The organism is Cryptosporangium minutisporangium (assembly GCF_039536245.1).
Lineage (GTDB): Bacteria > Actinomycetota > Actinomycetes > Mycobacteriales > Cryptosporangiaceae > Cryptosporangium > Cryptosporangium minutisporangium.
On sequence record NZ_BAAAYN010000006.1, the window covers coordinates 167365 to 222321 of the forward strand.

The 54957-nt window shown below is 71.4% G+C and carries 56 protein-coding genes (1 of these 56 only partly in view); 30 read left to right on the plus strand and 26 right to left on the minus strand.

Annotation, left to right across the window (positions count from 1 at the left end; translation table 11 throughout):
• Positions 1-44: 44 nt before the first annotated feature.
• The 4 genes from ABEB28_RS05555 to ABEB28_RS05570 all read right to left on the minus strand — a co-directional run bounded on the left by ABEB28_RS05555 (position 45) and on the right by ABEB28_RS05570 (position 2539).
• Positions 45-683, minus strand: coding sequence for an SRPBCC family protein (locus ABEB28_RS05555; RefSeq protein ID WP_345726879.1), 639 nt, complete (start codon positions 681-683; stop codon positions 45-47).
• A 133-nt stretch (positions 684-816) separates the two neighbouring features.
• Positions 817-1611 carry a VOC family protein gene (locus tag ABEB28_RS05560; protein ID WP_345726880.1) on the minus strand — a complete coding sequence of 265 codons (795 nt, stop codon included), beginning with the start codon at positions 1609-1611 and terminating at the stop codon, positions 817-819.
• Positions 1612-1661: 50 nt separating this feature from the next.
• Positions 1662-2075, minus strand: coding sequence for a VOC family protein (locus tag ABEB28_RS05565; protein ID WP_345726881.1), 414 nt, complete (start codon positions 2073-2075; stop codon positions 1662-1664).
• Positions 2076-2095: 20 nt separating this feature from the next.
• Entirely contained in the window at positions 2096-2539 is a 444-nt protein-coding gene (locus ABEB28_RS05570) for a helix-turn-helix transcriptional regulator (protein WP_345726882.1), read from the minus strand.
• 68 nt (positions 2540-2607) lie between these two features.
• Here ABEB28_RS05570 and ABEB28_RS05575 point away from each other — a divergent pair, with 68 nt between their 5' ends.
• The 3 genes from ABEB28_RS05575 (at position 2608) to ABEB28_RS05585 (ending at position 4762) form a co-directional block, all read left to right on the plus strand.
• A complete protein-coding gene (locus ABEB28_RS05575) occupies positions 2608-3483 on the plus strand; it encodes an alpha/beta fold hydrolase (RefSeq protein ID WP_345726883.1) in 876 nt (291 codons plus the stop codon).
• 105 nt (positions 3484-3588) lie between these two features.
• The gene (locus tag ABEB28_RS05580) at positions 3589-4245 is read left to right on the plus strand and encodes a fasciclin domain-containing protein (RefSeq protein WP_345726884.1); all 657 of its coding nucleotides are present in this window, start codon (positions 3589-3591) and stop codon (positions 4243-4245) included.
• Between the two features lie 82 nt (positions 4246-4327).
• Complete coding sequence (locus tag ABEB28_RS05585; protein ID WP_345726885.1) at positions 4328-4762, plus strand: VOC family protein; 435 nt, start codon at positions 4328-4330, stop codon at positions 4760-4762.
• A gap of 13 nt (positions 4763-4775) precedes the next feature.
• Here the strand turns inward: ABEB28_RS05585 and ABEB28_RS05590 are convergent, their stop codons facing one another.
• Entirely contained in the window at positions 4776-5192 is a 417-nt protein-coding gene (locus ABEB28_RS05590; RefSeq protein WP_345727052.1) for a GNAT family N-acetyltransferase, read from the minus strand.
• Positions 5189-5995: an alpha/beta hydrolase gene (locus ABEB28_RS05595; protein ID WP_345726886.1), complete on the minus strand. Its 807-nt coding sequence runs from the start codon at positions 5993-5995 to the stop codon at positions 5189-5191. The genes ABEB28_RS05590 and ABEB28_RS05595 overlap by 4 nt, the downstream gene beginning before the upstream one ends.
• A 117-nt stretch (positions 5996-6112) precedes the next feature.
• Here ABEB28_RS05595 and ABEB28_RS05600 point away from each other — a divergent pair, with 117 nt between their 5' ends.
• From ABEB28_RS05600 to ABEB28_RS05610, 3 genes are read left to right on the plus strand one after another with little or no spacing between them, the layout of a single operon-like run.
• Positions 6113-6943 (plus strand): hypothetical protein, encoded by an 831-nt coding sequence (locus ABEB28_RS05600; protein WP_345726887.1) that lies wholly within the window; start codon positions 6113-6115, stop codon positions 6941-6943.
• 5 nt (positions 6944-6948) lie between these two features.
• Complete coding sequence (locus ABEB28_RS05605; RefSeq protein ID WP_345727053.1) at positions 6949-7332, plus strand: GntR family transcriptional regulator; 384 nt, start codon at positions 6949-6951, stop codon at positions 7330-7332.
• Positions 7333-7374: 42 nt separating this feature from the next.
• Positions 7375-9603, plus strand: coding sequence for an Hsp70 family protein (locus tag ABEB28_RS05610; protein ID WP_345726888.1), 2229 nt, complete (start codon positions 7375-7377; stop codon positions 9601-9603).
• 231 nt (positions 9604-9834) lie between these two features.
• Here ABEB28_RS05610 and ABEB28_RS05615 read toward each other — a convergent pair whose 3' ends face one another.
• Complete coding sequence (locus ABEB28_RS05615) at positions 9835-10242, minus strand: DUF6069 family protein (protein ID WP_345726889.1); 408 nt, start codon at positions 10240-10242, stop codon at positions 9835-9837.
• Between the two features lie 172 nt (positions 10243-10414).
• Here ABEB28_RS05615 and ABEB28_RS05620 point away from each other — a divergent pair, with 172 nt between their 5' ends.
• Both ABEB28_RS05620 and ABEB28_RS05625 read left to right on the plus strand, forming a co-directional pair.
• Positions 10415-10978 carry a dihydrofolate reductase family protein gene (locus tag ABEB28_RS05620; RefSeq protein WP_345726890.1) on the plus strand — a complete coding sequence of 188 codons (564 nt, stop codon included), beginning with the start codon at positions 10415-10417 and terminating at the stop codon, positions 10976-10978.
• A 282-nt stretch (positions 10979-11260) separates the two neighbouring features.
• Positions 11261-11953 carry an acyltransferase gene (locus ABEB28_RS05625; RefSeq protein WP_345726891.1) on the plus strand — a complete coding sequence of 231 codons (693 nt, stop codon included), beginning with the start codon at positions 11261-11263 and terminating at the stop codon, positions 11951-11953.
• A gap of 100 nt (positions 11954-12053) precedes the next feature.
• On the opposite strand, the gene ABEB28_RS05630 is transcribed toward ABEB28_RS05625, so the two are convergent.
• From ABEB28_RS05630 to ABEB28_RS05645, 4 genes are all read right to left on the minus strand, one after another.
• Entirely contained in the window at positions 12054-12746 is a 693-nt protein-coding gene (locus ABEB28_RS05630; protein WP_345726892.1) for a B3/B4 domain-containing protein, read from the minus strand.
• A gap of 183 nt (positions 12747-12929) precedes the next feature.
• Positions 12930-13277, minus strand: coding sequence for a VOC family protein (locus ABEB28_RS05635; protein ID WP_345727054.1), 348 nt, complete (start codon positions 13275-13277; stop codon positions 12930-12932).
• 100 nt (positions 13278-13377) lie between these two features.
• Positions 13378-14031 carry a response regulator gene (locus ABEB28_RS05640; protein WP_345726893.1) on the minus strand — a complete coding sequence of 218 codons (654 nt, stop codon included), beginning with the start codon at positions 14029-14031 and terminating at the stop codon, positions 13378-13380.
• Positions 14031-15080 (minus strand): sensor histidine kinase, encoded by a 1050-nt coding sequence (locus tag ABEB28_RS05645; protein WP_345726894.1) that lies wholly within the window; start codon positions 15078-15080, stop codon positions 14031-14033. Before ABEB28_RS05645 ends, ABEB28_RS05640 begins: the two co-directional genes overlap by 1 nt.
• Before the next feature lie 151 nt (positions 15081-15231).
• Between ABEB28_RS05645 and ABEB28_RS05650 the strand changes: the two genes are divergently transcribed.
• Entirely contained in the window at positions 15232-16311 is a 1080-nt protein-coding gene (locus tag ABEB28_RS05650) for a hypothetical protein (protein WP_345726895.1), read from the plus strand.
• Here ABEB28_RS05650 and ABEB28_RS05655 read toward each other — a convergent pair.
• Positions 16224-17093, minus strand: a complete 870-nt coding sequence (locus tag ABEB28_RS05655; protein WP_345726896.1) for a helix-turn-helix transcriptional regulator — start codon at positions 17091-17093, stop codon at positions 16224-16226. The two genes, ABEB28_RS05650 and ABEB28_RS05655, sit on opposite strands and share 88 nt — an antisense overlap.
• A 103-nt stretch (positions 17094-17196) precedes the next feature.
• Between ABEB28_RS05655 and ABEB28_RS05660 the strand changes: the two genes are divergently transcribed.
• The 3 genes from ABEB28_RS05660 (at position 17197) to ABEB28_RS05670 (ending at position 20919) form a co-directional block, all read left to right on the plus strand.
• Positions 17197-18702: an MFS transporter gene (locus ABEB28_RS05660; protein WP_345726897.1), complete on the plus strand. Its 1506-nt coding sequence runs from the start codon at positions 17197-17199 to the stop codon at positions 18700-18702.
• A 107-nt stretch (positions 18703-18809) separates the two neighbouring features.
• Positions 18810-20018: a PP2C family protein-serine/threonine phosphatase gene (locus tag ABEB28_RS05665; RefSeq protein WP_345726898.1), complete on the plus strand. Its 1209-nt coding sequence runs from the start codon at positions 18810-18812 to the stop codon at positions 20016-20018.
• Positions 20019-20124: 106 nt separating this feature from the next.
• A complete protein-coding gene (locus ABEB28_RS05670; protein WP_345726899.1) occupies positions 20125-20919 on the plus strand; it encodes an SAM-dependent methyltransferase in 795 nt (264 codons plus the stop codon).
• A gap of 12 nt (positions 20920-20931) precedes the next feature.
• Here the strand turns inward: ABEB28_RS05670 and ABEB28_RS05675 are convergent, their stop codons facing one another.
• Together ABEB28_RS05675 and ABEB28_RS05680 are read right to left on the minus strand one after the other, a co-directional pair.
• Positions 20932-22236 (minus strand): MFS transporter, encoded by a 1305-nt coding sequence (locus tag ABEB28_RS05675; RefSeq protein ID WP_345726900.1) that lies wholly within the window; start codon positions 22234-22236, stop codon positions 20932-20934.
• Between the two features lie 102 nt (positions 22237-22338).
• A complete protein-coding gene (locus ABEB28_RS05680; protein ID WP_345726901.1) occupies positions 22339-23250 on the minus strand; it encodes a helix-turn-helix domain-containing protein in 912 nt (303 codons plus the stop codon).
• Between the two features lie 154 nt (positions 23251-23404).
• On the opposite strand from ABEB28_RS05680, the gene ABEB28_RS05685 reads away from it, so the two are divergent.
• Positions 23405-24613, plus strand: a complete 1209-nt coding sequence (locus tag ABEB28_RS05685; RefSeq protein WP_345726902.1) for an ABC transporter substrate-binding protein — start codon at positions 23405-23407, stop codon at positions 24611-24613.
• Positions 24614-24670: 57 nt separating this feature from the next.
• On the opposite strand, the gene ABEB28_RS05690 is transcribed toward ABEB28_RS05685, so the two are convergent.
• Genes ABEB28_RS05690 through ABEB28_RS05700 form a run of 3 tightly spaced genes read right to left on the minus strand, consistent with a single transcriptional unit; the run spans position 24671 to position 26871 of the window.
• Positions 24671-25123, minus strand: a complete 453-nt coding sequence (locus ABEB28_RS05690; protein ID WP_345726903.1) for a hypothetical protein — start codon at positions 25121-25123, stop codon at positions 24671-24673.
• A 9-nt stretch (positions 25124-25132) separates the two neighbouring features.
• Entirely contained in the window at positions 25133-25711 is a 579-nt protein-coding gene (locus tag ABEB28_RS05695) for an RNA polymerase sigma factor (protein ID WP_345726904.1), read from the minus strand.
• Entirely contained in the window at positions 25711-26871 is a 1161-nt protein-coding gene (locus ABEB28_RS05700; protein WP_345726905.1) for a S8 family peptidase, read from the minus strand. Before ABEB28_RS05700 ends, ABEB28_RS05695 begins: the two co-directional genes overlap by 1 nt.
• A 109-nt stretch (positions 26872-26980) precedes the next feature.
• Between ABEB28_RS05700 and ABEB28_RS05705 the strand changes: the two genes are divergently transcribed.
• The 7 genes from ABEB28_RS05705 to ABEB28_RS05735 all read left to right on the plus strand — a co-directional run bounded on the left by ABEB28_RS05705 (position 26981) and on the right by ABEB28_RS05735 (position 34454).
• Entirely contained in the window at positions 26981-29635 is a 2655-nt protein-coding gene (locus ABEB28_RS05705) for a CHAT domain-containing protein (protein ID WP_345726906.1), read from the plus strand.
• Positions 29636-29729: 94 nt separating this feature from the next.
• Complete coding sequence (locus tag ABEB28_RS05710) at positions 29730-30512, plus strand: AfsR/SARP family transcriptional regulator (protein ID WP_345726907.1); 783 nt, start codon at positions 29730-29732, stop codon at positions 30510-30512.
• A gap of 92 nt (positions 30513-30604) precedes the next feature.
• Entirely contained in the window at positions 30605-32608 is a 2004-nt protein-coding gene (locus ABEB28_RS05715; RefSeq protein WP_345726908.1) for a S8 family serine peptidase, read from the plus strand.
• A 9-nt stretch (positions 32609-32617) separates the two neighbouring features.
• Positions 32618-32806, plus strand: a complete 189-nt coding sequence (locus ABEB28_RS05720) for a hypothetical protein (RefSeq protein WP_345726909.1) — start codon at positions 32618-32620, stop codon at positions 32804-32806.
• A gap of 45 nt (positions 32807-32851) precedes the next feature.
• On the plus strand, positions 32852-33061 hold the full coding sequence (locus tag ABEB28_RS05725) for a hypothetical protein (protein ID WP_345726910.1): 210 nt from the start codon (positions 32852-32854) through the stop codon (positions 33059-33061).
• An 89-nt stretch (positions 33062-33150) separates the two neighbouring features.
• Positions 33151-33339, plus strand: a complete 189-nt coding sequence (locus ABEB28_RS05730; protein ID WP_345726911.1) for a hypothetical protein — start codon at positions 33151-33153, stop codon at positions 33337-33339.
• The gene (locus ABEB28_RS05735) at positions 33333-34454 is read left to right on the plus strand and encodes a peptidoglycan-binding domain-containing protein (RefSeq protein WP_345726912.1); all 1122 of its coding nucleotides are present in this window, start codon (positions 33333-33335) and stop codon (positions 34452-34454) included. The genes ABEB28_RS05730 and ABEB28_RS05735 overlap by 7 nt, the downstream gene beginning before the upstream one ends.
• On the opposite strand, the gene ABEB28_RS05740 is transcribed toward ABEB28_RS05735, so the two are convergent.
• Positions 34434-35345 carry an oxidoreductase gene (locus ABEB28_RS05740; RefSeq protein WP_345726913.1) on the minus strand — a complete coding sequence of 304 codons (912 nt, stop codon included), beginning with the start codon at positions 35343-35345 and terminating at the stop codon, positions 34434-34436. The two genes, ABEB28_RS05735 and ABEB28_RS05740, sit on opposite strands and share 21 nt — an antisense overlap.
• A gap of 109 nt (positions 35346-35454) precedes the next feature.
• Between ABEB28_RS05740 and ABEB28_RS05745 the strand changes: the two genes are divergently transcribed.
• The 3 genes from ABEB28_RS05745 to ABEB28_RS05755 all read left to right on the plus strand — a co-directional run bounded on the left by ABEB28_RS05745 (position 35455) and on the right by ABEB28_RS05755 (position 38315).
• Positions 35455-36378, plus strand: a complete 924-nt coding sequence (locus ABEB28_RS05745; RefSeq protein WP_345726914.1) for a LysR family transcriptional regulator — start codon at positions 35455-35457, stop codon at positions 36376-36378.
• Positions 36379-36615: 237 nt separating this feature from the next.
• Positions 36616-37947, plus strand: a complete 1332-nt coding sequence (locus ABEB28_RS05750) for a PP2C family protein-serine/threonine phosphatase (RefSeq protein WP_345726915.1) — start codon at positions 36616-36618, stop codon at positions 37945-37947.
• Positions 37944-38315: an STAS domain-containing protein gene (locus ABEB28_RS05755; protein WP_345726916.1), complete on the plus strand. Its 372-nt coding sequence runs from the start codon at positions 37944-37946 to the stop codon at positions 38313-38315. The genes ABEB28_RS05750 and ABEB28_RS05755 overlap by 4 nt, the downstream gene beginning before the upstream one ends.
• A gap of 20 nt (positions 38316-38335) precedes the next feature.
• Here the strand turns inward: ABEB28_RS05755 and ABEB28_RS05760 are convergent, their stop codons facing one another.
• The gene (locus tag ABEB28_RS05760; RefSeq protein WP_345726917.1) at positions 38336-38704 is read right to left on the minus strand and encodes a hypothetical protein; all 369 of its coding nucleotides are present in this window, start codon (positions 38702-38704) and stop codon (positions 38336-38338) included.
• 180 nt (positions 38705-38884) lie between these two features.
• Positions 38885-40606, minus strand: coding sequence for a right-handed parallel beta-helix repeat-containing protein (locus ABEB28_RS05765; protein WP_345726918.1), 1722 nt, complete (start codon positions 40604-40606; stop codon positions 38885-38887).
• Between the two features lie 64 nt (positions 40607-40670).
• Here ABEB28_RS05765 and ABEB28_RS05770 point away from each other — a divergent pair, with 64 nt between their 5' ends.
• A complete protein-coding gene (locus tag ABEB28_RS05770; RefSeq protein ID WP_345726919.1) occupies positions 40671-41531 on the plus strand; it encodes a TetR/AcrR family transcriptional regulator in 861 nt (286 codons plus the stop codon).
• A 37-nt stretch (positions 41532-41568) separates the two neighbouring features.
• On the opposite strand, the gene ABEB28_RS05775 is transcribed toward ABEB28_RS05770, so the two are convergent.
• Positions 41569-42435, minus strand: a complete 867-nt coding sequence (locus ABEB28_RS05775; protein ID WP_345726920.1) for a Gfo/Idh/MocA family protein — start codon at positions 42433-42435, stop codon at positions 41569-41571.
• A 191-nt stretch (positions 42436-42626) separates the two neighbouring features.
• Between ABEB28_RS05775 and ABEB28_RS05780 the strand changes: the two genes are divergently transcribed.
• Positions 42627-43373, plus strand: a complete 747-nt coding sequence (locus ABEB28_RS05780) for a pyrimidine reductase family protein (RefSeq protein WP_345726921.1) — start codon at positions 42627-42629, stop codon at positions 43371-43373.
• Positions 43370-43897, plus strand: a complete 528-nt coding sequence (locus ABEB28_RS05785) for a flavin reductase family protein (RefSeq protein WP_345726922.1) — start codon at positions 43370-43372, stop codon at positions 43895-43897. Before ABEB28_RS05780 ends, ABEB28_RS05785 begins: the two co-directional genes overlap by 4 nt.
• A 33-nt stretch (positions 43898-43930) precedes the next feature.
• Here the strand turns inward: ABEB28_RS05785 and ABEB28_RS05790 are convergent, their stop codons facing one another.
• Positions 43931-45067 carry an RsbRD N-terminal domain-containing protein gene (locus ABEB28_RS05790; RefSeq protein ID WP_345726923.1) on the minus strand — a complete coding sequence of 379 codons (1137 nt, stop codon included), beginning with the start codon at positions 45065-45067 and terminating at the stop codon, positions 43931-43933.
• 306 nt (positions 45068-45373) lie between these two features.
• Here ABEB28_RS05790 and ABEB28_RS05795 point away from each other — a divergent pair, with 306 nt between their 5' ends.
• The gene (locus tag ABEB28_RS05795; RefSeq protein WP_345726924.1) at positions 45374-46612 is read left to right on the plus strand and encodes a YncE family protein; all 1239 of its coding nucleotides are present in this window, start codon (positions 45374-45376) and stop codon (positions 46610-46612) included.
• Between the two features lie 11 nt (positions 46613-46623).
• On the opposite strand, the gene ABEB28_RS05800 is transcribed toward ABEB28_RS05795, so the two are convergent.
• Positions 46624-47361: an LLM class flavin-dependent oxidoreductase gene (locus tag ABEB28_RS05800; protein WP_345726925.1), complete on the minus strand. Its 738-nt coding sequence runs from the start codon at positions 47359-47361 to the stop codon at positions 46624-46626.
• A gap of 2 nt (positions 47362-47363) precedes the next feature.
• Entirely contained in the window at positions 47364-47942 is a 579-nt protein-coding gene (locus ABEB28_RS05805) for a dihydrofolate reductase family protein (RefSeq protein WP_345726926.1), read from the minus strand.
• A gap of 138 nt (positions 47943-48080) precedes the next feature.
• On the opposite strand from ABEB28_RS05805, the gene ABEB28_RS05810 reads away from it, so the two are divergent.
• A complete protein-coding gene (locus ABEB28_RS05810; protein ID WP_345726927.1) occupies positions 48081-49097 on the plus strand; it encodes a sigma-70 family RNA polymerase sigma factor in 1017 nt (338 codons plus the stop codon).
• 108 nt (positions 49098-49205) lie between these two features.
• Positions 49206-50870: an acyl-CoA synthetase gene (locus ABEB28_RS05815; protein WP_345726928.1), complete on the plus strand. Its 1665-nt coding sequence runs from the start codon at positions 49206-49208 to the stop codon at positions 50868-50870.
• A 15-nt stretch (positions 50871-50885) separates the two neighbouring features.
• Here ABEB28_RS05815 and ABEB28_RS05820 read toward each other — a convergent pair whose 3' ends face one another.
• A complete protein-coding gene (locus tag ABEB28_RS05820) occupies positions 50886-52034 on the minus strand; it encodes an RNA polymerase sigma factor (RefSeq protein WP_345727055.1) in 1149 nt (382 codons plus the stop codon).
• A gap of 23 nt (positions 52035-52057) precedes the next feature.
• Positions 52058-52465, minus strand: a complete 408-nt coding sequence (locus ABEB28_RS05825) for a YciI family protein (RefSeq protein ID WP_345726929.1) — start codon at positions 52463-52465, stop codon at positions 52058-52060.
• Positions 52466-52743: 278 nt separating this feature from the next.
• Here ABEB28_RS05825 and ABEB28_RS05830 point away from each other — a divergent pair, with 278 nt between their 5' ends.
• Positions 52744-54957, plus strand: the 5' portion of a protein-coding gene (locus tag ABEB28_RS05830) for a hypothetical protein (protein ID WP_345726930.1). It continues 402 nt past the right edge of the window; 2214 of the gene's 2616 nt are visible here — the first part of the coding sequence; the start codon lies at positions 52744-52746; its stop codon lies beyond the right edge, outside the window.

A 54957-nucleotide genomic window follows, 5' to 3' on the forward strand; every position in this document is an offset into this window, starting at 1 on the left:
GCGCGGCCCGGCCCTTTCGCGCCGCGTCGGAGGCTAGCGTTCCGTCAAACGCGCACCGGCGCGAGACCCTCGGCCCACGCCCGCCACTCCGCCGCACCGGCGCCCTCGGTGAAGGAGTGCACCGAGACGCCGACTGCATCACCCCACACGTCGCGGCCGAAGACCCGGACGATCGTGTCGTCGTCCCGCAGACCGAGGAAATTCAGGGTCCGGTAGTAGACGTTGCCGCGCGCACCGATCCGGTCGCAGACCTCGGCGAACGAGCCGGGCACGTTCACCTCCACCGACTGCGGGTCACGCCCGGCGAACCACCGCAGGTAAGCCTCCAGGCTGTGCAGGTAGAAGTTGGTGTGGGCCGCGCACTGGGCGTACTGGAGATCGTCGGCGAGGTCCGAGCTGGTGTGCGTGAGGTGCAGGTGGGTGCCCTGGTCCCCGCCGTCCTCCAGCCGCAGGTCCAGCTCGTTGAACCAGCCATCGGCGCCCTCGGCCCGGGTCCGGAAGTGTCGACCCGGCTGCCAGGCGGTGACCGTCCCGCCGTTGGGGGTGAGACCGCGCTCGGTTCCGCCGAGCCGCGGCTCGTACTCGATGTGCCACTGCCATCCGGCGGTGTGGCGGGTGACCGCGTCCCAGGTAGTGGCCGTGTCGGCCGGAAGCGTGCCGTCCCAGCGATAGGTCTCGGGCATCTCTGTCTCCGTTTCGTCGGACTGTTGCGTCAGTACAACCAACGGGGGCCCCAAAAATCGACAGCCGTTCCACACGAGCTTCGGCGGGGGCCGGGCACGGTGTGCCCGGCCCTCGACGCGACGTCCGGCGCGGTCAGGCCTGCGTGGCGATCTTCCAGTGGTAGCCGTCGGGATCGGTGAAGTACCCGGCGTAGTCGCCCTGGCCGGTTTGGGCAGCCGCGGCGGTGACCCGCCCACCGGCCGAGGCCGCGGCGGCGAGCAGAGCGTCGACGTCGTCCCGGGAGGCGGCGGTGTGGGTGAGGACGAGCGCGGAGAAGCCGTCGCCGTGTTCGTCGACGCCGGCGTCCTTCGCGAGCCCTTTCCGCGGCAGCAGCCCCAGCCGGCACACGCCGTCGGCGATCGTGAAGTCGATGAACTTGTCGCCGTAGTCGTGGTTGACGCTCATGCCCAGCGCTTCGTAGAACGCCTTCGACGCCTTCGGCTTGGCGACGCCCAGGTAGACGGCGGTCTCGGTCGGCTGCGGCGGGTCGGGAACCGGATCGCTGTCCTTCTTGGAGGCCGCGGCCAGCTTCCACACGGCTCCGTCGGGAGCCTGGTAGACGGCGGTGAACTCGCCGAAGAACTGCTTCTTCGCCGGCTTGACGACCGTCGCGCCGTTGCCGTCGGCGGCCGCGAGGAGGGCCCTGACCTCGGCGGGCTGGGTGACGATGGAGGACAGGACGTAGCCACGGAAGCCCGAGGTCGTCGGCGTCGCACCGCAGGCAGCGGCGAGCGAGTCGATCTGGTGGAGGGCGAGCCGCCCGGTGCCGCGGAGGTCGAGGCCGTCAGGGTGCTGATCGGCGGTGGCGGAGAACGTCGACGTGTAGAAGACGCGCGCGGCTTCGACCTGCGGCACGCCCAGGGTGACGGTGTCGACGGAGAGCGGCATCGCTGGGTCCTTCCTGCTGCTCGGGCGGGGTGGGAGCCGGACGGGCTCGCTCACTTCGGGGTGCCGGTGACGCGGATGAGGTTGCCTGCCGGGTCACGGAAGGCGCAGTCGCGGACTCCGTAGTCCTGGTCGATGGGCTCCTGGACCACGTCGGCACCCGCCGCCTGGAGGCGGTCGAAGAGCCCGTCGAGGTCGTCGGTGCCGAGCGTGACAGCGGTGTAGACCCCCTTGGCGATGAGCTCGAGGATCGTGCGGCGCTCGTCGTCGGTGATCCCCGGGTCAGCCGCCGGTGGGTGCAGCACGATCGAGGTGCCGGGCTGTCCGACCGGGCAGACGGTGATCCATCGCATGTCTTCGTAACCGGCGTCGGCCAGAACCTCGAAGCCCAGGATGTCGCGGTAGAAGCCCAGAGCGGCCTCGGGGTCGGTGTGCGGAAGGAAGGCGTGCTGAATCGTGATGTTCATGCCCGTCACGCTAGGCACTCCTACCGGGCGCGGGCTTCTCGATTCTTGACCGGTCTGGTGGCCTGCTTGCTCAGACACGGCGGGATGCCCGCCGCGGCCTGGGAGTGGTCGCGGCGGTAGACGCTCGGCGACACGCCGACCAGCTCGGTGAACCGCGTGCTGAACGTGCCCAGCGAGGAGAAGCCGACCTCGAAACACACGTCTGTGACGCTGAGATCGCCGCGGCGCAGCAGCGTCATCGCGCGTTCGACCCGCCGGGTCATCAGGTAGGAGTACGGAGACTCACCGTAGGCGCGGCGGAACTCCCGGCTCAGGTGGCCGATCGACATGTGCGCCCCGCGGGCGAGCGCCTCCAGGTTCAGCGGCTTGGCGTACTCACGGTCGATCCGGTCCCGGACACGACGGATCGCGGCGATGCCCCGCAACCGTTGCGCCTCCGCACGCCCGAGTTCCACGTACCCCATCGTTCCACGTGCCCCCGGGACGCCGGAGTCGGCGAACCCGGACCGGCCACCAGTCGTACTGTCACCGCATGACGCAGACACAGACGCACACCCTTGTCGTCCCCGGTGCCGAGCTGGTTTACGACGTCCGGGGTCCGTTGCCGCCGGCCGACGGGTGCCCCGTGTTGCTCATGATCGGCCAGCCGATGTCGGCGGAGGGCTTCGGATCGCTCGCCCCGCACTTCGCCGACCGCACGGTGGTCACCTACGATCCGCGTGGCCTGGGCCGGAGCGTCCGGACGGACGGTCGGTCGGAGCACACGCCGCAGCAGCAGGCGGCCGACCTGCACCTCTTGATCGAGGAGTTGGGCGCCGGGCCGGTCGAGGTGTTCGCCAGCAGCGGCGGCGCCGTGACCGCGCTGGAACTCGTCACGGCGTACCCCGGCGACGTCGTGACGCTGGTCGCGCACGAGCCGCCGATCAACGCGGTGCTACCCGACGCCGAGGCTGTCGTGCGTGCCCGGGCCGCGTTCCACGAGGCGTACCAGGCGAAGGGCTCGGGGGCGGGCATGGCGGCGTTCATCGCGATGACGTCGTGGCAGGGCGAGTTCACCGAAGAGTATTTCGCCCAGCCCGCCCCCGACCCCGCGATGTTCGGCCTGCCTGCCGAGGACGACGGCAGGCGCGACGACCCACTGCTGTCGAAGAGTTCGTGGGCGGTCTCCGACTACCGACCCGACCCGGCCGCACTCGCCGCGGCGCCGACCCGCATCGTGATCGCGGTCGGGGAGGAGACGGGGAACACCTACACCGGGCGGACGGCGATCGCGACCGCGGCGCTGCTCGGCCAGGAGGCCGCGGTGTTCCCGAGTCACCACGGCGGGTTCCTCGGAGGCGAGCACGGATACGCGGGCAAGCCCGCGGAGTTCGCCGCGCGGCTGCGGGAGGTCCTCGACGCACGCTGACGCCTCCCGCGAATATTTGTGGAGTCAGGGTGCATCCGGATGCGGCGGACCGGTCGTAGACGTAGCTGTGGCAACCAGCCACGTGTCTACGGGAGGAAGTCAGCGATGAAGTTCGTCCGACTGGGCACTCGGGCGGTCGCAGTTGCGGCCGCCGCTCTGCTCGCCGCCGGCGCCGTGGCGAGCCCCGCCGCGGCGACCGAAACGCCGAAGCCGAAGGGGAACAAGTCCCTGGCCGCAGTATTGACCAGCGACAAGAGCGGTTTCGACCGCAACAGCAAAGACTTCGACATCGTCACCGCAGCACTGCTGGCCGTCCTGAAGGCCAAGCCGAAGAGTCCGGTGGGCGTGCTGACCGACGGCAGCAAGCCGCTGACCGCCTTCGTTCCGACCGACGCGGCGTTCCAGCGGCTGGTCGCCGACATCCAGGGCACCCGGACCTGGTCCAGCGAACGCCGCACCTTCAACGCGGTCGCCGGCCTGGGCATCAACACGGTCGAGGCGGTGCTGCTCTACCACGTCGTGCCCGGCGCGACGGTCGACCGGGCGGCGGCTCTGAAGTCCGACGGTGCGAAGCTCAAGACCGCTGCAGGTGCCAAGATCACCGTCGACGTCTACCGCTACTGGCGCTCGAAGGGCGTCCGGCTGATCGACGCGGACCGCAGCGACCGCGACCCGCGCGTCGTCGTCTTCAACGTGAACAAGGGGAACAAGCAGATCGCGCACGCGATCGACCGGGTGCTGCGCCCGAGCGACCTTCCCTGACCTCACGCTCCCGGGGGCGGACGGCGGTAGCCGTCCGCCCCCGGTGACTTACCCAGGCGCCCTGCTTCTATGGTGGGGGCCCATGGCGTCGGTCAAACAGGTCCAGGTCACTTTCGACTGCGCTGAGCCCGAGCGCGTCGCTCGGTTCTGGTGCGAGGTGTTGGGGTACGTCGTTCCGCCGCCCCCGGAGGGGTTCGCCACCTGGGACGACTTCGATCGCACGCTGCCGCCCGAGCGTCAGGGTTCAGCGTTCGTCTGCCAGGACCCCAGCGGCGTGGGCCCGCGACTGTATTTCCAGCGGGTTCCCGAGGGCAAGGTCGTGAAGAATCGGGTGCATCTCGACGTGCGGGTCGGCACCGGGCTCGTGGGGGAGGAGCGCGTGGCCGCGCTCGAGGCCGAGTGCGCGCGCCTGGTCGCGCTCGGCGGGGTACGCGTGGAGCTGCTGCGTGCCGATGGCTACAACGAGTCGTGCCTCGTGATGCAGGACGTCGAGGGCAACGAGTTCTGCCTCGACTGAGTAGCCGTCGCCGTCACGGCAGGGGTTTCCGGAGGATGTAGTTGAGGCCGAACTCGGTCTCGCTCGTCCTCACGTCGACGTAGCCGAGCCGGTGGTAGAACCCGTGTCCCGTGATGCTGGCGCCGGTTTCCATGTGGTCGTAGCCGTCCGTCGCTGCCAGCGCCTCGATGTGGCGCATCAGCCGCCGACCGACACCCTGACCGGCCGCCCGAGGGTGGATGAACATGGTGAAGACCTTGTTGCCGTCGCGGGAAACGGTGCCGAGGACGTCGTCCTCCACGGCGACGAACATCTGCCGCTCTGCGGCGAGGCCGCGACGACTACTCGTCGGATGATGAGACGCGGGTAGCCGGCATGCGTGCGCAATCGGACCTGCTACAGCCTGCAGAATTGCACACGCATCAGCAGGCTCAACCCGATGATGATTCAGGTGAGGCGACGGACGGCGTCGACCACGACGGTGCCCTCGCCGAGTACCGCGTCGTTGTGGTCGGCGCCCTCGACCGCGACGACGTCGACGAGGTTCGCGGCCGCTTCGGCGACCTCGCGGCTCTGTTCGGGTGGAACGACCAGGTCGCGCGTGCCGTGGACGACGATCGTGGGCGCCTCGACGGTGCGGATGTGGTCCACCACCGAGAACCGGTCACGCAGCAGCCAGCCGACGGGCAGGAACGGATAGTGAGCCTTCCCGACATCGGTCAGCGACGCGAACGGCGAGCGGAGCACTAGTCCGCGTGGCTGCTCGGAGAGGCCCGCGGCGAGCCGGGTGACAACGGCGGCGCCGAGGCTCTCCCCGAACAGAACGATCCGGTCGGCGGCGAACCCGCCGGCGCCGGTGAGGTAGCTCCAGGCCGCGCGAGCGTCGCGGGCGAGCCCGTCCTCGGACGGCTCGCCGGGATTGCCGCCGTAGCCGCGGTAGTCCAGGAGCAGCACGGTGAGCCCGGCCGCCGCGAGCTGCCGGGCCAGCGGTACGCGGTCGGCGCGATTGCCCGCGTTACCCGGCGCCACCAGGGCGGCGATCCCCGGTTCCGACGGTGCCTCCGGTGCAATCCGCCATGCGGTGAGCCGCAGCCCGTCGTCGGTGGCGAGAGCGACCTCCGTGACCGCAGCCGGCACGGGAGGCGCGGCGCGGTCGGGGAAGTAGATCAGCCGCCGCTGCAGCGCCCACAGCATGCCCACCACCAATCCGATGACGATCGCGACGATCAGCCCTGTCCGGCACCACCGGCCCATGCCGACCCACGCTAACGCCTACCCGCCGGGGACTCCGACATGACGCCCGCACTCCGTTGACTTGTCGCAAGCAATGACGCAACATGTTGAGACAAAGCTTGCGACATAGGAGGCGTCATGTCGGAGGAGGCAGTACCGGAGGGTGGCTCGCCGGTGCGCCCGGCGCACCTCGAGATAGCTCGCCTGTGGCTGGCCGCACGCGGCCTGACCGATGTCCCGCCACCGCTGCTGGCGGCGCGCCTGACGGCCCGACGACGTGCGCGCCTGGCCGCCTCCGTCCTGCTGGCCGTGTTCCTCTGCGCAGCTGCTCTCGTCTACGTCTCCGCCTTGCCGATCCGTCCCGCGGATGACGAGCTCGGGACGCAGCGGCGCTGGGCGCTGGTGGTGCTGACGGTGCTGGTGGCCGGGGTGGTGCTGGGCCTGTCGCTGCTGGACCGGTGGGTGCGGCGGGTCGATCAGCAGGCGGGCGCGGAGTTGCCGCGACGGGCGACCCACTCCGTCCGGCCCGGCTGGCGCACCGTGCTCGGCGTGCCGCGGGCCGCGTTGCTGGCGATCACGTACGCGGCCGCCGCGGTGCTGGCGCTCGTGGCCCTGACCGTGCGGGACGGCGCCGCGAAGTACGCGGCGGTCATCCTGCTCATCGGGCTGTGCGGGGTCGGGGCCGGCACGGCCGTCCAACTGCGCCACGTGTTCACCCACCCGGTAGTGGCCGACGACGAGGACTCGCTGAAGGCCGACTTCCTCATGCGTGTCGAGGACGCCCGCGAGGTGGCCCTACCGACCGTGGTGTGGTCACTGCCGATCGTGTCGGTATTCGACACCGGACTCGATCCGTGGAACACGGGCTGGCTCGTCTTCATGATCCTGAGCATCATCGCGCTCCTCCTGATCACCGCCTGGGAGGGGCGGCGCGCACTGGCGGCCCAGCACGCCTCGAGCGCCCGATGAACAGCATGATCGTCATCGACTCGGCCTCACCCGTTCCACCGTTCGAGCAGCTCCGCGCCCAGCTCGCCCGCCAGATCCAGGACCGCACGCTCGCCGTGGGCACCCGGCTGCCGACCATCCGCCGCCTGGCCGCGGACCTCGGCCTGGCGGTCAACACCGTCGGCCGGGCCTACCGCGAGCTGGAGGAGGCGGGGCTGATCGAGACCCGCGGACACGCCGGCTCGTTCGTGTCCGCCGCCGGTGAGGAGGGGCGCGAGCGGGCGCGTCGCGCGGCCGTCGAGTACGCCACGGTCGTCGCCAGCATCGGCCTCGACACCAACGAAGCCCTGCGCATCGTCCAGGCGGCCCTGACGAAGGGCATCGCAGCGTCACCCTCGCCTTCGCCCTGATAGGAGGGCTCGGCGTGGGCACGCCGGGTCTACTGTGGTCACGTGGCAGCGGAGGGCTTCCGGCTCGGCATCGACTTCGGCACCTCCCACACGGTGGCCGTGCTCCGCGGATCGGATGGCCGAGTACGCCCCCTGCTGTTCGACGCCTCACCGCTGCTGCCCTCGGCGGTGTTCGCCGGCCGGGAGCTACTGACCGGCGCGGACGCCGAGCGGGCCGGCCTCGTCGCGCCGGCGGGGCTGGAGCCGAACCCGAAGCGGCGGATCGACGACGGCACGGTGTGGTTGGGCGGCCGGGAGGTTCCGGTCGTGGATCTCGTCGCTGCGGTGCTCCGCCGGGTCGTCGAGGAGGCGCGGCGGGTGGCGGGCGGACCGCTCAGCGAGGTGGTACTGACCCATCCGGCCGGGTGGCAGCGAACCCGTCTGGGCCTGTTGGCCGACGCGGCCGAGCGCGCCGGGTTGGGCGCCGTCGGTTTCGTTCCGGAGCCGGTCGCCGCCGCCGCGTACTTCGCGCAGGTGCTCGGAGAGGAGATCCCGCCCGGTCAGTGCCTGGTCGTCTACGACTTCGGGGCCGGCACGTTCGACGTCAGCGTGGTCCGGCCCCGCGGGCAGGACCACGAGGTGGTGGCCTCGGCCGGCCTCCCGGAACTCGGGGGTCTCGATCTGGACGCTCTGGTCGTCGCACACGCGCGGACGCTGACCGGGGACGCCGCCGACCCGTGGGCGCGGCTGGATCGGCCGCAGACGCTCGCCGAGCAGCACGCGCACCACCTGCTGTGGCGAGGGGCGCGGGCGGCGAAGGAGCAGTTGTCCCGCCACTCCACGGCCGACGTGCACGTCCCGCTCGCCGAGTCCGCGGTGCACCTCACCCGCGAGGAGTTCGAGACGGCCGCGCGGCCGCCGCTGGAGCGGACGACGTCGCTGACCCGGCGGGTGCTGGCAGAGGCCGGGTTGCCGCCGGAGGAGATCGGCGGCGTGTTCCTGGTCGGTGGCTCATCCCGGATCCCGCTGGTGGCCACGCTCCTGCACCGGGCGGTGCGAACCCCGCCGACCGCGCTCGATCACCCGGAGCTCGTCGTCGCCGAAGGTTGCCTGTACGCGACCGCTACCAGGCCCATGCTCGCCGCAGCAGCGGTCCCTCCGGCCGAAGCCACAGTCGCTCCGGACGGGGACGCCGCCACCGCCGCGCAGCCGGTCAGCGTGAGCCCGGCTCCGCGGCCGTACTCACTCGAGACTCCGGACCTCCCGGCTCGCCACCCCGCGACCGCGCTGCGCCGGATCCCTCGTCCGGCGTGGCTGACTACCGCGGCCATCCTCGTCCTCGTAGTCGCCTTCTGGATCGTGAACCCGTCGGACGACGGAGGAGTCACCGGCGCGAAGCTCCTCGCCACGCTCGACGGCGACGGCGCCGTGCGGAGCGTCGAGTTCAATTCGGACGGCACGGAGGTCCTCACCGGCGGCGACACCCGAATGCCCGAGCGATGGAACTTGGAGCGCCGCACGGTCATCGACACGTTCCCCCTTCAGTACTCGCTGCCGGTCAGCGAGGTGGCGTACTCCCGCGACGGCACGACGATGGCGTTCGTCGGCGGCCCGCTGCACTACTGGAGCGTCGCGATGCAGCTTCGAACCGGTGGCGACGACCGCCACGAGCAGACCGTCGGGGTCACCGCCGTGGCCTTCAGTCCGATCGATGACCTGATCGCGACCGGCGACAACCACGGTGACGTGCTGTTCTGGGACACCGCACGCAACCTCATGGACGGCGATCGCATGCAGGTGTACGAGGACGGTGACGTGACGGACGTGGCGTTCAGTCCGGACGGGCAGTTCCTCGCCACCGCGGGCAGCGACGGCGGAATTCACCTCTGGGACGTGCTGAATCGCGAGACCGTCGGCGCTGCGCTGCTCGGGCACGAGGGCGTGGTGCTCGGCATGGCGTTCAGCCCGGACGGCAAGACGCTGGTCAGCGGAGGTGCCGACGGCACCGTCCGGCTGTGGGAGGTCGGCGACCGGGAACCGATCGGCGACCCTCTGACCGGCCACGACGGCCAGGTCTTCGAGGTCGCGTTCAACCCGGACGGCCAGACGGTGGCGAGCGCCGGAGCGGACGGTACCGCCCGGCTCTGGGACGTCGTCGAGCAGGAGCAGATCGGCAACGCGCTGACCGGCCACCGATCCGAGGTCTACGACGTCGCGTTCAGCCTGGACGGCGGGCGCCTCGCCACCGCGAGCGAGGACACGACGACCCGGATCTGGGAGTTGGAGCACTAAAAGGTCGCTTCCGACCGGCACCCCCCGCGGCACGCCTGGCGCTCGACGGCACCTTCGGCGGGATGCGCGGCCGCTCCAGACCGACCCGCGGAGCACGAGGTGACCGCCGATTTCGACGAGCGAGTGCAAGCCTCGGGCCGCCGAACTGCGGGGCGACCTGCGACAGACCGCGACCCGGACGCGCGCCTGCGCATCCGGGTCGATCCGGCCGTCGGTCACGAGCGTGCGCCGTCAGGCGGGCAGGCGTCGCGCGATCGCGGGGATGACGATCGCGGCGGCGACCAGGTGGGTGAGCATCAGCAGCATCTTCGTGCTGACAGCGGCGTCCGCCAGCACGTCCGGGACGAATGACAGCGCGGTGAGCGCCAGGGTGGTGCGGACGAAGATGCGGCGCGGGTGCCGGGCAAAGCGTCGCAGTGCGACGGCGAGAACCAAGCCGACCAGCGAGAACAAGGTGGTCATGATGGCGAACCCGGGCACCGGGATGGGCTCGCCGGCGATGTCCAGGCTGATTCCGGCCGCGTGGCCGGCCGCCGCGACGGCGGAGGTGGCGAGGCTGGCTACGGCCGTGGCCGCGATACCCGCGACGACCAGGGAACGGGTCGTGGGCGCAGCGGCGAGTTGTGTGGTGGTGGACATGGCGGGCCTCCGATGCGGTGCGGACCGGTCCTGCGCCGGTCGCTCGTGGTTGTTGAGACTGGGTCCGCCGGGAAAAGTGATCGGTCCGGTCTCGGCCTGGACCGATGAGGTTTTGCGGTGGATGCCGTCTCAACACCGCACGAGGCAATCAGCCCCGGCAGAGGAGGCAGCAGTGGACGACATCGAACCGCAGACCGCGAACGCCAAGGTGCTCTGGCACTTCACCATGTCCCTGGACGGGTTCGTGGCCGGGCCGAACCACGAGATGGACTGGATGATGACCGGGATCTCGCCCCAGCCGGGCCTGATCGACGACTACCTCAGGACCACCGGCGCGGTCCTGGGCGGCCGGCGCGGCTGGGATCACTTCCCGGACCCGAGCGCCGTCTACGGCGGCGCCTGGACGGGACCCATCTTCGTGCTCACCCATCACCCCGAGGACGCCGAGCCCGCCGACGGCGTCACCTTTCTCAACTGTGACGTGGCCGAGGCGGTTCGGATCGCGCTGGCCGCGGCCGGCGGCGGGAACGTCGAGGTGTTGTCGCCGACGATCGGTGGCCAGCTTCTCGAACGTGGGCTGCTCGACGAGATCAACCTGCACATCGCGCCCGTGTTGCTCGGCGACGGCATCAGGCTCCTGGACCTCCCCGGTGGCCGGCCGCACTACCTCCACCGGGTCGGTGCAGGCGACCCCACGGCCGAGCTGAGCGTGCGGTACCGGCCAGTCGAGCGGTAGCCACGAACGCGCCGATCGAGCGTCTTCCTTCGCCTGGGCCGCGGTCCCGGAACTAGTCATCGCGGGTGCGCCGATCCCGGGGGCGGGTTTCGCGACGCTGACTGACGCTGACTCACCTGGTCGCTGCCGCGATCGTCGTCCCCGCGATCGGGCGACGACTGCCCGCCTGAACGGGAGCGGACGCCGGCCCTCGGTGCGCTCGTCCGGGCACCGAGGGTGACCGGCTCCCCGGGACGGGGGTCCGGCTCCAGGCGGTGTACGGGGACCGCTTACTCTCCCGTGGTGGACATCGGCATCAAATCGTTGCTGAACCGGGGCGTGCTGGCTGGTTGGCGGTGGCTCGACCAGATCGGCAAGGTCACACCGGGCACCCGAGCCGCGGCGGGGTTCGGCAGCTTCGGAGCGGACTCCACCATCGGTTTCCCGGCGGCGACCCTGATGAACACCGGGGCGATTCACATCGGGACCGGCGTCCGTATCGGGCGTCAGGCGACGCTGTCGGTGGGCTACTGGCCGGACTACCCCGGTGTACCGGAGCGTGGACTGGTGATCGGCGACCGGTGTGTGATCGGCGATCGCTGCGGTCTGGTCGCGCACGAGTCGATCGAGCTGGGCGACGACGTGTGGTTCGGCCAGGACGTGTTCGTCTGCGACGCCAGCCACGGCTACCAGGACCCGGACCTGCCGATCGGTGAACAGTTCGGCACCCACGATCCGGTGCGCATCGGGTCGGGCTCATGGGTCGGCCACGGCGCGATCATCCTCCCCGGGACCACGATCGGGCGGAACGCGGTGGTGGCGGCCGGCTCCGTGGTCCGCGGTGAGGTCGCCGACCACTGCGTAGTCGGTGGCGCCCCCGCCAAGCTGTTGCGACGCCTCAAGCCGGGCGTCGGTTGGGTCGGTCGCCGCGGCGACGTGCGGCCGGTGCGACGCGGACACTTCGGCGTCGAGGAGACGGGGTCCGAGTCGGCCTGACGTCGCAGCCGACGACGTCAACGAGGTCTCGGTTCCGCGGCTCATCGGCGCCGGGCGCAGGCCAGCGGTCAGGGGAGCGCCGCAGTCCGCCGCAATCGCGTCAGAACTCGAAACGCGGCCGGGCGTCGGTGAGCAGCTGCGCCTTCGGGGTCACCGACCAGACCTCGCCCAGTTCGTGCGCGAGCGCCGCCGTCAGCGCCGCGACGTCGTCGGCCGCCGTCTCGTGGAGCGCCTCGACGACGATCAGCGCCGTGGTCGTCGTGTCCTGGACCGCGGAGTAGCCGCTCTGCCGGTTGGTCCACCGGCGGGCGTGGGAACGCCCGACGGCGTCGACGAACGTCACCTCGCCGGCCTGGGGGTGCTCGGTCTCACCGGAGAAGGTCAGGTACTCCTCGTCGCCGTCGGCGTAGCGGACCTCCAGCCACTGCGCGACCTTGCTGGCGTCGATCGCGGCTACCGGTATGGCGTAGGCGAGCGAGAGCGCATTGCACAGGTCGACCAGCGGGTGGATTCTGGGCAGCGCCCCCTCCTTCCGGAACCGCCGGAGCAGCGACTCGGCGGCGCAGCGATACTGCGTCGGCTTGAGCCCCAGCCGCGCGTAGGTACGCCGCCAGGCCTGGATCTCGGGCAGTTCCGACTCGGGCCTGACAGCGAGCCGGTTCTGCGCGATCGAGCCGTACCTGACGAGTTGCTGCTCCACCGGCGCGTCCGGCGATATCCCGTCGACGAAGACCGCGCCGGCGGCGAGCGCCGGGTAGTCGGTCCAGATGTCCTTGGCGTGTTGGAAGTACATGACCACCGCCCCACTCTGCCCGCCGGACCGCGCGATCGGGCAGGACCATTCCGTGCCCGAATGACCGGTCCAATCCGGGCCTGGGAAGCAACGAACTCTGCGGATGAAGCATTGCTGCGCCGCAGGGCCTATTTGCGGATGCGGCAGATCCAAGGCGATCCATTCACGCCGCCGTCCTGCCTGTCACCGGTGGCTGACGACATTGACCACCTTGCCGTCTGGGTCGCGGACGAAAAAGCGCCGGACGCCCCACTGTTCGTCGGTGATGGAGTGCACGATCTCTGCCCCCGACGCGCGTACCGCCTCGTAGGCGGCGTCGACGTCATCTACCTCGACGCTGAGGTCCGGGTTTACGGCCGCTGCTGCATCCGTGGTGATGAGAATGACCTGGGCAGTGGAATTGGACGGTGAAACCAAGTTGACCACCCAACCCAGATTCATCTCCTCGCGGAAGCCGAGAAGCTGGTAGAAACTGCTGCTCGCGGCCGGGTCGGTGGTTGTGATGTCGGGCACAGCACGGCGAATCGTCATGGCAGAGTCTGGCATGTGAAGCACCGCTCTGACGGGCGTGGCGGAGCGCTGTCACGAGCACACCCTCGCGTCCTTGCGGGACGAGGCTTTGGGACAGGCTCTAGCGAGAGACGTGACCGGCTTCGTAGGCCCAGATCGCGATCTCGACGCGGTTTCGGACGCCGAGCTTGCGGTGGATGTTCGCGACGTGACCTTTCACGGTTCCTACCGAGAGGCGCAGGTCGTCGGCGATCTCGGCGTTCGAGTGGCCGCTCGCCACCAGCCGGACGACGTCGATCTCCCGGCCGGTGAGTGGGGCCCGCGGCGGACGACCAGGGCCCTTTCCGGGCGAGGTGAGGTGGGCGAGTAGCCGGGCGGTGACCTGCGGGCTGATCAAGGTGTCGCCGGCCACCGCCGCCCGGATCGCCTCGACCATCAGCGTCGGCCCGGACCGCTTGAGCAGGAAGCCGGAGGCTCCGTGCCGCAGGGCGGCGTGGACGTAATCGTCCAGGTCGAAGGTCGTGATCACCACCACCCGGATGGGGCGGTCGACGTCCGGTCCGGCGAGCGCGCGCGTCAACTCGATCCCGTTCAGATGTGGCATCCGAACGTCGGCCAGGACGACGTCGGGCCGCAGATGGCGTGCCAGTTCGAGCGCCGCGGCCCCGTCGGGGGCTTCACCGACGACGGTCATGTCCGGCTGCGCGTCGATGATGAGCCGGAAGGCCGCGCGGACCGCGAACTGGTCGTCGGCGAGCAAGACCCGGATGGCCATCAGCTGCGCCACCCGGACGGCAACGGAAGCGTCGCCGTCACCCGCCACCCGTCGGCGTCGGGCCCGGCCTCGAGTTCGCCCCCGAACTCCTCGACGGCTGCCGACAGATTGGGCAAACCTCGGCCGCCGCGCGCTGCGGTCGGCGGGGGCGGTTCCCTCGGTAGGTCGTTGCGGACCAGCACGGTCAGCCGGTTGCCGCTCCGACGAAGCTCCACGACCGCCAGCGAGGCGGTCGGGGCGTGTCGGCGGACGTTCGTCAACGACTCCGACACCACTCGATAGGCGAGGGCGCCGACGGCGTCGGGGACAATCCCGTCCAGGCCGGCAGCGACGGAAAGGTGCGCGCGAACCGTTCCGGCGGCGTCGAAGCGGGCCACCAGCGCGGGAAGGTCGCCGAGCGCGGGCGAGTCGGCGCGCTCCAGCAGGTGCACCGTGCGATCCATCGCGGCGAGGGCGCGTTGCCCGGCCTCGTCGATGCGACGGAACAACACCGCCGCCTGCGCCGGATCGCGGTCGCCCACGACCGATCCGGCCTGCGCGCTGGCGACCATCTCGCTGATGTCGTGGGCCACGTAGTCGTGCAGGTCCCTCGCCACCTGACGACGTTGTGCGTCGGCCGCCCGCGCCGCGGCGTCGGCTCTCCGCTGGTCCTGACGCCGGAGGTGGACACCGATCAGCGCGGGCACCACCGCGATCATCGTCCAGAGCGCGCAGGCACCCACCCCACTCAGCCACGTCGCGGGAGTGATCAGCCGGAGGACTTGGACGCCGTTCGCGAGTACGGCGCCGGCCCCGCTGACCGCCGCCTGCCCCACCGGCGCTCGTCGGACGACCACGACGGCGAGTACGGCGAAGGCCAGGTACTCCACCATCGCCGGGAGCAGCGCGGCGTCCCAGCGTGCGGCCGTGCCTGCGTCGGGCCGCGGATAGATCGCGGTCACTGCGATCGAGAGCATCGCAGCGGGCAGCACCGCCGCGTACGTACGGCGAATCAGGGCCACGGCGATCCACGCGGCCACCGCCGACAGCACTCCGATCCAGATCGCCACGGGTCCGAAGCCTAGGACGTGTGCCGCCGTCCTGCCCCCGCCGAAAGGCAGAGCGGCTCGGGCACCACCACGTCGGAACAGATCCTTCGACAGGCGCGCCCCGCGGCCTCCTCCGCCGACGCTCGAAGCTGCCTCTTCGAAGGGTGTGCCGATGATGATTACCGACCGGACGACTCTCCCGCCCCTGTCGGCCGCGGCCTGGTCGCTCTGCTACGGAGCGTTCGGCCTGTGGTGGGCCGCCGGTGGTGCCGGCTTTCCCTACGGGCCCTCCGACCGAGCCGCCCGGATGGGCGCCGTACTCGTCGGCGTCCCAGCGCGTTTCACCGGCGTCGTCGTCGCGTTCCTCGGGCTGACCGGAGCGCTCGTCGGCTTCGCGCTGGCAGCTCGGTACCGCCACACCGGCCACGGCGGTACGGCGCTCCGCGCGCTCGCCGCCTGCCTCGGCGGTGTGCTGCTTCTCGTCGTCCCGGACGGACGTCTCCTGCTGGCGCTGGGCGAACTGATGGTGCTGCACCCCGAGCGAGTAGAAGCAGCGGCGGCACATCAAGCCTTCTGCGCGGCCGGGGGCGCCTTGCTGCTCTGGGCGGCCAGGCCCTCGGGAGGCCGCCGCCACCGTGTTCTCGGCCCGGTGTCCGCGCGGCGGGAACGCCGGTTCTGCTACCTCGCGGCCGCGCTACCCCTTCTCTACGCGGGCCCACGACTGCTCTGGGCGCTCGGTTGGACGGTCGGTCTCGACGCCGCGACCACCGAGATGGTGACCAGCCCGACCGGACGAACCCGCGAACTGGTGTTCGCCGGTGCGGCGGCGGCCGGTGGCCTGTTGACGCTGGGACTGACCCAGCGCTGGGGCACGCGGATTCCCGGTGCGGTGCCCTGGCTCGGCGGACGCCGGGTGCCCATCCCGCTGGCCACCGTCCCCGCAGGCGTGGTCGCGCTGGCGTTGATCGGGGCCGGAGCGACGATGTGGCGAGCGCTCGCCGGTGCCCTTCTCGGATCGTCCCCGAGCGAGGACGCGCTGAGCGCCGCGAACTGGGGCGCCTGGCTGGGCAACCTCGCGTGGCTGCCGTGGGGCATTGCGCTGGCGGTAGCCGTCAGGCACTACCGACGACGCCGGATCACCGATCGCAGAGAAGGCGGGTCGGGTCAGCCCGTGAGCACCCCGGAGGTGTCGACCGCGGTGCTGGCCAGCAGCTTCAACGCGTCCTCCGATCGCACGTCGCGTGGGGTGTAGATCTCGAGGCGGTGGTCCGGGCTGTCGGGTTGGAGCCAGACCTGGTAGTCGACGTCGAGTACCCCGATCGTCGGGTGCTGCAGGTTCATCGTGCCGGTGGTGCAGTCGGCGACGTCGCCGGTGGCCCACAGAGCGGCGAACTCATCGCTGTGCATGGTCAGCTCGCCGATCAGCTCCGCGAGGCGGGCGTCGTCCGGGTAACGACCGGACGTCAGCCGCAGGTACGCCACCTGGATCCGGGCGAGCTCGTCCCAGTTGCGGTGCAGGTCGCGGTGGAGCGGGTCGAGGAAGAACATCCGGGGGATCGACGGGCGGGTGGCGGGATCGGTCGGTGCCTCGAGGTCCAGGTGCTCGGCGAAGAGGAGGTGGCCCGTTCGGTTCCAGGCCAGTACGTCGCCGCGGCGGCCGAGCACGAGCGCCGGGATGTTCTCGCCCAGCGACGTCAGGAGGGTGAGGACTCGGGGGTCGGGCTGTTCGGACCGTGGCCTGGTCAGACGGGGTGCCGTGGGGCGGCGGGCCAGGTTGTGCAGATGAGCCGTCTCGGTCGCGTCCAGGCCCAGCACCCGCGCGAGGGCATCCAGGACGTGGGCCGATGCGGTGCCCGCTTGGTCCTGTTCCAGGCGCGTGTAGTAGCCGGCGCTGACTCCGGCCAGCTGAGCCAGCTCCTCCCGCCGCAGGCCCGGCACGCGCCGGGTCGCACCGTAGGTACGCAGGCCGACGTCCGCCGGGGTGATGCGGTCGCGTCGGGATTTGAGGAACACGCCGAGGCTCTCGGTCCGCATGCGTTCGATCGTAGGCAGACACCGGGCCCGCCTGCCTGCACCTGGCGGGGGTACCCACGGGAGGTGTCTGGCTGCCTGTCCGTCCCGGCCGCACGGTCGGAGCATGAACGAGACGCACGCTCCCTCCACCACCGCGCACCACCCGCCCGCGAGCCGGCCGGCTCCGGCGCGGGCGGATCGGCGGGCCTGGTTCGGCCTGCTCATCGTGCTCGGCCCGGTGTTGCTCGTGGCGATGGACGGTTCGGTTCTGTACCTGGCGATGCCGCGGGTGACCTCGACGTTGAACCCGAGCGCGGATCAGGCCCTCTGGATCCTGGACGTGTACGGGTTCGTGGTCGGCTCGCTGCTGATCGCGTTCGGGAACCTCGGCGACCGCTACGGGCGTCTGCGCCTGCTGCTGATCGGCGTGGTCGTCTTCGGCATCGGCTCGGCCGGTGCGGCGTTCGCGCCGAGCCCGGAGGCTCTGATCGGGTTCCGGGCTCTCATGGGTCTCGGCGGGGCCACCCTGCTGCCCTCCGGGCTGGCGGTGCTCAGCGAGCTCTTCCCCGACGCCAGGCAGCGGGCGCAGGCGATCGGGATCTTCGCGGCGACGTTCGCGGCCGGCTTCGCCGTGGCGCCGATCGTCGGCGGCCTGCTGCTCAGCCAGTTCTGGTGGGGCTCGGTGTTCCTGATCAACCTGCCGGTGGTGGCCGCCGTCCTCGTCTTCGCCCCGGTCGTCCTGCGCGAGGTGCGCACCACCCGCGCCGGGACCGTCGACGTGCTCAGCGTGGTCCTGTCCGCCGGCGGTCTGCTGCTGGCTGTCTACGCGCTCAAGGACGCCGCAGCGCACGGTCTGTCGGTGGCTTCGCTGGCCGCCGGTCTCGCCGGCGTCGTCGTGCTCTGGTGGTTCGTGCGTCGCCAGCACACCTTGGAGCACCCGCTGGTCGACTTCTCCCTGTTCCGCGAGCGAGTATTCGCGGTGGCGATCGTCACCGGCGCGCTCTCCCTGGTCGCGTGGGCCGCCGCCGCGTATCTCACCGGCATCTACCTGCAGTCCGTTCTCGACCTACCGGTACTGACTGCTGCCCTGCTGGCCCTCCCCGGGGCTGCGGTGCTCACCGCCTCCTGCGTCGTCACACCCGCGGTGGTCCAGCGGATCGGCAAGCGTGCCGCCCTGGTCACCTGCCACTTCGCGATGGCGGCCGGCCTCTCCCTGCTGCTGTTCACCCGGGTCACCGGGGGAGTCGGCTGGTTCATCGCCTCCACGGTGGTCGCCGGCGTCGGATACGGGCTCTCGTTCAGCCTGGTCGCCGAGACCGCCGTGGCCGCGGTACCGCCGAGCCGGGCGGGCTCGGCCGCCGCGCTCGCCGAGACCTCCAACGAGATCGGCAACGCTCTCGGCATCGCTCTGCTCGGTTCGCTGGCAGCCGTCGTCTTCCGCCTCCTCGGCCCCGAGGTCGCCGCGACCCTGGACGCGACGCTGCACACCCCCGCGGTCAGTGGCGCCGCGGCGGAGCAGGCCCGTGAGGCGTTCCTGACGGGGATGCACGTCGCGGTCGCCGCCGCCGCTCTCGCCTGCGCGGTGCTGGGAGGACTCGCCGCACGGTGGATCCCCGCGCAGCGCCCGTGATCCAGCGTCGGCGCTTCGGAGCGGCGACATCCGGCCTGCGCCGGGGCTGCCGCGCGTAGCGTGGCGGGGAGTGGCCGGCGCAATGCCGAGAGTGGGGAGGCCGCGTCATGACCGCCGAGTTCGGTCAGAACGGCGAAGCCATGTTCGACGCGTTGCTGCACGCGTCCCACCAGTGCCATCCGGAGGACCTGCCGACGCTGGTGGCGAGGCACGCCGCTCCGGTGGGCCTGTACGAGCCGGTCATCTACCTGGTCGACCTGCAGCAGGACGCGCTGGTGTGGCTCCGGCCCCGTGGTGTGGCCGGCGAGCCGCCCGCGGTGCAGCTCCCGGTCGACAGCGGTCCGGGCGGATCGGCCTTCACCGAGCTGGAGGTCCGCGCCGAGGAGCAGGACGGCTCGCGGCTGTGGGTGACGTTGCTGGACGGCACCGAGCGTCTCGGGGTGATGCGGCTGACCGTGGCGTCCGCCGACGACGTGACCGTACGCCGGGCCCGGCGGCTGGCGTCGCTGGTCGCGCTGATGCTGGTCTCGAAGCGCGCGCACAGCGACGCCTACCACCGTGTCGCGCGACTACGGGAGATGTCCGTGTCGGCGGAGGTGCAGTGGAGCCTGCTACCGCCGAACACGTTCGCCACCGACGCCGTGGTGGTCGCCGGCATGCTCGAACCGGCCTACGAAGTCGGCGGTGACCTGTTCGACTGGGCCTTCGACGGGCCGATCCTGCACACGGCCCTCTTCGACGCGGTCGGGCACGACGTGTCTTCCGCGGTGCTGTCCGCCCTGACCTCCGGCGCCTACCGCAACGCGCGCCGACGGGGCCTGGACCTCCCGGCGACCGTGGCCGCGGTCGACGAGGTCCTCCACGAACAGTTCGCCGCGCGACGCCTGACCACCGGCGTGCTCGCCAGGCTGAACACCGACACCGGCTGGCTGGAGTGGGTGCTGGCCGGGCATCCGCCGCCGGTCCTCATCCGCGGCCACGCGCTGCAGCAGCTGCTCGAGTGCCACCCGTGCCTGCCAATGGGCGTCGGCGTGAGCCGCGCGGTCACGGTCGGTCTGGCGCAGCTGGAGCCCGGGGACCGGATCCTCTTCTACACCGACGGGATCACCGAGGCCCGCGACCCGCAGGGCCGGTTCTTCGGACTCGAGCGCCTCGTCGACTTCCTCGTCACCCACGACAAGAACGGCCACGCCGCCCCGGAGACGCTGCGACGCCTCGTCCACGCGCTGCTGGACCACCACAACGATCGTCTCGCCGACGACGCCGGACTCCTGCTCGTCGAGTGGCGTCACGACCCCCGCCTGGCGCAGCCCTGACGAAGCAGGTCGGACCGTCGATCCACGAGTCTCCACATCGGTCGATCAGGATGGCGACCGTCAGTACGATGAGCGGGCCATGGCCGGCCGACTCGAGGAGTGGTAGGTGCCCGACAAGATCGACACGACGACCGCGCACCCGGCCCGCCGCTACGACTACTGGTTGGGCGGGAAGGACCACTTCGCCGTCGACCGAGCCTCCGGCGACGCGATCGCGGAGGCGTTCCCGGCGATCCGTACCTGGGCGATCGAGAACCGGGGCTTCATGCGTCGCGCCGCGGCCTACCTCGCGCGCGAGGCGGGGATCCGGCAGTTCCTCGACATCGGCACCGGCATCCCCACGTCGCCGAACCTGCACGAGGTCGTGCAGGAGATCGCCCCGGAGTCCCGGGTCGCGTACATCGACAACGACCCGCTCGTGCTGGTGCACGCCCGTGCGCTGATGAGCAGCGCCACGCCGCGGGGCGCGGTCGCGTACCTCGAAGCCGACCTGCACGACCCCGACGCGATCCTCGGCTCCGACGAGGTCAAGGACGTCCTCGACCTGAGCCGACCGGTGGCCCTGAGCCTCGTCGCGGTCCTGCACTTCTTCCACGACAACGAGGTCGACGATCCGTACCGGATCGTGCGGACGCTGGTCGACGCGCTGCCCTCCGGTTCGTACCTGGCGATCAGCCACGCCAGCTGGGACTACCTGCCGCCGGCCGTGGCCGAGCGGCTCCAGCACGCGCAGCGCGGCGAGGTCCAGCCGCGGAGCAAGGCCGAGTTCGAGCAGTTCTTCACCGGCCTGGAGCTCGTGGAGCCGGGGATCAGCCTGGTGTCGGAGTGGAGGGACGACCGCAGCGAGCAGCCGGACCCCTCCGACGTGTCGTGCTACGGCGCGGTGGCTCGGATCCCGTAGGAGCAGCCGGGCTCAGGCGAGGGAGAAGGCCTCCCGCGGCGGCACTCCTTCCTCCAGCGCCTTCTCGACGTCCTGCCCGGGCGGCATGCGTCGGATCCAGAACCACCCGAGGGCGGTGGTGAACGCTACGCACACGGTGAGGAACGCGAACAGATACGACGGGCCGACCTCGATGAGCAGCGGCGTGCCCAGCGCGACGAGAGCGGCCAGGACCCGGGTGAAGAACGTGGTCACGCCTTGGGCGCTGGCGCGCAGCAGCGTGGGGAACAGCTCTTGGGACCAGATCTTCCACATCGGCTCGCCCGCGAACGCCCCACCGACCCCGCTCAGCGCCTGCCACGCCACCAACGTCACCAGCGACGGACCGAACACGAGCGGCAGCAGCTGCGCGACGACGTAGAGGACCCCGCCCACGAGGAAGAACGTCATCCGGTTCGGTGACTCGATGATGCGCATGAACCCCAGCGCGGACAGGAACGAGATCCCGAGCACGATCAGCCCGAGAGTCCCCGCCGTGCTCACCGACACCCCGGCGACGTCGGTGTAGAGCAGCGTCGCGAATTGCCCGCCGGTGTTCGCGGAGAGGTTCACGATTCCGTAGAACAGGGCGAGCGCGACCAGCGGGAGGACGAACGGTCGGCGCACCAGCTCGTTGCCGGCGTCCAGCTGGTGACCCTCGGCGTCCTGCGGTGGCGCGGAGCGGGCCCGTTCCCGCTCGGCGGCCCACTCCTTCGACTCCGGCATCCGGGACCGCAGGACGAGGACAACGAGGGCGAGTACCAGCAGGTGCAGCCACATGATCCGGGCACCGATCGTGCCGAGGTTCCCGACCAGGGCCTGCAGGGCGAGCACCGTGCCGATCGCCGTCATCCACAGCACGTGGGAGAACGCGATCAACCGCCCCTTCGCCCCGGGCGGGGCCTCTTCGGCGATCATCGCCAGCGACACCGGAAGATCAGCGCCGATGCTGAACCCGACGAGCACGGTGCCGACGTAGAGCATTAGCACGTTCTGCGCAGCGCCCATCGTGGCGACGCCCACCGCGAGGCCGACCATCGTGACCGTGAAGACGCGTCGGCGGCCGAACCGGTCACCCAGGCGGCCACCGACCAGCGCGCCGACCGCGAACAGGAGAGTGAGCAGCGCGGACAGCACGCCGAGCGTGCCCGCGCCGAACCCGAAGTCGTCCCGGTAGATCACGAACGTCGCGCCGCTGGTGACGATGACGCCCGCGTCGAGGTAGGACGCCATCCCGGCGAGCACCGCGACTTTCCAGGCCTGCCGGGGGATCTGGACCTTGGTTCCCGAGGCGCTCATGGCGGCTCCTTCGACGCTGAGCAGCAGACATCGCTCGGAACATCGTCCGGTGAGCGCTGTGCTGCGGCCTAGCCCGGAGTCAACCCGCGACTAGCACAGGATTCACGGCGGCACTGCTCTGAGCTGTCGGGCGGTGTGGGCGAAGCGGGCGCGGTAGGTCGTGGCGCTCAGGCCGAAGTGGGTGCGGAACCGTCGGGCGAAGTAGTTCGGGTCGGGCCAGCCGACGGCGTCACCGATCTCGCCGACGGTCTCGTCGCTGTGCAGCAGCATCTCGGCCGCGGTCTCGACGCGGCGCCGTGCGAGGTAGGCCATCGGAGGCAGTCCGGTGGACGCCTTGAAGCGCCGCAGCAGGTAGCTGGAGGAGACGTGCAGCTCGGCCGCTAGCTCGGTGAGGGTCCACGGGTGCTGGAGCCGGGACTCCAGGGTCTGGATCGCCTGCGCGACGACCGGATGCGTGGGTCCGCTCGGCTCCGCCGCGTGATCCCGGTCGGCGGCCACGGCGCGGGCGACGTGGCCCAGGACGAGGGTCAGCTCGGCGATGACGTCTCCGCGGTGCAGTCCGAGCGGTTTGAACCGCAGCCGGTCGAGCGCCTCCAAGTGGGCTTCGCAGTCGCGTAACTGCTCCGCGCCCAGGTGGGTCGTGAGCAGCCCGCGTCGTCCCTTCGACAGTGGCGCCGTCCAGAGCAGGTAGCCGAGCAAGGGATCCTCGTGGCTCCACGCCAGCTCTCGGTAGAGCAGTTCGGGGCTGAACCCGCAGTTGTACAGCTCGAGATGCGCGCAGTCGTAGCCGTGCCAGACGCCGGGTCGCAGGAAGAACACGTCTCCGACCTGGATGTCGTGGCGACCGCCGAGGGACAGGTGCGTGCCGCCGCCACCGGTGACGACGGCGATCTCGACGAAGCCGTGGGTGTGCACCTCCATCCGCGCCACGTGCACATGCCGACCCGCGGCGGCGAGCACACCCTCGGTGAAGTGAGCGTGCCCTTCGCGCAGCGTGATGGACAGCTCCGGCATGTGGCGCAGGTTACCGCTCGTGGCCGGCCGCGCGGCCGACCACCGCGCGCTCACGCAGGGGCACCGTTTTACTTTCTAAGATTTCAATCTATGTAAGGATACCGAGGATTCGGTGCCGGAGGGCTCCACCACAGTCAGAGAGGACGCGTGGACCATGGGGAGACGGGCAGTAGTCGCGCTGGGGACGGCGTGCGTCCTGGCGCTCGCGGTAGCGGCGTGCGGCGAGGACAGTGCGGGGGGAGCGGACGAGATCAAACTCGGCGTGCTGGCTCCGTTGAGCGGACCGTCGAGTTCTGCTTTTGCGGCCTACCCCGACGGGGTGGAGGCGCGGCTGGCTGCGTACAAGGAGGACGGCGGTAAGTGCGCCGACAAGACGTTCACGCTCGTCGAGGGTGACGACCAGTCGACCCCGCAGGGCGCGGTGACCGCCGCGCAGAAGCTCGTCCAGCGGGACCGGGTCTACGCGGTCCTCGAGGGCAGCCCGGCCTTCTACGGCGCGGCGCCGTTCATGACCACGACCGGCAAGAAGATACCGGTCTTCGGCGCCGGCTTCGACGGAGCGAAGCAGTGGAAGGACACCACGAACAACCTGCTCCCGGCCAGCATCGTCCCGGAGTACGAGAAGACGTTCACCACCCACGGCGAGTACTTCAAGAGCCAGGGCGGTACCAAGATCGCCGGTGTCTCGTACGACAACCCGGCCGGGCGCGGCGGCATGGAGTACAGCCTTCGGTCGGCGGTAGCGGCCGGGCTCCAACGTGGCTACGTCAACACGACGGTTCCGGTGGGCAGCACCGACGTCGGCGCGATCGTGCTCGGCATCATCGAGTCGCGCTCCGACGTCGTCACGCTGACGCTCAACCCGGACACCTCCTTCGCCGTGGTCGCGGGCCTCCGGCAGGCCGGTTACCAGCCGAAGGCGATCCTGACGGCGACCGGCTACGGCGCGGACCTCCTCGAGTCGGCGCCGGCGGTCCAGGCCGGTCAGGGCGTCTCGTTCTCCACCGGCTGGGCACCGGTGGAGCTGAAGACCCCGGGCGCGTTACGTCTGTCGAAGGCGCTCAAGGACCACGCCGGTTCCGAGTCGGGCATCCCGAGCTTCGCCCAGTCCCTCGGGTGGCTCACCGCGGACCTTCTGCTGCACGGCTTGGACCTCGCCGGGTGCGACGCCACGCAGGAGAAGCTGCTCTCCACCGTGCGGAACGACAAGACGTGGACGGCGGGCGGGTTGTTCGCGCTGCCGCGAGACTTCACGACGACCTCGGCGGACAAGCTCTGCCTGTACTTCCTGAAGCTCACCGGGAAAGCCTTCGTCCCGGACCAGAAGGCCTCACCGCTGTGCGGGTCGGTCGTCCGCAGCTGATCGGTACGACGCCGACCGTCGACGCGTCCCGAGGACGCATCGACGGCCGGCGGTCGATCAGCGGATCCACGGCGTGACGAAGCCGCCGCACCGGAGTCGGAATGCGGCCCCCGACGGGCTGTACGCGTCGATCGCGAAGTACCCCGCCTCGTCCACCTCGGCCCGGACCGGCTCGGCACCGACCGTCTCCACCACGACGTGGGTCGGCCGACCGGCCTCGACCACCACGTACCCACGGAGCGCGTCCGGATCGGACTCCACGTCCACCTCCACCGTCAAACCGGGCGCTTCGAACGCGAGGCTGCGCCGCGCGCCCCGCCCGGACCGGATCAGCGGCACCGAGCCGGCCGCCGCCGAGTCGGAGGTGAGCGTGGCGAGACCCGCGGCGAAATCCCGCCAGGCGAACAGGCTCCGACCTGCCGCCGCCACCGACGGCGGGACGCTCGCCTCCTCAGCCAGCGCTCGGCCGAGTTCGGTCAGCAACTCGTCGTCGGTCCACTCGGTCGACATCCCGGCTCCTCACGCCCCGCCGGTGGGCGCAGCCAGCAGCGCCGCCAGCTCCGGCGCCCGGCGCAGGTCGTCCAGACAGCGGGCCCGGATCGGCCCGATGCTGCCGATCGCGAGACCTAGCTCCGCACTGATCTGGACGTACGACGGCCGAGGCTCGGTGAGCAACAGTCCGAGCAGCCGCCGGCAGCGCTCGCCCAGCTGTCGGAACGCCGCCCGCATCGCCGCCCGTCGCTCGGCGCGCAGTAGTTCGTCATCCAGGTCGTCGAGGTCAGCGCCTGGCTCCACGAGGAGGGGCGCTTCGCGCCGGGCCCGGCCCGACGACACCCGCGCGTGCTGCAGGCACTCGCGGCGTGTCGTCGTGATCAGCCAGCCGGGCAGAGCGGCCGGGGCGGCGAGGCCCGGGAGATGCTCCAGCAGCCGCAACCAGACCACCTGGACGACGTCGTCGGTGTCGGTGGTGGACAGGCCAAAGCCCCGGCAGACCGCCCAGAGCAACGATGCGTACCGGTCGACGATCGCGTTCCACGCGCGCTCATCGCCCGCGAGCGCCGCCTCGACCAACGCCTGCACCGGATGCTCGGTCGGCATCAGACCTCCAGCACGAACGGACGGATGTCCGGCCCTGCTTCCTCGAGCAGCCGGTCCCGCGCGGCGAACGCGTCGATCCGCTCGGTCACGATCAGCCGGGCGATCGCCCCGGTGACGTTCGCGGCGGCGAACGAGCTCCCGGACCACCGCGCGTAGCCGGAGCGGAACGCCGTCGGTGCGGTGTCGGCGGAGAGTGCGACCGCCGGAGGGAACGGGCCGACGACGTCGACGCCGGGGGCGAGCAGGTCCAGCCAGGGCGCCCGCGGAGTGGTCGGCGCGATCTCACCGTCGGTCCCGGCGGCACCGACTGCGGTCACGTCGCCGAACGCAGCCGGGTACACGGCGGCGGGCATCGTGCTCTCGCCGTGGTTGCCGGCCGCCGCGACCAGGACCACCGAACCACTCAGCCGATCCAGCGCTCGACGCAGAGCCAGCGGCGGCGACCCGTCGGTCAGACAACCGAACGACATGTTGAGCACCGAGACGTCGTCGCGGAGGAACGCCAACAGTCGGTTCGCGACCTCCCACGAGGTATTGGCGCCGTCGGGGTGGGGGACGAGGACGGTGCGGCAGACCAGCCGGGCGCTCGGTTCGCGGCGCAGGATCGTGCCGGCGACGATCGTTGCGTGCCCGGGTGCCTTCGTCAGGAACGGCCCCGGACCGATCAGCGGCTGACCGAGATACCGGCCGGCGAGGTCGGGATGGTCGTAGACCCGCGCGTCCGCGACGCCGATCCGCGGTCCGTCCGGGTAACCGGCGCCGACCAGCCGGACGACGGCGGGGGCCGCCTCCTCGGCGGGATCGCCGACCGCGATCTTGACGTGCGGGTTGAGCTCTACGGCACCGATGTCATGGTCCCGGTCGATCACCGGGTTCCACCCGCCGTACGCCGATCGAGCGAGCCCGCGGAGCACGGCGATCAGCACGTCCACGTCCTCCTCCGGCGGCTCCCTGGGAACCAGGGGAGCGGTCGCCGGATCGGTGCGCAGCGACGCGACCGCCTTCTCGACCCCGGTCAGCGACCATCGGACGAGCCCGAGGCCCGACCCGGTGTCGTCCGTCCCGACGACGAGATGGTCGGCAAGAGGAGGGGTGTCCGCGATGAGACGCGCGACGGTGCGCGCGTCACGAAGGTCCACCAGCAACTCGGCCTGATTCATGCTGCCCCCAGGGTTACGCTCGGACGGCTGTATGGCCTACAGAGGAACGTCGTGGCAGCGTGATACAGCGCGTCCCGAGCCGCCCCACCGTTCACCTTGGACCTCGCCGATGCGCTCCACATCATTCGACCAGGCAGTCGACGCCCTGCGTCTGGCCGAAGCGGATCCTGGTCGTTCGGTCGTCGCCGCGACGGCCGTGGCCCGGCGGGCCCGCCGCCAGGGCGAGCACGCCGCCGCGTCGGGGGCCGAGCGCGAGTACGGCATCGCCGCGCTGCACCTGCGGAACACCGACGTCGCGACGCGCCACCTGCGTGCGGCCGTGGTCCTGGGACGCCGGGCCGGAGAGGTCTCGCTGGTGACGGAGGCTCGGCTCCGGCTGGCGGCCGTCCTCAACCTGCGCGGGCGCGTCCGCACGGCGCTCCGGGAGATCGAAGCCGCCGCGGCCGAGGCGACCGGGACCGACCGCGCCCGGGCGCTGGCCCAGCACGGTGCGATCCTGCTCGAGCTCGGCCGGCTCGACGACGCGCGGGGGAGCCTCGATGTCGCGGTGCCCGCGCTGCGTGCCGCCGGTGACCGCATGTGGCTCAAGCGTGCGCTCGCCAACCGCGGCCTGATCAACGGACGCCGCTTCCGGTTCGACGCGGCGGAGGCCGACCTCACCGAGTCGCTGCGGATCAACCGCGCGCTGGGCGTCGACCTGTCGGTCGCCTTCCTCCTGCAGAACCTCGGCTGGGTCGACACCCTCCGCGGGGACGTCCCGCGCGCGCTGCACCGGCTCGACGACGCCGAAGCCCAGCTGCGCAAGCTCGGCGCGCAAGTCGGCCTGCTGCTGGAGGATCGTGCGCTGCTCCTGCTCTCCGCGGGGATGACCGGGGAGGCCAGAGCAACGTCGCAAGCATCGGTCGCTGCGCTGGAGCGTGAGCGCCAGCACGTGGCGCTCCCGCGCGTCCGCGTCCTGCTCGCGCAGGCCGCACTCGCCGAGAGCAGCCCGGACGAAGCCCTGGCCCAGGCCCGGAGGGCGCTCGCGGAATCGGTACGTCAGCGCCGCCCGGAGTGGGCGTCGTTCGCCCGCTACGTCGTCGCCGCCGCACGAGCGGCCGACGCCGGCGAACGCACCCGAATCTCGGTCGCTGCGCTGCAGCGCACGGCCGTCGCCCTGGACGCCGCCGGGTGGCCGGACGTCGCGGTGCACGCGTGGCTCCTCACCGCGGAGTTGGCGTTCGAACGCGGACGCACCGACCGAGGCGTCGCAGCGCTGCGCACCGCGAGCCGGGCCAGGCAGCGGCGTCCGGCCGCCACCCGGACGCTGGGCTGGTACGCCGAGGCCCAGTTGCGGCTACGTCAGGGGCGCCGGCCGGCCGCGCTGCGGGCAGCCCGCGCCGGCCTGCGCGTGCTCGACGAGCACCGGGCCCGCCTCGGGGCAGCGGACCTCCGCGCCCACAGCGCCGCTCAGCGCGGGGCCCTCGCCGGGCTCGGTCTGCGGCTGGCCATCGGCGGTGGCCGTGCGTCCGACGTGTTCGCGTGGGCCGAGCGGGGACGCGCCAGCCATCTCCTCCTGCCCCCGCTCCGTCCGCTCGACGAGGGCGACGACGCAGTCGACCTTGCCGCGCTCCGTGCGGCCGTGGCCGACGTCGATCGGCTCCGGAACGAGGGCGTCGACCCGGCTCCGGCGCTGCGCCGCCAAGAAGCGCTCGAACGCCGGATCCGGGATCGGGCCCGCCGCCGGCCGGGCAGCACGTCCGCCGAGCCGCTGCCGCCGGTGCGCGACGCCACGCTGCGCGCTGCGCTCGCCGGATCGACGCTGGTCGAGTACATCGTGTCGGACGGTGCCCTGGGCGCGGTGGTCGTCGCGCCCGCTCGGACGACGTGGCACGCGCTGGGCCCGGTCGCACCGATCCGCGGGCTCGTCGATCGGCTGCCGTTCGCGGTGCATCGGTTGGCCTCCGGCCGGGCCACGGTGCTGCCGTTGCTGCGGGACGCGGCATCCAGGCTGGACCGGCTGCTGCTGGTACCGCTCGCCGCTCACCTCGGGGACGGCCCGGTCGTGGTCGTACCGACCGGACCGCTGCACTCGTTGCCCTGGTCGTTGCTGCCTTCCTGCGCCGGCCGACCGGTCACGGTGGCGCCCTCCGCGACGCTGTGGCACGCGGCCTCGGCTCCTGTCCGTTCGTCCGCCGCGCCCTCCGACGCCGTCGTCGTCGCCGGGCCCGGCCTGCCCGGGGCGGAGGACGAAGTGGACGCGGTGGCGGCGATCCACCGCACCACGCCCCTGTCCGGTCCCGACGCCCAGGTCGAGACGACGCTCCGGCGGCTGGCCGGCGCCGACGTCGCCCACCTCGCGGCTCACGGCACCATCCACCGGGAGCACCCCCTGTTCTCCTCGGTTCTGCTCGCCGACGGCCCGCTCACCTGCTACGACCTCGAACGGGTGCGCCCGCTGCCCCGTCTGGTCGTGCTCGCCGGCTGTGAGACCGGCCGCCACGGCGTCCCAGCCGGTGACGAGCTGATCGGACTGGCGGCGACGCTGCTGGCACGCGGCACCGTCCAGGTCGTCGCCTCCGTCCTGCCGATCCCCGACGCGGCAACGGCGCCGCTGATGACGTTGTTCCACGAGCGGCTGGCGGCCGGTGCGTCGTCGGCCGTTGCGTTGGCCGAAGCCCAGACCGCAGTCGCGGGCGAGGGCGGACCCGCTCTGGCAGCTGCTGCCGGTTTCGTCTGCATCGGTGGCGAGTTCCGACTGCGGTCGGCGACCGCAGTCCACTGAAAACCGGCATCTGTCTGTATCAGGGGTCCGTCGGCTTCCTCTGGGTCGCGTAACCGGTGAGCGCAGCGCGCACCGGAGCGCAGAGGGGGTGGCCATGCACGTACGCCTGCTGGGGCCGGTCGGGATCGAGACCGCGCAGGCCAGGTTGGTCGTCGGTGGACCGAGAGCCCAGGCGGTGGTCGCCGTCCTGGCGGTGCGGGCCGGCGAGGTGGTGACCGCGGACTGGCTGATCGACCAGATCTGGGGCGCACAGCCACCGCGGTCGGCCCGCGGTTCGCTCCAGGCTTACGTGTCGCGACTCCGAGCGGCCGGCGGCTCATCCACCAAGGTGCTGTTGCCTCCGCATCCGCGCGGCTACCGTCTCGACCCGGCGACGGCCAGGATCGACGCCGGTGACTTCGAACGGCACGCGGCGGCGGCGCTCGTCGCCGCCCGCGCCGGCCGGTGGTGGGAAGCGCTCCGGGCCGCGCAGGACGCCCAGCGCCTGTGGCGGGGGGAGCCGTTCACCGGGATCGACGCCCCGCTCCTGGCGGTCGAGCGGCACCGGCTGGACGAGATCCGCCGGAACAACCGGCTGACCGAGCTGCGTGCCGACCTGGAACTGGCCGGTGCGGCCCAGGTGATCGGGGCGCTGCGGAGCCTCACCACCGACGATCCGTGGGACGAGCGGCCCTGGCAGCTGCTCGTGCTCGCGCTCTACCGCGGTTCCCGCCAGACCGAGGCTCTCCAGACGGCACGACGGGCCCGCCGGATGCTCGCCGAGGAGCACGGCCTCGATCCGACGCCCGCGCTCGTCCGCCTCGAGCAACGCATCCTCGCGCACGATCCGGCGCTGTGGGGCGCCGCAGGAGCGCCCGGACGCGAGCTGGCCGGATGACGCCGGCGGCATCGGACCCGCCGACCGCTGCAACCGCACTGCAAGTCAGGTCGGCGACCGTCGGACCAACGAAAGCGACGAGGGGAACGAACGTGGACCTAGGACGAGCAGACGACGTGATCGGCCGGGCGGCAGCCGGGCCGCTCGGCGACGTGTGCGTCGCGGTTCTCGACGGGCCGGTCGACGTTGCTCATCCCGCGCTGGCCGGCGCCGATCTGCGAGTGATCGAGAGCCTGGTGCCCAACCGGCCGGGTCCAGGGCCGATGTCGGCGCACGGAACGCACGTGGCCAGCCTGATCTTCGGACGCCCGGGCTCACCCGTCCGCGGCATCGCACCGCACAGCCGCGGCCTGATCATCCCGGTGTTCGCCGACGACGGCAGCCCGCTGACGCAATGGGACCTGGCACGCGCGATCGAGATCGCGGTCCGGGAAGGCGCGGACGTGATCAACGTCAGCGGTGGTGAGCGCAGCGCGACCGGCGCGCCGGACGACCTGCTCGCCCGTGCACTGCGGCTCTGCGAGGACAGCGGCGTGCTGGTCGTCGCGGCGACCGGGAACGACGGCCTCGACGCGGTACAAGTTCCGGCGGCGGTTCCGTCGGTGCTCGCGGTCGGCGCCTGTGCCGCCGACGGGAAGCCGCTCCCGACCAACAATTGGGGGGAGCCGTACCGGACCAACGGCGTACTGGCCCCGGGGCACGGGTTGGTCGGCGCCGTGCCCGGGGGCGGCACCGCAGCGCGGTCCGGCAGCAGCTTCGCGGCGCCGGTCGTCACCGGCGCCGCCGCGCTCCTGCTCGCGGCCGCCCGAGGCGCCGGGGCCGACCCGACCCCGGCCGCGATCCGCGACGTCGTCCTGCGCACCGCCGCCGACGCTCCGGCGGACGCCGCCGACCACGCGCGCTATCTAGAGGGCCTCCTCGACCTCGGGGCGGCCTACGAGGCGATCGCCGGGACGCCCGGCCGCCCCGCCGTGAGATCTGTCGAAGGAGATGAGGAATACATGTCGATCACCGATGCCGTCCCGACCGGAGCACCCGCGCCCGAGGCGGCCGCGCCGGCGACGGGAGTCGTCGCGGCCTGCGCCGACGCCGGGGCGCAGGCGACCTGCGGCTGCACGACCGCGGCACCCGGCTACGTCTACGCGATCGGCTCGATCGGCTGGGACTTCGGCACGGAGGCCAGGCGGGACGGCTTCATCCAGCAGATGGACGGGCAGGTCGCCCCGGACGGACGGGAGCTCCCGGGCAACCCGTACGACCCGGCGCAGCTCGCCGCCTACCTCCGGGAGAACCCGTGGGTGTCGGACAAGGTCATCTGGACGGTCACGCTGGAGGGCCGGACGCCGATCTACGCGCTGGAGGCGGAGGTCCCGTTCGGGATGGACTGGGGCGGCCCGCGCCCGCCCGCGGAGAACGGCGAACCGTACGACGTGCCGTTCTACCCGCCGGTCTCGGTCGTCCACAAGACGTTCCGCGACGCGATCCTCGGGCAGACCCTCCGCCCGGACAACGCGGACTACGTGGCCCGGGTGTCGATCCCCGGCACGCTGACCAACCGCACCGTGCGGCTCTTCACCGGACAGCGCGTTCCGGTCGTACAGGTGCACGCCCGCGGCCTCTACACGTGGAACGAGGCCGTCCTCGTCAACAGCCTGGTCGAGCAGATCAACTCCGACCGCGCGACGCGGGACGCCACGCCGGTCGACGAGGCCCGGGTGCGGATGCTGATCCAGGCGTTCCTCGACAAGGTCTACTACCAGTTCCGAAACTTGGGCCAGAGCGGGCCGGACCGGGCGCTGAACTACGCCGCGACCAACGCGTTCGAGCTGACCCAGGCGCTGGCCAACGGCTTCCTGTCCGGTCGTCTCGTCCCGCACAGCCGGAACGAACCCGAACCGCTCTACGCGCTCGACGACATCACGGTGGCCAAGAGCCGCTACGAGCGTCCCGACTCGGAGTCCTACGACGTGACGCTCACGTTCATGGACCCGGAGAACGACCGGCAGGCCCGCGTCGCCTACCTGATCACCGTCGACGTGAGCGACGTCCTGCCGGTCAGCCTCGACTCCCCCCGTCAGTTCATCATCGGCCGTTAGGAGAACACGATGACCAGCCCATCGATCCCGAGGCTGCGACCCCCGTCGCCGGTCCGCGGCGTGACGCGTGAGGGAAGCGCGGCACGCCCCGGGGACGGTCCCGGCGTCCGCGCCGCCGCCGTCGACTGCAGCAAGCTGCGGGGCCTCGCCCGGTCCCTCTGCTACAAGGCGCACTCCGCTCCGACGCTCCCGTTCTGAGCCTCGTTCCCCGTTTCCGTACCGATCCCGAAAGGACACCCCACCATGAGTGCAACCAACAGCTCCCTTCGCCTGCCGCGCCAGACCCGCGGTATCCACCGTGGCCCCGGCAGCACCGCGGCCGCCGCCGGCGGCGTCCAGGCCGCAGGTCTCGTAGCCGACCTGGGCCAAACCTTCGACGACTGGACCGGAACGTTCATCCCGCCCGGCGTCCTCGACACGATCGGCGGCTGGCTCGGCTCGATCTTCAAGTGACCCGCTCGGCCCGTTGATCCCGGTCCGCTGGCCCCGCTCGCTCGAGGAGTGGGGTCGGCGGACCGGGTGCACCCGGAGAGGTACGCATCATGCCACTGAAACTGCCCGTCCAGCGGTCGGTGGACCGCTCGGCCCGGATCGAACCCTTCACGATTCCCGATTTCGACGTGGCGGGCGGCGTCGTCGTGGTCACCGGGCTACGGCTGCTCTACGGACCGTACCCCGGCGACCCCGCCCACCTGCTGCGCCCGCTCTGCCTCGGACGGCCACGATGCTGACGTCCACGCTCTTCGCCGGGGTCGCCGATCTGGCCGCCGTCGCCGCCGGCCAGCGGACGATCCGCGCGGGGGAGTCCTCGGCGTCGGTCGCGCTGATCCAGCAGGCGTTGGTCACTCTCGGATTCGCGCTGCCGAGCGGGGGCGCGGACGGCATCTTCGGCGGTGAGACCGGCACCGTCGTGTCCGCGTTCAAGGTCGACCGTGGACTGTCCCCGGCCGATCCGGTCGTCGGCAAGGGCACGATGGCCCGGCTGGACCGGGAACTCTCGTTCCTCGACGGCGTAGTGGATCCGACCTACGCGACGGACCGGAAGCTGCTCCGCAGCGAACCGTTCACCGCCGGGGTGCTCGATGCCGTCCTGCCCGACCTCGACATCGGGCAGGCGCTCCTGGACACGTTGGAGCTCGGCGACAAGCTCTGCTTCTCGATGTCGATGGCGATCCTGGACGCTCCTCAGGTGGCGAGCTTCGTCGGCCGGTTCGTCGAGCCCAAGATCGAGCAGGATTACTGCAAACAGACCGGGCCCTGCACCGCCGACGACTTCTTCGACACGGTGAACAGCCCGACGCCGTACACGGACTTCCTCCGTGCGCACAACCCGACGATCAGCCCGGCGGTCGTCACTGCGGTCGGCTCCCGGTCGCGGCCGGACATCATCAGCCACCGGCCGGGTGCCACCCCGATGTGGTACGAGATCAAACCGCTCTCGCCCGGCGGGGTCCGGGACGGGCTGGCCAAGGGCATCGCGCTGAAGCAGATCTACAAGGACAACGGGTTCCCCTACAAGCCGGGCACGACCTACCGGCCGAGCAGCGAGATCGAGCTGGGTCACTTCCTCACCCCGCAGGGCGAGGACATCGAGGTGTTCCTCGAGGTGCGACGGCTGTTGCCGGGGTTGCTCTTCTACCGGCTGTGCCTGCGCGGCGACTACGTCCAGTTCCTCAACCGCGTGCGGGTCGTCGCCGGACTGCTCGCGATCCTGGCCGCGCTCGCGCCCGAACTGCTGGCGGCCGGTGCTGCGGCCGAGGAGGTGACCGCGTTCCTCGCGCTGCTCCGCGCGGCGGCCACGGCGCTGGGCCTCGGCAGCCTGCCGTCACTCGTTCCCGTTCCCTGACCCCGACGCGGACGTCACCGGAGCGGCCTCGGTGGCCGGGTCGAGGTTGACGTCGCGCGAGAGCGACTCCCAGCGGGCGAGGTCGTCGAGGATCCCGGTGGCGTGGGTCCGAACGCCGTCGACGGCGTCGTCGCCGAGCGGCAGCCGCAGCGGGGCAGTGGGATCGGAGACTGCGGTGAGGATGGCTGCGGCGGCCTTGGCCGGGTCGCCGGGCTGGGTACCGTCGATGCCCTTGATCATGTTGCGGGTCGCGCCGGCCGTCGCGGCGTAGGCGGGAGAGATCGCCGACTCGTGCAGGGCGCCGCCGGAGAACCCGGTCCGGAAGGCACCGGGCTCGACGATCAACACCCGGACGCCGTGCGGCGCGACCTCACCGGCGAGAGCCTCGGACAGACCCTCCAGGGCGAACTTGGTGGCGCAGTACGCGCCAAAACCGGGGTAGGCGACCTGGCCGCCGAAGCTGGACATCTGCACGATGACGCCGGAACGCTGGCGCCGCATGTGCGGCAGCACGGCCCGGGTCAGCGCCGCCGGTCCGAACACGTGGACGTCGAACAGATCGCGCAGCTCCGCCTCGGTGGTGTCCTCGACCGCGCCGACTTGCCCGCGGCCGGCGTTGTTGACCAGTACGTCGATCCGGCCGTGCCAGGTGAGCACATCGGACACGACGTCGGTGGCGGCCGCGGTGTCGGTGACGTCGAACGCCATCGGAGTGATGCGGTCGGGGTACTGCTCGGCCAGCTCGGTCAGCGTCTCGGTGCGCCGGGCGGTGGCGACGACGACGTCGCCGGCTTCGGCCGCCGCCACAGCGAGCGCGCGGCCGAAGCCGGACGAAGCGCCGGTGATCAACCACACGCGCTGCGTCGACGCCGGGCCGTGGGTGGTGCTCATGGAATCCTCCTGCGGTTCGCGTTTCCGGTCACCACCACACCGCGGGGAGCGCCCGATCGTCCAAGAACGCGGTCGATAACCTTTCGCTATCGGCGGGAGGGAGCTTCGGGTGGCCACGACGGTCGACGTGGACGTGTCGACGCTGGTCTGTTTCGTGGCGGTCGCCGAGGAGCAGAACTTCACCCGGGCCGCGGCGCGGGTCGGTATCTCCCAGCCCGGCCTCAGCAAGAAGATCAGGCTGCTGGAGGACGCGCTCGGAGTGCGGCTGTTCGACCGGGGAACCCGATCGGCCTCGTTGACCGGCGCCGGTGAGGTGCTTCTGCCCGCCGCGCTGACGATGATCGAGACGTGGCGCACCACGGTGGCGGAGCTGCGGCGCGACGAGGCCGCCGAGCGGGGCGTCCTGCGGGTCGGCTTCGAGGCCTCCGGAGCGGGCGCCCTGACCGCACGGGCCCGTGCGGAGTTCGCTCGCCGTCATCCGCAGGTCGTCGTCCAGCCGGCCCGGTTCGACTGGGGCGGCGAGGTGCCCGCCTTGCGGGAAGGGCTGGTCGACGTGGCCTTCGTGTGGCTGCCCGCCGACCTCGGTGACGGAATCGACCACGAGGTAGTTCTGGTCGAGCCGCGCGTGGTCGGGATGGCCGCCGCCCACCGGCTCGCCGGCCGGGAGACGTTGTCGCTGGCCGACATCGGTGACGAACCGCTGATGTGGACGCGTCGCGCGCCGCGTGCGTGGATCGACTGGTGGGCGGTGAACCCCCGCCCGGACGGCCGGTCGCCGGTGTGGGGACCGGAGAACGACAACGTCGAGGAGATGCTGGAGACGGTGGCGGCCGGCGCCGCGATCTGTATCGCCCCGACGTCGATGGCCGACTTCTACAGCCGCCCGGACCTCGCCTGGCGTCCGCTGCTCGACGCCGAACCGCTACGCGTGGCGATCGCCTGGCCCGCGAACTCCACCAGCCGGCTCGTCGGCGAGTTCCTGTTGATCGTCCAGGACCTGTCGGCGCTGGACGATGCGGCGCCGAGGCCATAGCGGTTCGCTATCGCCGCTGTTCTTGGACGCGGCGGGCCCCACGTTCCGGTAATCGGGATGTCCAGCCCCGAGAGCAGAACGGACCTCTCATGAAGACCGCCACCGCGATCACCATCGCGGACCTGCAGTACGCCTGAACGACGCGACGCGCGGCGTCGATCGTCCAAGTCGCGGGCGCGGGCCTGGAATGATCTACTCTGCGGGCCAGGCCGACCTGGCGGCGAAGGCGGTCACGGCATGACAAGCAGGCCCGAGGAGGCTGTCTCGCAATCCGACGAGCGTGCGCGATTCTCCGCTCTGCTCGAGGACAGCGCGGAGGATCTCTACGACAACGCGCCCTGCGGCTACCTGTCGACGCTGCTGGACGGACGGATCGCCAAGGTCAACGCCACGCTGCTGCGCTGGCTCGGCTACACCCGCGACGAGCTGGTCGGGCGCCGCGCATTCGCCGACCTGCTGACGATCGGCGGCCGGATGTTCAACGAGACGCACGTCGCGCCGCTGCTGCAGATGCAGGGCCAGGTCAACAGCATCGCGCTGGAGCTGCAGACCGCCGACGGCGCCCGTCTGCCGGTGCTGGTGACCTCCGTCGTCAAGACCGGTAGTGACGGGCAGCCGCTGCTGATCCGGACCACCGTCATCGACGCCCGCGACCGCCGCGCGTACGAGGTCGAGCTGCTGCGCGCCAGCCGGACCGCGCAGGCCGCCCAGGAGCGGGCCGAAGCGGCGCAGGCGGCGGCCGAAGCGGCCCAGGCACGAGCGGAGGCGGCGCAGGCGGCCGTCGAGGCCGAGCGGGCCCGGCTGGCCGAGCTCGCCGCCACCCTACAGAAGACCCTGCTGCCGCCGACGCTGATCCCGGTTCCCGGCCTGGACGTCGCCGCGGCCTACCACGCGGCGTCGGTGGAGGAGGTCGGCGGCGACTTCTACGACCTGTTCCCCCTGGCCGAGGGCGAATGGGGGCTCTTCCTGGGTGACGTCTGCGGCAAGGGTGCCCAAGCCGCCGCGATCACGTCCCTGGCCCGGTACACGCTGCGGGCCGCCGCGGTCTACGACAACGACCCGGCGGCGGTCCTGCGGAACCTCAACACCGTGCTCCTCTACGACCACCAGGGGCGGGTGCCCCGGTTCTGCACGGTGCTGTTCGGCATCCTCACCCCGGCCGGAGCCGACGGCGCGTTCTCGCTCACGCTGGCGGCCGGAGGCCACCCGCCGGCGCTGCTGATGCGCGCCGATGGCACCGCCGAGGCTCTGCACACCCCCGGTGGTCAGCTGATCGGCGTCCTGGCCGACCCGCAGATCGTCACCACCACCGTGCGGCTGGCACCGGGGGACACGCTCCTGCTGTACACCGACGGCCTCACCGAAGCGCAGACCGCGCTGACCGGCGCCCACCGCTACGGCGAGGCGGCGCTCCTGGACTTCGCCGTCTCCCTGGCACCGACCACCGCGACGGACGCCGTGAACGCGGTGACCACCCTGCTCGACGCGTTCGGTGACGGCGTCGACGACGACACCGCCCTCCTCGCGTTGAGCGTGCCTGCCCGGGGAGCCGACGTGGGGCGCCCATGAAGGCCCACCTCACGACCGACGCGCGCACCACCACGGCTGGACCCGTGCTGAGCCTCGCCGGGGAGCTCGATCACGCGACCGCTCCGCAGGTCCACGCCGCGCTCCTCGAGTTGCGGCTCACCGATGGTCAGCAGCTGACCCTCGACATGAGCGGGGTGACCTTCTGCGACTCCTCCGGCATCGGCTCACTCCTTGCGGCGCACGCCTACGCCGAGCAGGCCCGTGGAGTCTTCGTGCTGTCCGCGGTGCCCGCACGCACCCGCTACCTGCTCGGCGTCGTCGGCCTCGACCTGGTCCTCCCGATGTTCCCCACCGCCGACGAGGCGGTCGACGCGTGGACCGACACCGGCGACCCCACACCGCGGTAGCTGGGGCCGACCGGTCGGTCCTACTCGTCGATCTCCGCTCGGCAGGTCACGGGTTCGTCCGCCTGGCCCGCCACCCGGGCCACCTCGCGACCTTCCACGAGGATCCGGCAGCTGCGCGGACCCGTGCCCGGCTCAGCGGTGAGCGTCGTCTTCCCGCGATCGACGACCAGCTTCTTCGTGTAGGGCACCGCGACGTCGGACTCCTCGACGCTGCGGGTGACCGTCCGGTCGTCGGATTCGCTGCGCTCGGGGTACGTGCGGGTGAGCGTCACCGTGTCGCCGCCGCCGGTGATCTCGTAGGTCACCTCCAGCGGCCCGGTGTCCGCGCACCCGGTCGCTCCCATCCCCAGCGCAACCACGACCATGATGCCCGGCACCCACTTGCCCATGTCAGCTCCGTTCGACTCTCGCGGCCGGGGCCTGCTCGGCCCGGGTCCGCTCCAGCACAGTGCCGGTCGAGGCGCTGCGTCGGCGTCTGCCCGGCGATGCATATTCCTGCCGGGCTGATCAGTCCCGCGGCTGATCAGAGGTACATCGCGAGCCGTGGGGAGAGGCGTCCGGCGCCCCCGTCAGCGGGGGTGCAACAGCCCGGCGCGTTGCCGGATCGCCGCGGTGGCGGCGTGCAGCTCCTCTTCGTCGGCCAGAGTGGTGTTGCCTTCGTACGTGACTCCGGCCGGTGGATCAGCCGCGCCGACCGGGTCGGCGTCCCAGAAGTTGCCCCGGTAGATCACGTTCTCCAAGGGCGGCCAGACCGTCAGAACGGACGAGTTGTCCGCCCGGACGACGACGTTCTCCTCGACGGTCACCCAGGCAGCGCCGTAGTCGGTGTAGAGCCCGAAGTTGTACGGCGTCCGGGTGTCCTCGACGACGTTGCCCCGGACCACCGCACCGTTGGCCGCGGAGGTGCCCTGTGGCCCGGATAGGTAGATGCCGCCGCCGTCGGCGAGTACCCCGAGCGTGCGAGCGGTGAGATTGTGCAGGACCCGGGTGCCCTCGCCCGGACCCGCGACGATTCCGCAGTGCGGGACGTCGGTGACCTCGTTGTGCGCGATCGTGCAGCCGTCGGTGGCCGTCACGGCGATGCCGGGGGAGCCGGAGTACTCGGCTCCGGTGTGGTGGACCTTGTTGTCCTCGATCGAGACCGCCCGTGAACCGGTGGCCGTCAGGGCGGCGGCGGAGAGCGTGTCGAAATCACAGCTGCGCACCGCGAGCTCCGTGCCGCCGGAGAGTTCGAGGGCGGTCGCTCCCATCCGGGTGAACCGGCAGTGCTCGATCACCACCCGAGTGCAGTCATGGAACCGGACGCAGGCGGGGATGGAGGACGACGCGGTCGGCACCGTGACCCACGCGTCTTCGCCGAACGTCACCCGATCGATCGTGCCGCCCTGGTAGAAGCCGATCCCGTGGTAGTGCAGAAACCCCTTCTCGCGGGCGGGCCACAGCCACGTGGCGTCGGCGAAGGTCAGGCCGCGGAAGGTGACGTCGCTGGTGTTCCGGGCACGGAGGAGCGTCTCCGCGATCGGGGCGACCACCCTGGTGCGCTCCGGGGCTTCGCCCTCCTGGGGCAGGTAGCGCAGGAGATGGTGGCCGGGGCGTGAGCGGTCCAGCACGAAGGTGCCCGGCTCGGTGAGGAAAGAGGCGTCGTTCTCCACCCGGGTGGGCAGGCCGGGGCCACTCGTCGTTGCCCCCTCGTAGGCGGAGTTGTAGAGATCGAGAGCCCAGCCGAACGCCGGTTGGGACATCGTGACGGTGACCGGGCCCTCACCGCTGACGGCCGCGACGGTGCAGCGTGCCTCGGTCCACGGGTAGACGCCCCGGTGGACGAACTCGACGTCGGCGGGGCTCTGCCAGCTCAGCGGGGCGTCGGAGTCGATGGTGTAGCCGGTCGGGGTCTGGACGGCCCCATCCGGTAAGCCGGGGATGCCGGCCCGCTCGACCCGACGATCGTCGACGTAGAGCTGGCGAGTGTCCAGGTCACCGACGTCGGCCAGCCAGACGCCGCCCTCGACTCGCCAGTCGGTGATCTGCCGGCCACCGCTGAGGACCGGGGCTTCCTGCTTCGGCGTTCCGTACCCGTACGCCTGGTAGACGATCCGACCGCCGTCGGACCCGGAGTCGACTTCGGTCAGTTCCCACGGTGCGGTCAGCCCGTAGGTGCCCGTCCGAAGATTGATGACGACGTCGCCCGCCGCGCCGCTGGCCGCATCGCGGGCACGGGTTACCGTCGCGAACGGTTGCTCGAACGAACCGGGCCAGGAGTCGTCGCCTGTGGGTGCTACGTGGAATTCCATCATGGATCCACCTCCGCGCTGTTTATAGCATAAACTTACCTCGCAGGAGAGAACGGAGGCGGCGATGGTGAAGGACGCAGCGGGGGATCCCGACCGCGTGGTCGAACTGCTGTGGCAGGAGGGCGACGCTGCGCCGCGGACCGGGCTGAGCCTGACCCGGATCGTCCTGGCGGCGATCGAGGTGGCCGACGCCGAAGGGCTCGACGGGTTGTCGATGCGCAAGGTCGCCGACCGGCTCGGGTTCACCAGCATGTCGCTGTACCGGCACGTGCCTGGCCGGCAGCACCTGGTGGACCTCATGTGCGACGCCGTCCTCGGTCCTCCCGGCACGGCACCGTTCCCTGAGCCCGCCGATGCGTCCGACGGCGAGTGGCGGGACCGGCTGGAGGCGTGGGTGCGTGCCGGATGGCAGCTGCGTGAGCGTCATCCCTGGTTGGCCGAGGTGCGGGGCACCCGGCAGGTGCCTGGGCCCAACGGCGTCGCGCACTACGAGTACCTGCTGAGCACGGTCGCCCGTACCGGCCTGCCGCCGGCGCAGGTGATCGCCGTCGTCGGCCTGATCGGGCGATTCCTCGACGCGGAGGCGCTGCGGCTGGTGGAGACCGCGCGGACGGAGCGGCTCAGCGGCGTCACCGAAGCGGAGTGGTGGGGCTCCCGCGACACGCTCTACGCCCGGCTCGACCGCTATCCCACGCTCACCTCCCTCTGGGAGGCCGGCGGCTTCGACGACCCGGAGGACCCGTTCGAGTTCGGGCTCCGGGCCGTGCTCGACGGTGTGGAAGCGCTGGTCGCTCGTTACGGAACCCGTGACGAAACCTGTCCCGTCTGTGGGAATCCGATGGAGCGAGCAGCCTCCGGGCGCCCCCGGGAGTACTGCTCGCGGGCCTGTCGGCAGCGCGCCTACCGTCGGCGCCACTCCGGCTGACCGGCGCGGACCTCGCCGATGCGAACGGGCGAGCGTGTTACCGGCCGGCCGCGGCGGCGAGCAGTCGCTGGAGCCGTACGCCGTGATGCACGTCCAGAGCGGAGGAGACGCCTGCGGCGACGGCCTCGGCGAAGCCGGCGGCGATCCGCTCGCGGACGGTGACGGGGTCCTCGGCGGCCGGGTCGGTGAGGACGATCCGTCCGGTGTCGGTGACCGCCTCACACCGCATCGGCCCGTGCGCACCCGGCGTGGTGATCGAGAGCGCGGTGTGGCTCACGGCCCCGTTCTCGTGTTCGAGCGTCACCGCGGTGACGGCGCCCGCGCGGTGGGCGTGGACGACGGTGGCCGGTCCGGCAGCCGCCGTCACCAGGTCGAACACCTGCTTGCCGACGTCGTGCAGCGCCATGTCCTGACGGCGCCACGGGGTGGCGAACGGAGAGCCGGCGAGGGCGCCGCTGCCGATGAACTCCGCGGTCAGCACCCGTGGCCCGGCCGCCTGGACGTCGGCGAGGAAGGTCTGCACGGCATCGGTCCACCGGTTGGTGAGCATCAGCTGCGTGACGACGCCCGCCGCCTCCGCCGCCGCGGCGATGCGCTCGGCCGCGTCGACGGTGAACGCGAGCGGCTTCTCCAGCAGCAGATGGCGCCCGGCAGCAACGGCGAGCGGCGCGAGCTCGGCCTGCACGTCCGGTGGGACGGCGAACGCCACGGCGTCGCAGGATTCGAGCAGCGCGTCGAAGGAGGCGGCGACCGGCGTTCGGAGCCGATCGCCCAGCTCGGCCGCTGCCTCGGGCCGCCGGGCCCAGACCGCGGCCAGCGTCGTGTCCGGGCCGGCGGCGAGCATCGGGCCGGTGAACATCGTCGCCCACGGGCCGGCGCCGACCAGCCCCATCCGCACCGTCATCGTGTGTGGTCTCCGTCCGCGGGCCGATAGCGGTACCGACCCTACGCCCGGCCCCGGGAGGCGCCGCTTCCCGCCGCCACGCGGGTCGTCCTGCCGCCCAGATGTGACGCCGTCCACTTCCGAGCGATAGTCGTCCGTATCGGCGCGGATTGGGGCACGGTATCCCCATCGGGCTGCGACGAGGGAGTGCCGTGCACGTACTCACGACTGGCGAGGCTGTCTCCGACCTGCTGGCGCCGTACGCGGCGGTGGAGCGACGTCCGGGGCGGCTCGGTTGCTGGGTGATGGGCCACATGGTGGGCGGGCTGGACGGCTCGGCGGCGATCGACGGACGGGTCGGACGCCTGTCGACCGCGCCCGACGTCGAGCTGTTCCGGCTGATGCGGGCCCTCGCCGACGTGGTGCTGGTCGGCGCGCAGACCGTGCGCGCGGAGGGGTACGGTCCGGCGCGGTTACCGGCGGAGCGGATCAAGGCGCGGCGGGCCGCCGGTAAGCCGGACACGCCTCCGATCGCGATCGTGAGCCGCTCGCTCGACCTGGACTGGACGGCGAAGATCTTCACCGACGCTCCAGCCGATCGCCGGACGACGGTCATCACCTGTGAAAACGCCGACCCCGACCGGCTCGCCGCCGCTCGCGGCGCCGCGGAGGTGGTGCTCGCCGGAACCGAGCGCGTGGAGCCGGCCGCGGCGATCGCGGGCCTCGCCGGGCTCGGCCACCGCACCGTGCTCTGCGAGGGAGGCCCCACCTGGCTGGGTGAGCTGGTCGCCGCGGACCTCCTCGACGAGCTGTGCCTCACGATCTCTCCGCTGATGGGCGGTGACCCGCTCCCGATCTCGGTCACTCCGCCCGCCGCGCCGGTCGCGCCGTTCGCCCTGCGACACGTGCTCGCCGACGGGGACACGCTCTTCCTCCGCTACGAGCGGGGGACCCGATGACCGACGACGCGTTCGGTGGGCTGGTGGCCGCGCTCGACCCACCGCTGATCGTGGTGACCACCGCGGTCGGCGACGAGCAGGCCGGATGTCTGGTGGGCTTCCACGCCCAGTCGAGCATCACGCCGGAGCGCTACTGCGTCTGGCTCTCCAAGGCCAACCACACCTACCGGGTCGCGCTGCGCGCCGATCACCTCGCGCTGCACTTCCTCGCCGAGGAGGATCTGCCGATCGCGGCGCACTTCGGCACGTTGAGCGGCGACACCGTCGACAAGTTCGCCGACCTGCCGACCGAGCGCGGCGTCGGCGGGGTACCGCTGCTGGCCGGCTGGCCGAACTGGCTGGTGGTTCGCCGCAGCGCCCTGCTCGACGAGGGTGGCGACCACGTCTGCCTGCCCGCCGAGGCGGTGGCGGCGCGGCACGACAAACCGTTCACGCCGCTGCGTCTCTCGCAGGCCGGTCACCTTCAACCGGGCCACGGCAACGAGGAACGGCACGACCCGCCCACCGAACGCGCTGCCCGCTGAGCGCTCTCCCGGACGTCGAGCCGCGTTCCGGGATCACTCCGCTCGCCAGCTGCACAGCGCCCACCACAACTGAATGGTGTGCGTCAAGGTCCCGGTGCGGAGAGCGGGCGACGTCGTATTTCCCGCGCGCTCGGACAACTCGTGGAACCGTCGGAGCCGAGATTTGACGGTATTCGGGTGCACGTGCAGCAACTCCGCCGTCGGCGCCAATCGGCTGCCCACCGCCAAATAGGTGAGGAGCGTGTCGACTATGTCCCGATGCCGTTCGTCCGAGCGGTCCAAGCCGGCGAGCAATTGCCGGGACAACAGCGTCCCGAGTGATCGGGATTTTCCCAGTGCGATCTCGACCGCGCTGTCGAGCAACGCGTGCGGTCCCTGGTCGCCGTTCTGGCGATGTTTCGTCAATGCCTCCCGGCACAGGAGGTAGACCGGAGGCAGTTCGGAGAGCGGAACCGGCGGGCTGTGGACCATGAGAACCGGCGACCGGTAGCCGGTGGGCAGATCTGCGCGGATCGCGCAGAGCACGCCGTGGATCAGCACGGAGATGCCGTCCGGGGACTCCAGCGGCGCTTCCAGCCGGCGGGCCTCGCTCGGCACGGTGACGTCGACGACCAGGCAGCGGTACTCGCGGGACGGGTCGAGGCCCGCCTCGGCCGCCCAGGCTCCCTCGCCGGTCTCCAGCAGGTGACGCAGAGCATCCGCCTGCCGGGCGCGAGTCGTGCGGCCGAGCTGCGTCTCGGCCGTGCGGTACGCGAGCACCATGCTGTTCTGCAGCCGGCCGACGATCTCGTCGAAGCGGGGCAACAGCGGCAGCAACTCGTCGGGCGGCAGCGACTCCGCACCTTGGGTGATCAGCGCCTGCAGCACGACCTTCCGTGCCGCTAGCACGCCGTTGAGCAGGACCGGGAGGCTGATGCCCTGCTCGACACGGTCGACGGCGAGGTGCTGCGCGGCCGCGGTCGACCGCTCGGCACGGGCCACGTCACCGGCGAGCGACGCCCCGACGGCGTCGAGCATCACCGCGATGTGGCGCTCGACCTCGGCCTCCGGGAGCTTCCGCGCGGGGCTGCCCGGGCCGAGCGCGGCCTCGGCGGCGGCGGTGAGCAAGCCCTGGTCGGCGGCGAGCCGGTCGATCAGCGGAATCAGTGAACTCTTTTCGACCTCGGTCATTCCACTGTCCTCCGGCCGACTGCGCCGTTGCGTCGAAGGCCATCAGCGTGGGTGCATTCCGGTCGGCGGTCAATGGCGATTGGCAGCGCCTGCTGGGGTGCTTGCGCAGGTGCTGATATGCCGACTCGTTCACGGCGGCGCTCGGAATCGATACCCGTACTTCGCCGTACATCGCCGTCGTCCGACCGTGTCCCGTCCGGACATTGTCCTCGACCGGGGCGCTTGATTGGCTCGGCCGGCAACGATTCCCTCTCCCGACTGGGGTCTTCAATGAAGAGGATTCAGCTGAGTGCCGGTCGGCCGGCAATGTGTTCCGCGGCGGCAATTCTGACCGCGCTGGCTGTCACGGCGGTGACACCCGTCGCGACCGCGAACGCCGCGCGTCCGGCGGCCGAAAACGCGTTGCAGGAGGTGATGTTCGTCGGCAACAACTGGGACGGCACGGCGGACGTCATTCGCTCCCGCGGGAACTACGCGAAGCTGGGCCGGATCAACGTGGTGCCCGACAAGGCGGCGCGGATGGCCGAGATCTTCGCCGATCCGATCCGGCTCGTGTTCTTCCTCGGGATCCGGAACGGGGTGGGGGAAGGGCACGACCAGCTCGTCGACGACCTGTACAGCACACCGGACGGCAGGTCGCTGGTGGCCTCGCGGCCCAGCTTCGCCGACGTCGTCTCGATCGACGTCACCACCGGCAAGCTCAACTGGCGTTTCCCGGTCTCCGGCCACCGGTCCGACCACATGGCGGTCTCGCCGGACGGCACGAGGGTCGCGGTATCGGCGTCGCTCTCGAAGACGGTGCACGTCTTGGACATCAACACCGGGAAGCAGCTCGGTTCGTTCCCGACCGGTGAGAAGCCGCACGAGAACGTCTTCACGAGCGACGGCAAGCAGCTGTGGAACATGTCGATCGGCAACGTCGACAGCAACCTGGACTCGCCCGCTTTCGACTTCACCAAGGGTGATCGACGCATCACGATCGCCGATACGTCGACGTTCAAGGTGGTGCGGACGATCGACATGCGGCCGCGCCTGGACGCCGCCGGCCGCAGGGACCTGTCGGACGCCGTCCGCCCGGCGGTGTTCACCCCGGACTTCTCGACGCTCTACTTCCAGGTGTCGTTCTTCCACGGCGTCGTGGAGTACGACGTCGCCCGGGATCGGATCACCCGGGTGGCGACGCTGCCGACCAATCCGAACACCAACCCGGACCGCACCACGTGGGTGAACGACTCCCGGCACCATGGGCTGTCGATGAGCCCGGACGGCCGCAAGCTGTGCGTCGCCGGAACGGTGGACGACTACGTGACCGTGGTGGACCGGGCGTCGCTGGCCCCGGGTGCGCTGGTGACCGCCGCGAAGCCCTACTGGGCCACGGTGAGCGGCGACGGCAAGCAGTGCGTGATCTCCGAGAGCGACGCCGACCGGGTGACCGCGATCGACTTCGCGACCGGTCAGAAGGTCGTCTCGGTCCCGGTCGGCGACCACCCGCAGCGGGTCCGGCTGGCCCACGTACCGGCCGGGTGGTCGTCGCCGACGGGCTGACCGCCCGGAGTTCAGTCCATGAACTCCGCGGCGAAGCCCCGGACCTGATCGACGTCGAGAGGGTCCTCGAAACCGACGATGAGCTCCTGGACGCCGGCGGCTTCGTACGCCGCGATCCGCCGGCGGACGGTCTCGACGGTGCCGACCAGCCCGTAGGAGCCGGGGTCACCCGGGTAGGCGAAGTCGGCACCGGGCGGGACGCACGCCCGGGCCTCCTCGTCGGTGTCGCGGATGATGCAGGGCTGGTTCACCGCTCCTCCGACCCGGTAGTACGTGCCCTCGAAGGTGGTCTCCTTCTCCGTCCACAGGGATCGGATGATCTGCACGGCCTCGCCGAGCTTGCGGAGTCGCTCGCCCGCGGTCCCGAACTCGTAGCCGTAACCGACGTAATCCGGCTCGTACCACCCGGCGCCGATGCCGAAGCTCAACCGGCCGTGCGCCATCACGTCCACGGTGGACGCCATCTTCGCCTGAAGCGCCGGGTTGCGGTAGCCGTTGCCGGTCACGAGCTGGCCGATCCGCACCCGATGGGTGTCCCGGGCAAGGCCCGCGATCACGGACCAGGCCTCGAAGACGATCTCCTGCGACGGCGGGATCGTCGTGAGATGGTCCGGTGCCCAGAGCGTCTCGTAGTCCAGGTCGTCCGCGCCCCGGGCGAGGCGCGTGAGTGCTTCGTAAGCCTCGACCGGATCGGGGATGCCGGCGAACTCCTGACCGAATCCGGTGGGAAGGAAGATGCTGTACCTCATCGTCACGTCCGCGGCGCCTCTCGCTCGGTGGTTCGTGTCCCGCTGCCGGGTTTGCGGTAGTCGAGAGAGACGACCCCGGACTCACTGCGCTCCACGGAGACCAGCGACAGCCGGGTGGGGACGCCGCCGAGTCGCGGCATCGTCTCGCCGCCGCCCTGCAGAACCGGGTAGATCGTCAGCCGCACTTCGTCCACCAGGTCGCGGGCGAGGAGCGCGTGGGACAGTCGGCCGAACCCGTAGATGACGAGGTCGCCGTCCCCCTCGCGCTTGAGCCGGCGGACCGCCGAGACCGGGTCCTCGTCGATCAGGACCGCGTTGTTCCACTCGGCGCGCTGCAGAGTCGACGAGAAGACGTACTTGCGGATCGCGTTGACGCGGTCGGGGTAGGGCCCGGACTCGTACGGCCACGCCGAGGCGAAGTACTCGTACGTGTTCCGACCCATGAGCATGGCGTCGCTGCGGTTCAGCTGCTCCAGGGATTCCTGCGCGGCGGCGGCGTCGAAGAAGGGGCCGGCCCAGTTCCGCGGCGCCTCGTGCACGCCGTCCAGCGTCAGCAGGCATCCGACGATGAGATTGCGCATTCTCACTCCGTACGTGGTCGTCCGACTCTCGGTCCCGGTGCAGACCGCCGCGGGCGCGGAAAGGAATCGGTGGGCGGGACCCGCCGATTCCTTTCCGCGGTCGAGGCGGTCCATAGGGTCGGAGGGAGTGGTGTCGAGGTGCAGACGAGGACCACCGTGGCGGGGATGAGCCAGTTCGAGACCGAGACCGAGCCGTTCCGGCGCGAGTTGCTGGCGCACTGCTATCGCATGCTCGGCTCCGTCGCCGAGGCGGAGGACACGGTCCAGGAGACCTACCTGCGGGCGTGGCGGGCGTTCGACCATTTCGAGGGCCGCTCGTCGGTGCGCACGTGGCTGTACCGGATCGCCACCAACGCGTGCCTCACCGCCCTGGAACACCGGCGGCGGCGAGCGCTCCCGTCCCACCTGGGCGGGCCGAGCGCGGACCCGTCCGCGGCCGCCCGGGCCGACGACTCGGTGTCCTGGCTCGAGCCGATGCCGGACGCCCTGGTCAAACCGCTCTCCGGCGACCCGGCCGAGGTCGTGGTGGCGCGGCAGAGCCTGCGGCTGGCGCTGGTGGCGAGCCTGCAGCATCTGCCCGCCCGGCAACGGGCGGTGCTCCTGCTGCGCGACGTACTGGCGTTCCCCGCCGCGGAGGTCGCCGAGATCCTCACGACCACGGTCCCGGCGGTGAAGAGCTACCTCCAGCGCGCCCGCGCGAAGCTCGATGACGTCGCGCCCGCCGAGGAGGACTTCCAGGAGCCGGCGGACCCCCGTCAGCGCGTCCTCCTCGATCGGTACGTGCGGGCGATCGAGACCGTGGACGTGCAGGCGCTGCGGGAGCTGCTCCACGAAGACCTGGTCCTGGAGGCGACGCCCGGCCGTACCTGGCACGCCGGGGTCTCGGTGTGCCTGCCCTTCCTCCAGCGGCAGGTGCTCGACGCCGGCCGGTGGCGGATGCTCGCCACCGCGGCCAACGGACAGCCGGCCGCGATCAGCTATCTGCGGGACGACACCGGCTCGTACCGCGCGTTCGGAGTCATCGTCCTCACCACGACAGCCACCGCGATCAGCCGGATCAACGCGTTCGGTGACGCCGACCTGGTCGCGGCGTTCGGGTTCCCCCAGGTCCTGCCGACCGAGGAGGAGGACGACGTCGCGGAACCCACCTGCTGACGCCCGTCGTCCGTTTAAGATCACGCATTACTCCGGGGTTTCCCGAAGGTTTCGCCGAGTGCATCCCCCTGCTCTGATTCGGTCCGTCTGACCCTCGCTGGAGACACCGTGATCAGCTTCAACCTGTCCCAGGTCTTCCAATCGGTCTCCGACGCCATTCCGGACACCGAAGCCGTGGTCTGGCGGGATCGCCGCCTCACCTACCGTGCGATCAACGAGCGGGCCGACGGGCTCGCGCATTACCTGGCCGGCCGAGGGCTGGGAGCGCGGCGGGAACGCGCGGAACTCCGCGGCCACGAGTCGGGCCAGGACCACGTGGGCCTCTACCTCCGCAACTGTCCCGAGTACGTCGAAGCGATGGTCGGGGGCTTCCGCGCCCGCCTGGCGCCGTTCAACGTCAACTACCGGTACGTGGCCGAGGAGCTGCTGTACCTGCTCTCGGACGCCCACGCTCGCGCGCTCGTCTACCACGCCGAGTTCGCTCCGTGCCTCCAGACGATCCGGGATCAGTTACCCGAGCTCGAGGTCCTGATCCAGGTCGCCGACGAGAGCGGCAACGACCTCCTCGACGGCGCCGTCGCCTACGAGTCGATCATCGAGACCCCGCCGCCGCCCGCCGGGATGCCGACGCCCACCGGCGACGACCTGCTCGTCCTCTACACCGGCGGAACGACCGGGATGCCGAAGGGCGTGCTGTGGCGGCAGGACGACATCTACGTCGCCGCGATGGGTGGTACGCCGTTCGGCGCGCCGGAGCCGTTCGCCTCCTACGCGGAGATCGCCGCCGCGGCCACGGCCAACCCGGGAAGCCAGCGGTTGCTGATGATCCCGCCGTTCATCCACGGCGCCGCGCAGTGGAGCGCGTTCTACACGTTCACGAACGGCGGCACGATCGTCCTGCTGGACGACGTCCACCACTTCGACGCCGCGCAGGCACTGCGTTTGATAGTCAGCGAGCGGGTCGTGGGAATTCCGGTTCTCGGTGACGCGGTGGTGCTCCCGATCGTCGAGGAGATCGAGCGCGCGATCGCCGCCGGCGAGCCGTACGACCTGTCCGGTTTCGCGGCGGTGTCGAACGGAGGCGCGCCGCTCTCGCCCGGAATGCGGGAGCGGCTGCTCCGCGCCCTGCCGCACGTGCTCTTGCTGGACGCCGCCGGGTCGTCGGAGACCGGGATCCAGATGAGCGCGCTGTCGGCGAGCGGGGCGATGACCGAGGCCGGTGTGTTCGACGCGCAGGAGCAGACGGCGGTCGTCGACGACACGCTCTCCCGCGTCCTCGCGCCGGGGGAGGGCCAAGGCTGGTTGGGTCGGCGGGGCCGCATCCCGCTCGGCTACCTGGGCGATCCGGACAAGACGGCCCGCACCTTCCCGGTCGTCGACGGCGTGCGCTGGGCACTGCCCGGCGACCGCGTCGAGCTCCTCGCCGACGGTCGCATCCGGCTGCTCGGCCGGGACAGCGCCACGATCAACACCGGCGGCGAGAAGGTGTTCGCCGAGGAGGTCGAGCGCGCGATGCTGGCCCACCCCGCGGTCCGCGACGTGATCGTCACCGGCCGGCCGTCGGACCGGTGGGGGAGCGAGGTGGTCGCGATCGTCGAGCTGAACCCGGACGTCGACGCCACCGACGACGACTTGATCGCGGCGAGCGCGCGTCACATCGCCCGCTACAAACTGCCGAAGATCATCGTCCGCGTTCCGGAGATCGCCAGGTCGCCGTCGGGGAAAGCCGACTACCGGTGGGCGGCCGAGCAGGCCAGGAAGGCCACCTCCTGATCGCCTATGCCGCTGTCAGTGCTCTGCGCGGTGCGCGTTGAGCCGGGCCGCCTGACGCGTCAGGTGGGCGCGCTCGGCGAGGTTGGCGGCTTTCCGGCCCGCCTCGGCGTACAACCGCGCCGCCGTCACCAAATCGCCGTCGCGTTCGTGGAGGTACGCCGCCACGGCCGCGTGGCGGGGCAGCGCGGGGTCCAGCGTCGCGAGCGCCGCCAGCCCGGCCCGCGGTCCGTCGGCCTCTCCGACCGCCACCGCCCGGTTGAGCCGGACGACCGGGCTGTCGGTGAGGCGTGCGAGCTCGTCGTACCACTCGACGATCTGCACCCAGTCGGTCTCCTCGGTGGTGGGCGCGTCGGCGTGGAGGGCCGCGATGGCGGCTTGGGCCTGGAACTCGCCCAGCCGGTCGCGGGCGAGGGCCGCCTGCAGGATCTCGACACCCTCGGCGATCGACTCGGTGTCCCAGCGGCTGCGGTCCTGCTCGGCGAGCGGTACCAGGCTGCCGTCGGGCGTGAGCCGGGTGGCGCGTCGCGCGTGGTGGAGCAGCATGAGGGCGAGCAGCCCCGCCACCTCCGGGTGGTCGATCGCGGCCGCGAGCTGCCGGGTGAGCCGGATGGCCTCGGCGGCGAGGTCGACGTCGCCGGAGTAGCCCTCGTTGAAGATCAGGTAGAGGACCCGCAGCACGGTGGCGACGTCGCCGGGCTGGTCGAACCGCACGCCGGAGACGGTGCGCTTGGCTCGGCTGATGCGCTGCGCCATGGTCGCCTCGGGCACCAGGTAGGCCTGGGCGATCTGCCGGGTGGTGAGCCCGCCGACGGCGCGGAGCGTCAGCGCGACGGCGGACGACGGCGTCAGCGACGGGTGGGCGCAGAGGAAGTAGAGCTGGAGCGTGTCGTCCACCGGAGGCGTGGGGCCCGGCATCGGCTCCTCGTCGACGAGTTCCTCGCGCCGGCGGCGGGCGGCGTCCGCCCGTGCCGCGTCGAGGAACCGGCGCCAGGCCCTGGTGACCAGCCAGCCCTTCGGGTCCCGTGGCGGGTCCGCCGGCCAGCTGCGGACCGCCTCGACCAGCGCGTCCTGCACGGCGTCCTCGGCCGCCGCGAAGTCAGCTCCGCGGCGGACGAGGATGCCGAGGACGCTCGGCGTGAGGCTCCGGAGCTGCGCCTCGTCGATGTGGGCCCCGTCGATCGGAGAGGTCACTCCGTAATCGTCGGCGGCACGGTCAAGAGCGGACGCAGCTCCAGCCACTCGTGGATCGGCTTCCCGCCCGCCCCGGGAGCGGCCGAGAGCTCCCCGGCCAGCTCGAGCGCGCGCTCGTAACTACTGACGTCGATGATGTACCAGCCGGCGATGAGGTCCTTGGTCTCGGCGAACGGACCGTCGGTGATCGGCGGGCGCCCCTCCCCGTCGGACCGGACGAACGTGCCCTCGGGGGCGAGCGCCTGGCCGTCGACGAACTCCCCTGTCGTCTCGAGCCGGCCCGCGAAGTCACTCATGTACTGCACGTGGGCGGAGATCTCCTCCGGCGTCCACTGGTCCATCGGCACGTCGTTGACCGGAGCCGGGCCGCCGCGGTAGTGCTTGAGCAGCAGGTACTTAGCCATCGTGGTTCTCCTCGGTGCTGGCGCGACCCATTCTCGTCACGTTCACCCCGGGGACGAAGCCGGGCGCGGGTTCTCGACATGGCGTCCGAGGATCTCCGAAACTATTTCCCGCGTCCGGCCTGCAGGATCTGTTCGGTGCCGCGCACGTTCACCGCCAGGACGTCCTCGAACGGTCCCTCGTCGGAGATCCCGCCGAGGCAGGGGTGACACGTCCCTTGATGGCACTGTTTACCCTCATTGACACCGGACATCGTTCCGAATGAGGGCGGGCAACGCGGATGGATCTCGATTCCTATTTCTCGATCGGCGCGACGAGTATCGACTCCGCGCAGAACACCTTCACCAACCGCACCGTCGAGCTCGACGCGTTCGCGCAGGCGCTGGACGCGATCGCCGTGTCGTACCCCCGCGCGGTGGAGGCGGTGGAGGACCTGACGAGCCCGCGGCGGAACGTGTTGACGTTCTACGGCGTCGGCGGGATCGGCAAGACCCGGCTCTCCCGCGAGCTGGAGACGCGTTACCTGGCAGCGCCCGCCGATGGCGATGCCGAGCGGCTGAGCCACCGGGTGGATTTCGAGGCCGGCTCCGCCACCGACGTGGAGGGGCTGTTGCTGGGGCTGCGGGCCGCGCTCGGGTCCTACCGCCCGTGCTGGCCGGCGTTCGACCTCGGATTCGCGGTCTACTGGGAGCGGGCCCACCCCGGCGAGGCGATGCGCACGGTGCTGAACGACTCGTCGTCGTTCCGCCGGATCCGCCGCGACGTCGACCTCGGGAGCCAGCTGCAGAAGGCCATCGAGGAGCTGCTGTCGTCGGCGGGCGGTGTGCTCGGCATCTTCACCGCCGGTGCGCGGTTGGCCGGGCGGAGCGTCCGGGACCGGATCCGAGAGCGTCGCGTCCTGCAGGAGTGCCCGTTCTTCGAGCGTGTCGTCGACGAGCCCGACCCGGCGAAGATGCGCATCTACCTCTCGGTCCTGCTCGCCTGGGACCTGGCGCAGCTGCAGCAGAAGGCGTCCCGCGCCGGTCGGTCGCTCGCGCTCACGGTCTTCTTCGACACCTGGGAGCGGGTGCAGGACGGCGAGCCCCGGTTAGGCAGTGTGGAGGACCTGCTCAGCCGCTTGGTCTGGCTGATGCCCACGACGCTGTTCGTGGTGAGCGGCCGGAATCGGCTCCGCTGGGCCGACGACGAGAGCCGCGCGCGCATGCAGTGGGCCGGCCCGGACCGGTGGCCCTATCTCGACGAGGGAGCCGGCCGGGTGGAGCCGCGCCAGCATCTCGTCGGCGGACTGTCGCCCGAGGACAGTGACCGGTTCCTCCGGCTGCGCCTGATGCGGGACGCCGAGCCGGTGCTGTCACCGGAGGTCCGGCAGCAGATCATCCGCGCCGCCCACGGCCTGCCGCTCTACCTCGATCTGGCCGCCGTGCGCTACGCCCAGCTGCTGGTCAGCGGCCGCACGCCGAGCCCGGAGGAGTTCGGGCAGCCGTTCCCGGAGATCGTGCTGCGCCTGATGGCCGACATGAGCACCCCGCAGCGCGCGTTACTGCGCATGGCGTCGCTGGTCGGCCGGTTCGACCTCGACCTCCTGCTCGCCGGTGCGCCGGACCTGCCCGACTCGGAGATGTCGCGCTTCCTCCGCCGCTCGATCGTCCGCCACGAGCCGGAGGAGTACCTGCCGTACAGCCTGCACGAGACGCTGCGCCACGCGGTCCGCGGCGCCGACCTCGCCGAGGACCAGTGGTCGGACCGGGAGTGGCGACGGGCGGCGCAGCAGCTCACCGACGAGATGCACCGCCGGGTCGACCGCCACACCGGCGGAGACGTCTCGATGCTCTCGACCTACTTCCTGCAAGCGTTCCGCCTCGCGCCCACGCTGGGCGGAGTGGAGCCGTGGTTGTGGCAGCTCGCGGCCCGGCTCCAGTCCCTGGGCGCGCTACCGACGCTCGCGCTGGCCGGCGCGTCGCTCGAACGCGGGGCGCCGGCGCAGGTCGCCGCCGATGTCTTCGCCGCGGTGGCCCGTCGGCGTGAGCGCGGGCCGGAGCCGACCGCCCGGCTCCTGCGTCGCAGTCTGAACGACCCGGAGCTCGACGAGGTGGGCCGTCAGTTCGCGACGCACTGGCTCGCCTGGATGCTCGACGAGACCGGTGACTGGGACGACGCCGAGCAACTCCGTCTCGGCCTCATCGCCAGGAACGGGCTGTTCGCGCCGTTCGTCAAGCACGCGCTCGGTCGCAGCGACTGGATCTGTGGCCGCCTCGACCGTGCCCGCGGCTGGGAGTTCGCGCTCTCCGACCCGCGTCAGCGGTTCTGGCAGACGGGCATCCAGGGCCGCGTCGAGTGGGTGCTCGGCCGGTTCGCCGAGGCCGAGGACCTCTACGCCCAGCGGCTCGCCGCCGCCGAGGAGTTCGGGTCACCCCAGATGGTGGCCGACGTGCTGCGCGGACGGGCACAGCTGCTGTGCTTCACCGATCCGGCGCAGACCGGGCCCGGCCTGGAG

Excerpts from the sequence above, each read along its gene's own strand:
- ABEB28_RS05640 (WP_345726893.1), bottom strand. The coding sequence starts at position 14,031 with ATGGCCATCCGGGTCTTGCTCGCCGACGACCAGTTCGCGGTCCGCGCG.
- ABEB28_RS05705 (WP_345726906.1), top strand. The coding sequence starts at position 26,981 with ATGCGCTCCACATCATTCGACCAGGCAGTCGACGCCCTGCGTCTGGCC.
- ABEB28_RS05775 (WP_345726920.1), bottom strand. The coding sequence starts at position 42,435 with ATGACGGTGCGGATGGGGCTGGTCGGCGCCGGCCCGTGGGCGACGATG.
- ABEB28_RS05665 (WP_345726898.1), top strand. The coding sequence starts at position 18,810 with ATGACCGCCGAGTTCGGTCAGAACGGCGAAGCCATGTTCGACGCGTTG.
- ABEB28_RS05735 (WP_345726912.1), top strand. The coding sequence starts at position 33,333 with ATGCTGACGTCCACGCTCTTCGCCGGGGTCGCCGATCTGGCCGCCGTC.
- ABEB28_RS05660 (WP_345726897.1), top strand. The coding sequence starts at position 17,197 with ATGAACGAGACGCACGCTCCCTCCACCACCGCGCACCACCCGCCCGCG.
- ABEB28_RS05560 (WP_345726880.1), bottom strand. The coding sequence starts at position 1,611 with ATGCCGCTCTCCGTCGACACCGTCACCCTGGGCGTGCCGCAGGTCGAA.
- ABEB28_RS05795 (WP_345726924.1), top strand. The coding sequence starts at position 45,374 with ATGTGTTCCGCGGCGGCAATTCTGACCGCGCTGGCTGTCACGGCGGTG.
- ABEB28_RS05765 (WP_345726918.1), bottom strand. The coding sequence starts at position 40,606 with ATGGAATTCCACGTAGCACCCACAGGCGACGACTCCTGGCCCGGTTCG.
- ABEB28_RS05570 (WP_345726882.1), bottom strand. The coding sequence starts at position 2,539 with ATGGGGTACGTGGAACTCGGGCGTGCGGAGGCGCAACGGTTGCGGGGC.
- ABEB28_RS05750 (WP_345726915.1), top strand. The coding sequence starts at position 36,616 with ATGACAAGCAGGCCCGAGGAGGCTGTCTCGCAATCCGACGAGCGTGCG.
- ABEB28_RS05760 (WP_345726917.1), bottom strand. The coding sequence starts at position 38,704 with ATGGGCAAGTGGGTGCCGGGCATCATGGTCGTGGTTGCGCTGGGGATG.
- ABEB28_RS05710 (WP_345726907.1), top strand. The coding sequence starts at position 29,730 with ATGCACGTACGCCTGCTGGGGCCGGTCGGGATCGAGACCGCGCAGGCC.
- ABEB28_RS05730 (WP_345726911.1), top strand. The coding sequence starts at position 33,151 with ATGCCACTGAAACTGCCCGTCCAGCGGTCGGTGGACCGCTCGGCCCGG.
- ABEB28_RS05740 (WP_345726913.1), bottom strand. The coding sequence starts at position 35,345 with ATGAGCACCACCCACGGCCCGGCGTCGACGCAGCGCGTGTGGTTGATC.
- ABEB28_RS05690 (WP_345726903.1), bottom strand. The coding sequence starts at position 25,123 with ATGTCGACCGAGTGGACCGACGACGAGTTGCTGACCGAACTCGGCCGA.
- ABEB28_RS05805 (WP_345726926.1), bottom strand. The coding sequence starts at position 47,942 with ATGCGCAATCTCATCGTCGGATGCCTGCTGACGCTGGACGGCGTGCAC.
- ABEB28_RS05725 (WP_345726910.1), top strand. The coding sequence starts at position 32,852 with ATGAGTGCAACCAACAGCTCCCTTCGCCTGCCGCGCCAGACCCGCGGT.
- ABEB28_RS05675 (WP_345726900.1), bottom strand. The coding sequence starts at position 22,236 with ATGAGCGCCTCGGGAACCAAGGTCCAGATCCCCCGGCAGGCCTGGAAA.
- ABEB28_RS05755 (WP_345726916.1), top strand. The coding sequence starts at position 37,944 with ATGAAGGCCCACCTCACGACCGACGCGCGCACCACCACGGCTGGACCC.
- ABEB28_RS05595 (WP_345726886.1), bottom strand. The coding sequence starts at position 5,995 with ATGGGCCGGTGGTGCCGGACAGGGCTGATCGTCGCGATCGTCATCGGA.
- ABEB28_RS05680 (WP_345726901.1), bottom strand. The coding sequence starts at position 23,250 with ATGCCGGAGCTGTCCATCACGCTGCGCGAAGGGCACGCTCACTTCACC.
- ABEB28_RS05565 (WP_345726881.1), bottom strand. The coding sequence starts at position 2,075 with ATGAACATCACGATTCAGCACGCCTTCCTTCCGCACACCGACCCCGAG.
- ABEB28_RS05635 (WP_345727054.1), bottom strand. The coding sequence starts at position 13,277 with ATGACGATTCGCCGTGCTGTGCCCGACATCACAACCACCGACCCGGCC.
- ABEB28_RS05600 (WP_345726887.1), top strand. The coding sequence starts at position 6,113 with ATGTCGGAGGAGGCAGTACCGGAGGGTGGCTCGCCGGTGCGCCCGGCG.
- ABEB28_RS05800 (WP_345726925.1), bottom strand. The coding sequence starts at position 47,361 with ATGAGGTACAGCATCTTCCTTCCCACCGGATTCGGTCAGGAGTTCGCC.
- ABEB28_RS05720 (WP_345726909.1), top strand. The coding sequence starts at position 32,618 with ATGACCAGCCCATCGATCCCGAGGCTGCGACCCCCGTCGCCGGTCCGC.
- ABEB28_RS05785 (WP_345726922.1), top strand. The coding sequence starts at position 43,370 with ATGACCGACGACGCGTTCGGTGGGCTGGTGGCCGCGCTCGACCCACCG.
- ABEB28_RS05790 (WP_345726923.1), bottom strand. The coding sequence starts at position 45,067 with ATGACCGAGGTCGAAAAGAGTTCACTGATTCCGCTGATCGACCGGCTC.
- ABEB28_RS05585 (WP_345726885.1), top strand. The coding sequence starts at position 4,328 with ATGGCGTCGGTCAAACAGGTCCAGGTCACTTTCGACTGCGCTGAGCCC.
- ABEB28_RS05685 (WP_345726902.1), top strand. The coding sequence starts at position 23,405 with ATGGGGAGACGGGCAGTAGTCGCGCTGGGGACGGCGTGCGTCCTGGCG.
- ABEB28_RS05630 (WP_345726892.1), bottom strand. The coding sequence starts at position 12,746 with ATGTACTTCCAACACGCCAAGGACATCTGGACCGACTACCCGGCGCTC.
- ABEB28_RS05575 (WP_345726883.1), top strand. The coding sequence starts at position 2,608 with ATGACGCAGACACAGACGCACACCCTTGTCGTCCCCGGTGCCGAGCTG.
- ABEB28_RS05655 (WP_345726896.1), bottom strand. The coding sequence starts at position 17,093 with ATGCGGACCGAGAGCCTCGGCGTGTTCCTCAAATCCCGACGCGACCGC.
- ABEB28_RS05700 (WP_345726905.1), bottom strand. The coding sequence starts at position 26,871 with ATGAATCAGGCCGAGTTGCTGGTGGACCTTCGTGACGCGCGCACCGTC.
- ABEB28_RS05650 (WP_345726895.1), top strand. The coding sequence starts at position 15,232 with ATGATGATTACCGACCGGACGACTCTCCCGCCCCTGTCGGCCGCGGCC.
- ABEB28_RS05555 (WP_345726879.1), bottom strand. The coding sequence starts at position 683 with ATGCCCGAGACCTATCGCTGGGACGGCACGCTTCCGGCCGACACGGCC.
- ABEB28_RS05770 (WP_345726919.1), top strand. The coding sequence starts at position 40,671 with ATGGTGAAGGACGCAGCGGGGGATCCCGACCGCGTGGTCGAACTGCTG.
- ABEB28_RS05695 (WP_345726904.1), bottom strand. The coding sequence starts at position 25,711 with ATGCCGACCGAGCATCCGGTGCAGGCGTTGGTCGAGGCGGCGCTCGCG.
- ABEB28_RS05615 (WP_345726889.1), bottom strand. The coding sequence starts at position 10,242 with ATGTCCACCACCACACAACTCGCCGCTGCGCCCACGACCCGTTCCCTG.
- ABEB28_RS05580 (WP_345726884.1), top strand. The coding sequence starts at position 3,589 with ATGAAGTTCGTCCGACTGGGCACTCGGGCGGTCGCAGTTGCGGCCGCC.
- ABEB28_RS05605 (WP_345727053.1), top strand. The coding sequence starts at position 6,949 with ATGATCGTCATCGACTCGGCCTCACCCGTTCCACCGTTCGAGCAGCTC.
- ABEB28_RS05825 (WP_345726929.1), bottom strand. The coding sequence starts at position 52,465 with ATGGCTAAGTACCTGCTGCTCAAGCACTACCGCGGCGGCCCGGCTCCG.